Below are 55,316 nucleotides of genomic sequence, written 5' to 3' on the forward strand. Positions count from 1 at the left end.
TCACCGGCCCACTCCGCGATCGTCCAGCAGTTCTTGCGCGGCAGGTCGGCCAGCAAACCACGGACGAACTTGCCGACCCGGCACCGGGGTTCAGAGCGGACGAACCGCCCGGCTATCCGCCCCATCAGCCCCTCGAAGTGCTCGTCCCAACCGGCAGGGCCAACGCTGTGACCTGCGGCCACCGTCTGATCTTCTGTCTTCACACACCGATGATCACCGGTGGCCGCACCCGTCTCCGCACCGCCCAGCCCTCAAGATCCACAACTACGGCTGGAGTATTAACCGCCGATAGCGGATCCGAACTGGTGCGTCACGCGCTCGCGCGAGGGCGCGTCATTCGAGCCCATTGGAAGCCTGCGCTTCTACCAGCCATACCGGCAATTGCGACCGGCCTTGACTGAATTCGTTCTCGCGCCCACCTATCCCTGACACATCGACACCATGCGCTTTCGCAAATCCTGCCAGGACTTCCCAACTTGTTGTCTCGTATACGCCAGGTGAAATATTTTTTACAACCCATCCAGCCGATGAAAGGGTTTCTTGGATGCTTTCTCGACTGATTCGATAGGGCCCCATGGTTCCCTCAGGGGATTCATCTGAATGGCAAGCCAGAAACAATCGTGCGGACGGACCACAAACACGCCGCAAGGAAGTTACGTAAACTCTGCGCTCACCCTCCGTGAGTCCATGGTATAGAGCACTGTCAATTACCGTTGCGTATGGCCCTGCGAGGTCGAGTGATGTGGCATCTGCGATTTGAAAAGAGACAGTGCCGGCAAGGCCGGCAGTGCTTGCTCGGTGTTTGGCTGCTTCAATGGCGGTCGCCGAATAGTCAAAACCAACTACTTCATGGCCTTGCTGCGCGAGATAGACCGCATGGATACCCGATCCACAGCCAGCATCGAGTACCGGCCCAACTATTCGGTCGTTTTCCTGCCACTCGACAACGAACTTTTGCGGACCGCCGATATCCCACGGTGGCAGTGGCGCACCAGCTCCCGCTGGGGTGTTCCCACGGTAGAGAACATCATAGTCCTCGCATGAGAGTTCAATTCGATTTCCGGGGTAAATTATCATCGACTCCTACATTCTCAGGGAAGGCAGGGCAAATAGGGTTTCTCCGGGAATTAAGTTAGTCTATCTGAGGGCCTACGCCCTCTTCACTGCTCCCGCCTGGGTAGAATTGACTGGCCCAGTGTCGAAAACCTCCTATAGGACCGTCTCCTTTAGCGATCCTCGGAGGGGTGGTATAGCGTTTCCCATCCCAGATTACTGCGTCCCGCCGAACGTCCCTCATGACAAAGCGGCGGTGTACCGGAGCGAAACTATGAATGAGGGCCTTGATAACAGGCGCTGGCAGGTGTTTTGCTAGTCCGCGGGATGGAGCTAGCAAGGCGCTTGTGCTAACCGAGAGGTGTACACGCCAAGGTTCCACTGGGCTCGGATAGACCAATGCCGTCAATTTCAGTCCGATACGAGGCTCAGAAATGACCACGTGAAAAACGCCCATTCCGTAAAGCGTAGTCTTAATCTCGAACGTGGCATGCCCAAGTAGCGGAACGAATCGCGCCACCTCCATCGTTATAGAGTATCTATGTTGCTCCATGACGGGAGGACTGATAAACACGGCCTCGGGTAACCTGTGGAGAGCCCGAATGTGACCGATATCGACACTATTCTCACAGATTTCCTGAGGATGGGATCGCACGGCCATTACGGGTGCCCATTTAAGAGGTGTGCTCATCGCGGGCAACAGCGGCGGGATTCTCCACGGTGGCAATTCAGCTCCGCTGCCCACCCAGACGAATATGCCCCCGTTGACTTCATCGCTCTGCAAGGAAGTCAACCTACCTTGCACTATGTCCCCACTATAACCGGGCCCACTGCGTGAAACATCGCCGTCGAGATTGAAAGAGAATTGATGAAAGGGGCAAACGATATTCTCGCCGTCAACCCAACCACCGCACCCTAGATGGGCACCGAGATGCGGGCAATAAGGACGTATAACTTTTGCGATACCGCTATCCGTGCGATAGATGACGAGATCTTCTCGCATTAATTGCCGAGTTGCCACGGCACCGGGCGGAACCGCTGATGACGGAGCAAGCAGATACCACCCATTTGGGTAGGGAAGAGGAGCACGCTTACTGTTTTTTACTGCCTCTACTGCATTCGCGCCGAGAAAACCAGGCTCCTTTGATTCCATGGTCTGTTCCTAATGATTGGATTGTGCAGATTTGAGAATCAACGGCGTGCTGCGCCCATGAAGATAGTTGAAAGCGTTCGGGTAGTGCTCATTCTGAGACTCCCGTCCTTGTTTCTATTTCTCACAGAAATCCCTGCGGGTCTGCCAAGCGGGGTGAATCCTGAGCTGCCTAGATAAGCCAGCATCTCAGCCGGCGTGATGAAGTCGTGCCAGACATGGGCACCTTTAGGGATGACGCCCAGGATGCGCTCAGCCAGCCAGATCATGATCAATTGCGAGCGAAATGTTCGATTTATAGTATCGTACAAGAATATTCCACCCGGCGTGAGTACTCTGTGAATCTCCTGAACGGCTTGGGCGGGGTTCTGCACGTGCTCCAGGACGTCCAGGCATGTGATGACGTCGAATGAAGCATCGGGGTAGGGCAGGGCATCAGAACTACCGGTCGTGTACTCGATCCCTCTCCCGGTCTCCTCGGCATGCTTCCTCGCAGAGGCGATCAGTCTTTCAGACACATCGAGACCGTATACGCGGCAGCCGCGTGAGTGGAGGAACTCGGTCGTATAGCCGCCACCACACCCAACATCCAGTACCCGTTTATCCGCCCAGCCTCGTTCAATAAATCTGTCGAAATACTCAAAACGACACCTATTGAAAGAGCGTAATGGTTTCAGCTCTGACTCATCATCCCACCACGAATCAGCGTAGTCGGCGAAGAAATATTCGCTTTCTGGATTTCTTACCACCATAAGTGAATTCCTAAGCTTCTAGGCGGCGGTACGGCTCGCAGTTCTCGTTCGGTCTAGAGTGTCCTCATGCGCTTAGCTCTCTGATGAGGTCTTGCTTGGCGAGCTGCAGGCACTCTGCTGGGAACATGGCATAGCGCTGCAGGGCAAGTCTGCCGGCCTCTACCAAGGGGACCAAAGTATCGTCCTCGCTTTCCAGTATTTTTTGTAGTTGTCGCTGATTGAAGGCTGTATGCCCCTGATCCAGCTCTACGTGTTCAGCTATAAAGGAGTATCCGCCCTCCTTGAAAGTCTGCTGATAGCGAGCCAATAGACTAGGACCGAGTACCACAGAAATACGTTCGATCTCGTACTCAATTGCGACCTGGCAGTAGGGATGCTTCCCGCCGATCGTCTCTTCATGCAGTTCGACATACTTGCGAGCTGAATAAAGTGGAGAGCTGGCGATGAGTTGCTCTGCATTCAATGGTTCTTTGGCATCCTGGTTCCACAGATTGACCAGAGTACGTGCGTCCGCTGCCAAGAGTTTTTCATGCCCATATTCTGCATGGGAGTGCGCTTGCAGGTTGCGTCCGAGGTCGTGAAGTCCCATGGCCTTCGTTCGCCGCCCGGCCCTTTCAATCCAGCTTGCCACTTGCTCAGTCATCCGTACGCCATGCGCAGCCCATCGGATACTCCACAGGTGGAAGAGGTTTACTGGACAGTCACTATCCACGATGTACTTCATAACGCCATTTGAAGATAAAGATATTCGGGTATCTTCCAGTGCAGCCTCATAGCGCTCCATGGCTTCGTCCATATCCGCACCATTCCAATCTTCCAGGTAGTCTACAAGGGGGGTTACCCGAGAGTATTTTATCTAATTCTGCCAACTACAATGGAAACCTCATCGTCATATCGAGGCAGGGTGAATGTCTTATGTACTCCACGCTCCCAGCCGAAACGAAGTGCTATTTTGTCCTGATTTTCACGAGTCCCCATTACCCCCCACATTAACTGCCTTCCTAATTCGCGGCCAAGTGCTGCCGCTGTACTGCCGAGAAAATACCCAAGTCCGCGATTTTGCCATTCTCGAGCAATCAACATCCGGCCAATCTCGTAGACGTCTCTTTCATCACACGAATACCTCTCGAGGATCAAGGCGGCGGATTCTTGGCTCACAGCTCGGACCTGACTGACGTCAGATATTTCGTCAAGCGGCGCGAAACGAACGCACCCGACGATTTGGTCTGTCTGGTCTCGGAGAATGAGGTGCCAGGACGCAAGGTCAATTGGGTCGAAATCCACGAACCCTTCAGGTTCTCGGAAATCTGGCCTTCTGCCCTCCGCCCACAGAATTCTCCCACGAAAAGATCGCAGATCGGATATCCAAGACGCGGTAGCAGAGATGGACGGAGATCTTACATCCAAGCGAGGAATCAGGAATTCCGTGGGCGTAGCGCTAGAGATCATGCACAGGTCCTTTCTCTGGCGATATAGTCACAGAAAAGCACGGCCTGCCACGTACCGGAAGACCCCGACGGGTGTCTCGGGTGTGCCTCTGTTCTCCCGTGCACTGAAGCTACTCGCCGGATCTACATCGTTTACTAAAGCGTGTTGCACAAGGCCGTGAACTGGGCATTTCCCAGGTATGGCCGGGGTGTTGAGGGCTGAACGGGTGTGGGTGGAGACGTTTACCGGGCTGCGGGTGACACAGTTTGCGCGGCTGCTGAAGGTAGTGCGGGAGCGGGGGCGGCAACGGCACGATGCTGGGCCGCCCGTGGAGCCTGCCGCTGGCCGAGCTGGTGCTGGTGGTGGCGGTCTACTACCGCACGAACTTGACGATGCGGCAGCTGGGACCGCTGTTCGGCGTCTCGTCGTCCACGGTGTGCCGGGTGATCCAAAGGCTGGGGCCGCTGCTCGCGCTTGAGCCCGTCTCCCGCCCGGTGGATGCCCCCGAGCGACTGTGGATCGTGGACGGCACGTTGCTCCCGGTCCCCGACCGGGTCGTCGGGGCGTCGGGGCGTCCAGCCGCAACTACCGGTTCTCGGCGAATGTGCAGGTCATCGTGGATGCGGACACCCGGATGGTGATCGCGGCAGCCCGTCCAGTGCCGGGCACCACCGCGGACGCACACGCCTGGCGCGCATCCGGGCTGAGTCGGCACTGCGCGGATGTGACCGTGCTCGGCGACGGCGCCTACCTCAACTGCGGGATGGTGGTGCCGCACCGCAAACGCCCCGGACGGGCTCTCCTCAAGGGCGAGGAGGACGACAACGCCGAGCATCGCAAGGTCCGCGCCCGGGTGGAACATGTCATCGGCCGGATGAAGAACTACAAGATCCTCCGCGACTGCCGACAGCGCGGCGACGGCCTCCATCACGCGGTCCAGGCCGTCGCCCGCATGCACAACCTCGCCCTCGCCCCATGACCAGACCATGCCCCCAACCGGTCTTGACCTGCCAGTTCAGAGCCTTGTGCAACACGCTTTAGTGGGCTTCACCATGACGGCGTAGAGCGGGGAGTCGTCAGAGGGCTTGGCCTCGTCCTGCTTCTCATAGCCCCACCTCTCGTACAGGGACTGCACCTTGGGGTGCGCGGAGTCGACGAGGAGCGTCACGAAATCGACGTCGACCGACTGGACCAGCGCGTCATGGATCTGCTGTGCCCGCCCCGTGCCTTGCCACTTGGGCACCACCATCAGCTCAGACAGGGCGAAGATCCGCCCGCGCACGCCTCTAGGTCGGTCAGACCCTTTCCACCAGCCGCCCGGTTTAAAAGCCGAGCCGTACCCGTACCCGACCGGGTCGCCGTCCTCCCACCCCGAGACGCACAGCCAGTCCTCACGCCCGGACCACAGGTCGACGAAGTACGAGAACCGTTCGCGCGAGTGGAACGGGTCAGCATCGTTCTCGTACACCTCGTCGTGGATGTCCAGGAGCAGCGAGCAGACGTCGCGTGCGTCGGAGTGGGTATAGTGCTTCAGATACATCGGCGGGACTCCCCGATCCAGCTCACGACCTCGGGTGCTCTGGTGCCCGTGGCCTTGATGACTTGGCGTGTTCTCGCGAGCGTGTTCGTCGTACGCTGTGACCCGGACGACGGCAGAAGCATCCCGTGAGCGCGTGTCCCGGTGGTGCAGGCCAGTTCCAGCTCCCCTTGATTCGCCTGGGACAGCGACAGGTGCGCCGTATAGAGGGCCTTGTTGCGAACCATGCCGTCCGGGATGGCGGCGAGGGTGCGGTGAAGGCAGAACTCGGCCCGCTCGTGCTTCCCAAGTGCCGTCCACACGTACGACCCCAGAGCATCGAATTCGGCCCGGCTGTAGAACGCGATCCACTCCGACGAGTGCTCGCCTCGGACCCTGCTGAATGCCTTCTCCGCGAGATCGAGGGCCCGCAACGACTCCGTGGTCTCATGCAGTCTGGCCAGGGCGTTGGCGTGCCGCATGTGCCCCAGCGACGCGTACAGCGGGTCACGTCGGGAGACCGACGAGCGTTTCATCACCTCAGCGCCGGCCGCTGCTTCGGCGTGGTTCTCCCGCTGGCTGGAGGTGAGCATCAGGTGATCCCACACCCGGTACATGGTCTCGCTGTCGCGGGCGAGACCGGCGAGGGTGAGGGCCTTGTCGAGGTGGGCTCGTGCACGATGTGGGGCGCTCGCGTCGATCGCAGCGAAGGCCGCCAGACACGTGGCATGGGACGCAAGCCGGTACATCTGACGCTGAATGCGGTCGGAGGCACCGCCACCGGCTAGCGAGGACTGAATGCGCGCAGCGAGCTCGCCGGCATTGTTCTCGACTTCCCGCACACCGCCGAGCCGCGCGTCATCGCGCAGCAGATTGGCGTACTGCTGGTGGAACCGGTCGGCATCAGACTGTCCCAACCGTGAACGCCGTCGCGGGGCGGCAGAGACGACGGCGGTGCCGGTTGCTGCAACAAGGAATGTACGACGCTGCACTGGGTCCTCCGCTTGAGCCTGGCGCAGCCTGCGCGCTCGGGGGATGAATCCAAGCTCGGTGGCCGGACGGCCCAATACCCGCTCCAGTCCGATGCGCTGTCTGTGCTGCGGCCACGCGGTCTCGCCACGCAGGTAGCGACGGATGTCCCGATCGGTGAGGCTCCCCTCCTTGCCGGTGAGGTGCTGAGTCTCCACGTTCATACGGCGCGCTAACTCAGCCTGACTGAGGCCGACTTCCGCCATCGCGGCGGCGAGCTCGCGATTCTCACCCACCTCCGCAAGGTATCCGTGAGGCCAGCCGGGGCGACACCTTGCAGGTAAAAATCACCGGGGTCACGCCATGGGTTCCAGCTTCTTTCCCCTGTGTGCTCCCCCGCTGCTCGCAGTGAACTGGCCACATGCCAAAGGCACCGCGCCGAGACGGAGTGCTCCACGGGGCTATCCCGCGTGTACGACACCAGCGGCCCGCGTCGACGACCGTGACGATCTTTGACCACCTTGACCACGTACAGCCCCTTGCCCCCATACCCGTCACGGGTGGCGAGGCGGTTCGCTCTTGTATGCCAGCTACTCGACGAGCGGGAGCACTCCACATGAACTCCTCCCCAGGATGCAACATCACGGGAAATACGGTGCAGAGCCTGCTGACGCCGCCGGGAGGTGGCGTCACGACCGCGGCATTGCCCCAACGAGTCGTCGATGCGACCCGCGAGGTCCCGCCTGCTGGCGAAGCCGCCTTCACTGCGCGCACTGAGAACATCAGCCGCGAGGACGTCGCGTCTGACATGGGCGGCCTCGCCACCCGCGTCCGGAACCTGATGGACCTCCAGGGCAATCGACCGTCGTGCCTCCCGCTGGGCGGGAACCTGTTCGACGTCTTGATCACTGCGAGTGGAGCTGCCGCCCGAGCCGTCGTCGGGCTCATGGATGAGGTGCAGATCGACGGCTGCGGGCCGGTGATCGAGGACCCGGTGCGGTCGTGGCTGTACTGGCTCGTGCCGCCTGGCTCCAGCACGCGGTGGGCACCTCATCGGTACGGCATCTGCCTGGGGCAGCCCCATCGCATCGGCCTGCCATCGCTCGGCCAAGCAGAGCCGCCCGGTGCGTACTGGTTGCGGCCATTCAAGAGCGACCGGCTCGTTCCCCCGGCGCCACTGCGGGACTTGCTCGACTCCTTCGGGCCCTCACCGGTGCCGCACGAGGTACTCCTCGCCGCCGAGCTGAGAGCATCGTGAGGCGAGCGTGTCGTGACCAGATCCCCCAGGACACCGCTCCTGGCCGACCGCGTGAACGTCGCCTCGATCGAGCAGACGATCACCGAGGCGACCCGGCCCGGGGTGGCGATGCCGCCGCGAGCCACCGTCCTCATGCACATCGTCGCGCTCACCGTCGACGTGAAGACGCTGCTGCGTGAGGTCTCGCGAGGACACCCCGCGTATCAGCGTGCCCAAGGACTCGTCCTGCCCCGAGCTCGGCCGGGTGAGCAGACGAATCACTACGAGCTGTGGCAGTACTCCCTCACCCTCGCCCGCGCCGCCCAAGACCTGCTCGATGCGGCCCAGCAGGAAGCAGCCCTCCATGACTCCCAGCATTGAACAGCCCATGTCGGTCCAGGCCGAGGACGCCATCGACCTGGCCACCACCTACGTCGCGGTGGAACTCGCGCTCACCACGCCCGCGCCGCCACGGGACGACATCCTGTTCAGCGGAGGCGACTCCAGGCCCAGCGTGGCGGACCAGACGAAAGCGCTCCTTGCCGGGCTGCCGCCACTGCTGACCGCCTGCCAGGACACCGTCGAGGCGTGGGAGCCCAAGCCGAAGCAGATGGTGCTCCGGATGATCCAGGACAGCCACGCTCTCATCGAGCGACGGCCCTTCGCCCCGAACGCCGAGCAGGCCCACGCCTACCTCCAGCTTCTGGCCCGGGACACGCGGGTTGTCACGGCCCTCGTCTACAGAGGCCGCTGAGCCGACGCAAGCGCAGCCTCGTCGGGGTGGGGCTGCCCGTCGTGACTGGCGCCGCGTTCCTCGCCGCCGCTCTCGGGAGCCTCTTCCACCGGCGCGGTACCACCCGTCCCTGTTTGTCCCCATCGTCGCGGCCACGGTCTTGGTACCGCCGATCGCGATCCACACCGATCCCCGCCAGCGAAGGACATCTCCACGTGACCATCTGCCGTATCCGCCAGGAGACCGACCTGCATCCGGAACTCACCGAGCAGATCGGGCCTATCGCCGAGAAGGTCGCTCCGGCCCTGGAGGAGGTGACCGGGCTTCGACTCGGCCACATCCTGGTCCGCATCGTTGATCACGAAGCGTTCATCGAGAGCGCGATTGAAGAGCGGCGTCGCGTATTCGCCCGCGATGCGCAGGATTTCGACTTGTCCATCGAGGCTACGCGCGCGCTCTACGACCGTCTGGAGACGGAGGAGTCGGAGTTGCGCCTGTCCTGGATGGGAGGCCCCGCCGCCACTGTTACGAACGCTGCCTACGAACCGGAGGTCCTCCTCGTCCCCGAGGCCTTCCACCATGGCGGTCACGGCACCGAGGTGATCACCAAGGCGCTCGCGCACGAGTTCGCGCACGTCGCGCAGCACCGGGCGAGCGAGGGTCAGGTGGTCATCGCCTACAACACGGGCCGCCCCGATCTGCGCGGCTTCAGTGACTTTGCGGTGGGCCACCTGTTGCACGGGCATGCCGAGTGGGCCGACCGGCAGGTCACCCGGATGTTGCTCGGCTGCGAAGTCGAGCTGGGGCAGCCCACCGGCCGGGAGACGCCCCAATACCTGGCCATGGCAAAGGCGTTCGTCGAGCGCACGCAGGACCCTCAGACCGCGCCCGCGCATCCTGCGGCCCCGGCCGAGGCCTACGAGGAGGGCCTGCGCTGGGTCACGGTGATCATCGACAGTCTGGGGCTCGAAAGCTTCAACCGCGTCTGGCGCCATACCCGGCTGGGGCCGACCCGCCGGGAGATCAAGGAGCCCGACGTGTGGGTGCGTCGCCTGGCCCGGGACATCCGGCTCTGAGCCGGCACCAGCACATGCTGTGGCCACACACCTGGGGCCTGCCCTGGCTTGGCCGGGACGCCCACGCTCGCACGCGGGAAGTCCCCCAAGCCGCCCCCGAGGGGAGGCGGCGCCGAGACCCCCGCGCCCCGGCCGCGCTCTGTGGGGGAGCAAGCGGCCGGCCTATCCCACCCCACGCCGCAGGTGACCTACTCACTCTGGAACGAAGGACTCCATGGACGTCAGCACCATCACCGTCGTCGTCTGGAACATCGAGGCAGACGGCGGCCGGAACGGCGAACGTCGCGATGTGGCGTTCGACGTCCTGGCTGAACTCAACCCGGACGTCGTGCTGCAGCAGGAAGCGAAGCACAGCCGGGAACGCGGCGGGCGGCTCCTGCACGCGGCTGAGAAGCGTCTGGGGCTGCGCGGGTTCTTGGCCGCACCCAACCCGGCCGTCGACGCCGACATCTCGACCGCCGTGTACCTGCGGCCCGGCATGTTCCACGTCGCCGAGCAAAAGCCCCGCGCGAAACCCTGGTGGCTGCACCCCTGCCACGTGCGGGCACACCTCGGCGACTGCCCCGTACCGCTCAACCTCGTGTCGTTTCACATGTGCTCCTTCGACGCCGATCAGCGGCTCACGGAAGCCGGGTGGATGACCACACTCGCCGGGCCCGGCATGGTCACCATCGCGGCCGGAGACACCAACAGCTACCCACGGCGCTGCGAGCCGATCGCGCTGCCCACCTGGGATCACGTCACCGACCGAGCGCACATGGTGCAGCGCACGTACGTGGACACCGAGGGCATCCGCCGCACCGACACCCGACCCGACGGCGTCCTCAACGACGCCGGGTACGTGGATCTCGCGCGACACGGCGCCGATCACATCGACGGAGTCGGTGCGGCCGCGCTCGCCGCCACGGCCGGGTTCGACAAGCCCCACCAGGGCGGCCCTCAGCGCATCGACCGCAGGTACGCGGTAGGCGGTGCCGCCGCTGCCCTCGAACACGTCGAGGTCATCGACAACGCGGACGTCCGTGCGGCTTCTGACCACGCGCTGGTGGCCTTCCGCTTTCACCGTACGCGCCTGGAGCGAGTGCTCGCCCAGGCCATGTCCGTGCCGTGTGCGGCCTGAGGAGACGGCCCGCCCGCTGTCGGCGGCGGGCAGGTGCACCACCCAGCGGCCAGGACAACGGCGTTCCCCTTTCATGCCGCACGCCGCTCCACAGCCGCTGTTCCACCGTGGTTCGAGCTGAGCCGCACACCCAATGAGGAGGAGCCAGCACATGGACTTTGACGAGTTCGACCTCGACATCAGCGTCCTGGAGTCCGGCGACGGGGAAGCGACGCTGATCAACCTCACCGACGACGGCTGCGGCAGCACGTGCTCCAGCCCGTGCGCGACCAACGTGGCCTGAGCGTTTTCCCGCACACGACGAGCAGAGAGAGCCGCATGAACGCCTCCACTATCAAGCAGCAGCCACCGCCCTCGATCGCCACGGCGGGTGGCGACGAATTCGACCTCGACATCAGCGTCCTGGAGTCCGGCGACGGGTCCGCCTCGCTGATCAACCTGACGGATGACGGGTGCAAGCCCACCTGCAAGGGGTCCTGCGCCACCAACGTGGCCTGACCACACGCACGGCCGATGTGTCAGCCCGCGCGCTCCAGCTCCGCGCGGGCTGACACCCCGGCACTTCACGGAACAGGGAAGGCGCATGGATTCCAGGAACGACGGACCGTTATACCGGTGCGCAGACACGGCGCTCGTGCGTGCCGCCCGCTACACGAGGTTGCCGCTGCCGGGATGGCCGGACCTCACCGACGATTCCCCGGCCAGGCAGGGGCGGTGGCAGACGTGGCTGCGTGAGGTCTGGTCAGTGGCCGAGGTGGCCGAGGTCGTCGAGCAGGCCAGCCCTTCGCTCGCGCGGCAGGTGGACGCGCTGTGCTCGGCGGCAGCGCCGGATGCTCGTCAGCTGCGCCGTGTGCTGGTGTCCGTCATTCGGTATGTGCTGCGGATGACGGGGCGAGCGACTCCCCACGGCCTGTTCGCCGGAGTCGCACCCGCCTCCTTCGGCACACGGCCAGGCTGGACCTGGGGCGAGTGGCACCGCGCCGTCGTACGCGCCGACGGCGAGTGGGTCGCTGACGTGATCAGCCGCCTGGAAGGCTGCCTCGACCTGCTGCGGCAGCTGCCCGTGATGGCCAACAACACCGCCTACGTACGCGACGATCGGCTGATCGTGCCCTATCCGCCGCGCTCGCACCGCGCCGAGAGCAGCCCTGTGGCGGAAGTGTCCCTCCGCTTCACCGCCGCCGCGCGGATCGCCGTGGAATCCGCCGCCTCCCCCATCCGCTTCGACGCACTCGTGGCAAAGGTGAAGGCCGAGTTCCCCGATGTGCCCTCTGCCCAGGTGGAAGGTCTGGTCACCAGCCTGGTCCAGCGCGGCGTTCTCATCAGCAGCCTGCACGCACCGTCCGCCGCCCTCGACGCCCTCGGCCACCTGGTCCAGCAGGCCGAGACCGCCGACGCGCCGCAGACCAAAGACCTCGTGGCCAACCTGCGAGCGGTCCGAGACGCCATCGCCCAGCACAACCAGGCCCTCGCCCCGGCGGACGGGCGGCGCCTCCGCAGCGCCTTGCGCGAGAAGATGACGACCTTGAGCAGCGTCACGGCCCAGCCCCTCACGGTGGACCTGCGCATGGACTGCTCACTCACCCTGCCCCCACCGATCGCCCGCGAGGCGGAAAGGGCCGCCACCCTGCTGGCCCGGCTCACCGCGTACCCCTTCGGCACGCCCGCGTGGCAGGACTTCCACAATCGGTTCTTCGAGCGGTACGGCATCAATTCCCTCGTCCCTCTTCGGGACGTCGTGGACCCGGATGCCGGGCTCGGGTTCCCGCAGGGATACCGGGACTCAGCACCCGAAAAGCGCGCGGCTCTGACCTCCCGTGAACAGCGCCTCCTCTCCCTCGCGCAAGCGGCCGTGCTCGACGGCCGCGACGAGATCCGGCTGGACGAGGAGCTGATCGGCACCTTGACCGTCGGTGACCAGGACTCGATGCAGGTGCCGGTGCATCTGGAGCTGCGCTTCCAGATCAACGCCACGTCACAGGCTGCCGTCGCCGAGGGTGACTTCACCCTCCACGGCATCGTCCCCTCCCGTGGCATCGGCACGACGAGCGGCAGATTCCTGGGATTGCTGGACCCCGATGCCCAGGCTCGCTCGGCCGCCGTGCTGGAGCACCTGCCGGTCAACGTCCCCGGCTCGCTGCCCACGCAGGTCTCCTTCGCCCCGCTCGACCGTGGCGACGCCAACGTCACCCGCGTGCCCGAACTCCTGCCGACCGTGATCAGCCTGGCCGAGCACCGCCCCGTGGACGAGCGCACCATCACGCTCGATGACCTCGCGGTGGGCTGCGACCGCCGCAGGCTCTACCTCGTCTCCCTCTCCCGCGGGTGTCTGCTGGACCCGATGGCCCTGCACGCTCTGGACCTGCGGGCCCACACCCCGCCGCTCGCACGATTCCTCACCGAGATCAGCCGTTCCCAGTCCGCGATCCTGACCCCGTTCCCGTGGGCGTCCGCCATAGCCCTTCCGTACCTGCCGCGGGTGCGTTATGGCCGCACGATCCTCTCCCCGGCCCGGTGGCGCCTGGACCGATCGGACCTGCCCGACCGCCGGGCCTCCTGGGAGGAATGGCACAAGGCGATCGACGAGTGGCGCACGCGCCGACGGGTTCCGGGCACCGTCGCGCTGGCCGAGGGCGACCAGCTGCTACCGCTGAACCTCTGCGAAACCGCCCACCTCGCGCTCCTGCGCGCGCACCTGGGCACCAGCGAATCGGCGGCCTTGGTCGAAACCGGCTCCGACGACGGCTGGTTCGGGGGGCGGGCCCACGAGGTCGTCGTGCCGATGACAGTTGCTCGCGCGCCCCAGTGGCCGACGGTCCCGCCCGTGACCACGGGGCGTCTCCTCACCCGCGACCACGGACACCTCCCGGGAACGGCCCCGTGGCTACTGATCAAGCTATACGGGCACGTCGAACGGCAACCCGAGATCCTGGCTCACCACCTTCCCTCACTACTCGACCAGTGGGACGAGCCACCAGCCTGGTGGTATACGCGCTACCGCGACCCCCGATCCCACCTGCGCCTGCGTATCGCGGTCCCCTACCCTCAGGACTTCGCGCCCGTTGCGCAGCGCGTGAGTACGTGGGCGGCCCGGTTGCGGCGGGCGGGACTACTGGCCGAGATGCAGTTCGCCACCTCCTACCCGGAGACCGGCCGGTGGGGCACCGGCCCGCTGATGAGCCTGGCCGAGGACGTCTTCGCCGCAGATTCCCGCGCGCTGGCCGTGCAGTTCGCCCAGCGCGCGCGGCCCCACCACCAAGCCCTCGCTGCGGCGAACTTCGCCGCCCTCGCCATCGCCTTCACGGGCGGCACGGCCAACGGCATGGGCTGGCTGATCGCCCACGGCCGCGTCACCGACCCACACCCACTGGACCGCACGGTGCTGGGTGAGGCCGTACGCCTGGCCGATCCGACGCGTGACTGGGCAGGGCTGCGCGCGGCCCCCGGCGGCGGACCCATCGCGACCGCGTGGAGCGAGCGCGACAAGGCCCTGGCCCGCTACCGGGAACGGCTGAACCAAACCGACGGCATGGACCCGAACCTGGTCCTCGACTCCCTCCTGCACTCCCACCACATCCGGGCCGTCGGCATCGACAAGGACGACGAGCACATGTGCGTACGGCTGGCTCGCTCGGCCGCGATGGCCTGGACCCGTCGAGGAGTTGGCCATGGATCTGCGTGAAAGGGCACGGGCCTGCGCCGACGCCATCGCAGAGCGACTTGCCACGCCGGACGGCGCGCGGTCCCTGCGTCACTGTCAGGGCTGGTGGCCGCAGTCCCTCGCGCACGGCGCCGTCGGAGTCGCGTTGCTGCACATCGAACGAGCCCGGACGGACCAGGGGCCGTGGCAGCGCGCCCACGACTGGCTCGCCTGCGCCGCAGCAGAACCCACGGTCGGGGGCATCGACAGCCACCTCTACTACGGGGCGCCTGCCCTCGCCTTCGCCCTCCACGCCGCCGCCGACCGTCCCGGACGCTACGCCCGCGCCCTGAACACTCTCGACCAGCGCGTCACGGCCACGACCCGCGACCGCTTGGTCAGCGCCCACGCGCGCATGGACCGCGGCGAGATGCCCACACTGGCCGAGTTCGACGCGATCCGGGGCCTGAGTGGGATGGGCGCACTCCTGCTGCACCGCGATGCCCACACCGATCTGCTTCGAGAGGTCCTGGCGTACCTGGTCCGGCTGACCGAGCCGGTCAAGCACGACGGTGAGCTTCTGCCCGGCTGGTGGAGCCACCTCGCCCCCTCCGGCCACGCCTCCCCGGACTACCCCCACGGGCACGCCAACAACGGCGTCGCGCACGGCATCGGCGGCCCCCTCGCCCTGCTCTCCCTGGCCACATGCCGCGGCATCACCGTCGAAGGCCACAACGACGCAATCACCCGCATCCTGGCCTGGCTCGACCAGTGGCAGCAGGACGGTCCCGCCGGTCCGTGGTGGCCGTACTGGATCACCCGCGAGCAGCTGCGATCCGGCAGGCCCGGCCCCGGACCCTCCCGGCCGTCCTGGTGCTACGGGACAGCCGGGTTCGCCCGCACTCAACAGCTCGCTGCCCTCGCCACCAACGCCCCCGCACGCCAACGCATGGCCGAAGGCGCGCTCCTGGGCTCCATGACCGACACCGGCCAACTTCAGGCAACCGTCGACCTCTCGCTGTGTCACGGATTCGCGGGCCTGACGCACATCACACAGCTCGTCGCCGCCGAGGCCATCACCCCCGGCCTCACCGAGTGCCTGCCCCGTCTCCTGGCCCCGATTATCGACACCGCCCCTGGCGCACTGGCGGCCTCGCTGCTCGACCCTCCCGGCGGCGGAGACATCGGACTCCTCGAAGGCGCCGCAGGTACCGCCCTCGCCCTCCACTCCTTCCAGACCGGCATGCCGTCCGCGTCCGGCTGGGACACCAGCTTTCTGATCAACTAGCCGTGAAGAGAGGCAACATGGCCGCAGCCGAATGGCCGCAACGCGTCATCCAGTTCACCGACTGGGACCGCTCGGAGATCACAGCCGTGGAGCACCTGCTCCCGCTGCTGGCCACTCACGGGGCGGAGCTGAGCCAGTGGTCGTTCCTGCGTAAGTCCCCCTCGTGGCGAGTGCGTTTCCGCCCTGCGGGCCCAGAGGCGGCGAAGCGGCTGGATATGGCCCTGGACGAGCTCGTCGCCGCCGGTGTCCTCGCTTCCTGGACGCGAGGCATCTACGAGCCGGAAGAAGCCGCATTCGGCGGACCGTCCGCCATGGAGATCGCTCACGTCCTGTTCCATCACGACAGCGGGCACCTGCTTCACCAGCTGGCCCGCGAGCAGGCGCTGGGCAGTCCGGGGCTGGGGCGCCGTGAGCTGGGGATCCTTCTGCTCAGCGTGATGATGCGCGCCGCTGGGCTCGACTGGTACGAGCAGGGCGACGTCTGGGCGAGGATCGCGGCCGAACGCCCCGGTGACGGAGTCCGGCATCCGCAGCAGCACATGGTGGCTGTCCACCGGCTGATGACGGTCGACGTCAGCCTCACCAGCAGCGGCGTCACTCAGAGCCGACTCGCATCCGTAGGCGACTGGATCGCCACGTTCGAGCGGTTCGGTCAACAGCTCGCAGACCTCAGCCGCCAGGGCCTGCTGGACCGGGGAATGCGGGCCGTGATCGCCCACCACGGCATCTTCCACTGGAACCGTCTGGGCCTCCCCGCGGGAGACCAGCACACCTTGTCAACACTCGCGAAAGAGGTAGTCATGGGAACGAGCGACAACGCCGCGTCCACCCCAACCGAGGGACCGCAGAGCACTACGGTCGGCGAGGTGAACAGCGACATCCTCAACGCCAGTTCGGCCGACCGCCTGCGCACCCAGCTGATCGACGATCTGGTCAAGGAGGGATGCGTGCGCACGCCCCGCGTGGAAGCGGCCATGCGGACAGTGCCCCGTCACCTCTTCGTCCCGAACGCTCCGCTGGAGAAGGCGTACGGGAACGCTCCCGTGAACACCAAGCTCGACGAAAGCGGCGCCTCCATCAGCTGCGCATCCCAGCCCGACGTCGTCGCCATGATGCTGGAACAGCTGGAGGTCGAGCCTGACCAGAAGGTCCTGGAGCTGGGGGCCGGCACCGGCTTCAACGCGGGTCTCCTCGGCCACCTCGTCGGAGAGAAGGGGCACGTCACCACGATCGATGTGGACGACGACATCGTGGACGGGGCCCGCGCCGGACTCGCCGCAGCCGACATCCACAACGTGGAAGTGATCCTCGGCGACGGAGCCGTGGGCCACGCCCCCAACGCACCGTATGACCGCATCGTCGCCACGGTCGGCGCCCACGGCGTGCCCCACGCCTGGCTCGACCAGCTCGCCCCCGGCGGACGGCTCCTCACCCCGCTGCGCCTGCGCGGCAGCGTCTCCCGCTCGATCGCCTTCGAGTGCCAGGAGGGCGTCTGGCGCAGCGTCGGCAGCGAGATGAACACGTTCATGCCGTTGCGCAGGGGCATCGCCGACGACCCGCGCCTCCTCGTACCTCTGGCCCCCGGCAACACCGTCACCCTCGTCACCAACGGAGACCAGACGGTGGACGCGGACGCGCTGAGCGACGTCTTGCGCCAGCCTCGCGTCGAGGTGTGGACGGGCGTGAACTTCCGAGGGCCGGAGTCGGCGGAGTATCTGGAGCTGTGGCTGACCTGCACCATGCCCAATGGCCTGAGCCGGATGCCCGCACGGCCCGAGGCCATCGACCGCGGTCTGCTCATCGCGCCTTATCCGTCTTCCACCGCGGCCTTCGAAGGCGCCACGCTCACCTACCTCACCCGGCGCCCGGCCGCCGAGAAGGCCCCCGACGGTGCCACCTTGTACGAGTTCGGCGTCATCGGCCACGGCGTCGACGGTGAGGCACTCGCCGGAAACGTCGCCGATCAGATCCGCACCTGGGACCGTGCCTTCCGGGACCACGACGTCGCATTCGAGATCCACCCGCTCAACGCGGTCTCGCTCACGCCGAAGCCCGGTCGCTTCGCCTTCGACAACGCGCTGAACCGCATCGTCATCGAATGGAAGTGACATGGACATCGGCCGGATAGCACGGCGGTTCCCGCTCATCGCGCGACCCCGCCCCGCCTGTCTCCCGCTGGTCCAGCGCGTTCAGTCCCTAGTCGCCCTCGCGGACACGGCCACGGAGCGGGGTGACCCGAGCATGGCCTCCACCGTCTACAACCAAGCCGCGCTGATCGCATCCGACGTAGGCGTTCCAGACCTCGCCCGCGAAATGTGCCACCAGCACGCGGCCGCCTACCTGCACGCCGCCCCCTTGCCCAGTACGGCAGCGATTCGCGCCCTCGAACCTGTCGTCAACCTGGCGCGCCTCCAGCTCCGCGCCGGGCAGCACGACGAAGCGCGCCAACACCTCCTGTCCCTGTTCGAAGCCGTCACAACCGGGGCCGCAGCCCGGGTCGAGGACATCGCCATACCAGCCCGCCTCACGGTGAGCCCGATGGACCGCCACGAGGTCCGCGCCTGGCTGTGGCGGGTCCTCCTCGCCGACGGAACACGCTCCTTGACCGCTGCCGGCCGCTGGACGGACGCGCTCGCTCATCTCCAGGCACACCGCGGCGTCGGACAGCGCATGTTCGACGGCCGTCAGGTCGCCGTCCTCAACGCCCTCATGACAGGAAACACCCTCGATGCCAGCCGCCTCTTAACCACCACACACCCCGGGGAGCCCTGGGAGAACGCCGTCACAGGCTGCCTGACCGTCCTGTACCGCCAGGCAGCGGGACGGGCATGGCGACGCTCCTTACAAAACCTCGTGACCACTTATCTCGACCGCCCCGACGAGGAGGACCTGACCGTCTTCAACACGCGGCTCGGACTCGCTGTGCTTGACGTGATCCCGTCACCCCAGGACCCGGCCGCCCGACTGGTGGCCGCGGAATTGCACCGCCGGGCGCACACAGCAACCGACGGCTACGCCGCCCGAGACGCCCTGACCCACCCCTCGTTCACCGCCCTCGCCACCGATCGAGAAACACAGGACTGCCGCGATCTCCTGCGTGACTGCGCACTCGACGCCGGGGCTCTCCCCGACGAGCTGCGCGGCCAACTCGCCGAGGCACTGCGCACGTGCGATCGCACTATTCGGAAGAGCGTCTCCCAGCGGGAACGCGCACCTCGAACCGATGGGACGGGAGCCTCATTCGTCACAGGCAGTTCGGGTACCGGTGATTCGGCCAATCGCGACTGACGCCCATTCCCCGTGGCGCAAGGGTCCGTGGGCTACGCACTCGTCACTCCTCGCGCCATCTTGCGGATCACTCCCGCCTCAAAGACATCCGGCCATCACATCAACTTGGGCTGCTGTCAGCCAGGTTGGCAAAATCTCAGCAACAACTTCGACTCGAGATTCTTGCCCCAGCTTGCTCTACCTATCCTGGGGGCGTGTTCGGACTGGATCTGCATCGACTGCCAACCGGTACACCCGTCCCGACCCGCACATGATCTTATGGAGGCGTGGGCCGTATGGTCGCAGGGGCAGGCAAGTTTGCCGAACGTCTATATGAGGCGTGTGACGGTAAGTACGCCAGCTTTACCGAACTCCATGAGCACGGCGGAAGGCTTGCTCGCACCCTTGATGATCCAGAGAAAATTAAGGTGGCAGCATACGCAACCCGGTTTGAGAATAGTCGTTACGGCTGCGGTATCGTAATACAGAAAAAGCGCATCTTACTTCTGCCTGAGCAGCGATACGTCAAAGCAACCCAGGCATTCATGGGCGCACTGCGAGGCAAGGGTGACGTCTTCGCGATTCGATACGATCAAATCAAGCGCGTTCAGACTTACGATAGCGGCGAAAGTGCTAATTTCATTCAGGCCATTTTCCGGGGCCGTTACACGAACGACAACATCCGCATTCTCCTCTGGAGCGGCGAATTTCTATTGCTGGAATCGATAATGGGGAATCGGAGTCCAGCTCTGATGGCCATGTTCAAGAAGCGCCTCTGAGCTCCTCGGCACTCCCGCTGACGATCCGCCCCTGAACGTCACCCGAAGCCGCCTCGGACGCCTCACCCGCCAAAGGCTTCCTCACCCAACCCGGACGAGGCTGCTGCAAGAAACGGACTTAACGCCCTCTTAGAGCTGAGACCGCATGGAAGGTTGCTCCGGCAAGTCGCGCTGTTGAGCATCGGGTTCTGTCCGGCTAGCGTACCGGCGGCCATTGCTGCCCGTGACCGTTCACCAGGTCACGGAAACGATTCGCCATCACCTCGTCGTCGAACATCTCGCCCTGCCACTTACCGTCGCGGGTGCCTCCGGCGCACCAAACGACCCGGTACGAGGTGATGTCAGACTTGCTCGTGTGGATCTTGATGTGGGCCACGGCGGACATCGTAGAGACGCCGCGTGAGGCAACGGTGAGGCAACGCCCCGGGCGAAAGACGCCACGCCGCGACGTTTCTGCAGGTCAGATCGATTCTGCTTGGGTGGGGCGGGTGGGACTCGAAGGAGGGGCCGCGGGCCGGGATCACCGAACTGAAGGCGGTCCTTGAGGCCGTGCGCCTGTGGGCTTCGGCCGACGCACGCCGATGTGACGTGGTGAGCGTGTACGCGGCCAACGCTGTCGCATCACTCGCAGCGGCGGAGCAGGCACTCGGGCACGACGACCTTCATCCGCGCAGGCGGGCCGCCTCTCATCTGGCCGTCGCGCAGCATCACATCGACAACGCGCTCAAGGGGCAGCCGCCGAGTGCTGGTGAGAGCGCCAAGGGCGCGCTAGCGCGATCGCCGTGCCACCCGCCGCCAATGAGGACCCTTGGTCGTCGTTCCGCCAGCGGTCTCCTGAACGCCGAGGTCAGTTGGCGCTGTCGGGATCGGGCAGCGGTGTCTGGCCCGGCTGGGCGCGGAGTCCGTCGAGGATGATCACCAGATAGCGTCGCCACAGCTCGGAGGGGTGCTCGCCGGGCAGGGCCAGCACGGCATCGATCATGGCCGCGATCGGTGCGATGTCGGCCTCGTCAACCCCGTCGCGCAGCGTGCCCTGGCTGCGCGCCCGTGCGACGAGTGCCTCGCAGTGCGAGGTGATCTCCCGCCGGGCCCGGGTGAGGCCGGTGCCCTCGACGGCGCCGTGGCGCATCAACTCGCGCAGCCCGCGATTGTGCGCGGCCCGCCCCAGTGCGCTCTCCAGGAAGGCGGCAAGCGCCGCGAAGCCGTCGTCCTCGGACTGGGCTTCGCGTGCCAGCGCCGCGATCTCGTCGAGTTCTTCGGTGAAGACGGCCTCCGCGAGCGCCTGCTTGTCCGGGAACTTGCGGTAGACGGTGCCGACTCCGAGCCCGGCGTGATGTGCGACGTCGTTGAGCGTGGCTTGCAGGCCACGGGCGGCGAAGACCTCACGCCCGGCGCGGAGGATGCGGTGGCGATTGAGCTCGGCATCGCGCCGGAGCGGACGCACCGCTGCCGCTGCGGGTTCTTCGGCCTGTGTCCGCCTGCCCATGGACCGCCCTTCCGGTGACGTGAACCAGCACAACTGGATACAGCATATCCGCTTCATGCTACGGTCCCCACGGAACCGGATATTGAGTATCCGGATAGCGATTCGGGCGGGGCGCTACGCCGTGCGTCCGCCCCCCGTGCGCGGAGGACAAGGGGAGCCAGCGATGCAGACAGTGGTCATCACCGGAGGGACCGACGGGCTCGGCAGAGGGCTCGCGCTGCACTACCTGCGCCAGGGAGCACGCGTTCTCGCCGTGGGCAGCACACCCGCCAAGGGCGAAGCCCTGCTGGCCCAAGCGGCGACCATCGCGGCCGCTGACCGCGCGGTCTTCCTGAAGGCCGACCTGACGTCGGTCTCGGCGGCCAGAGACCTGGTCGCCCGGATCGAGAGCACCTGTGCCTCAGTGGACAAACTTGTCCTGTGTGCCCAGCGGTACCGCCTTTTCGGCGCCCGCGCTGTGACCCGTGAGGGGTTCGAGCACAGCTTCGCTCTCGCGTACCTGAGTCGGTACGTCCTCAGTCACGGACTGCGCAAGGCCCTGGAGGCCACGCAGCAGCCGGTCATCATGAACGTGGGGACCCCCGGTGTCCCGTTGGGCCGGATCCACTGGGACGATCTCCAACTGACGCGCCGCTACAGCGGCTTCAAGTCGACGCTGCAGTCCTTCCGCGCCAACGACCTGCTCGGTGTGGCCTTCGCCGCGCTGCACGCCGACACCCCCATCCGCTACGTCGGCTACCACCCGGGCGTGGTGTCGACCGGCATGCCCGCACACCTGCCACAACCGCTCCGCGCTTGCACCAAGGCGGCCTTCACCGTGCTCGCCACCTCCGTGCCGAAGGCCGTCACGCCGATGGTCCGCCTCCTGGACGAGCCACCGGCCGAACGCTTCACCGCCCACCGCGCCACCCGCCGACTTCCCTTGAAGGGCCAGGCGTTCGACCAGGACGCCGCCCTGCGCCTGCACGGCCTCACGCACGACCTGATCAACGCGGTGTGACGGTGACGGCGTGCGGAAGCCGGGACGACGCGGGTGCGCAGAGGGTTGGACGATGAGGACTGGACGATGTGGACGCGTAGCAGCTGGAAGAACGCTCAGCCCGCTGCCGGACCGAGCACCGCGTCGACCTCCACCTCGACGAGCCACGCCGGATCGATGAAGCGGGAGACCTCCATGACCGTGCAGGCGGGACGGACAGCGGCGAAGCGCTCGCCGTGCGCCCGAGCGGCCTCCTTCCACTGCGTCACGTCGGTCAGCAGGAGGCGCGTCCGTACGACGTCCTCAAGTGACGCCCCCGCGTCCCGTAGTGCCCGCTCGGCGATGTCCAGGCACCGCACCGTCTGGGCGTAGACGTCGCCAGGTCCGACGGTGGCGCCGTCGTCCCCGAGGGGCGCCGTGCCCGCGACGACGACGTACGGTCCTGACCGCACCGCGCGTGAGAAGCCGATCTGCGGCTCCAGCGGTGATCCCGAGCTGACGTTCTGGCGCCCATGTTCCATGTCGTCATGGTGCCAGACCTGCGTCAACTGACGTCCGGGGGCGGTGCGTCAGGCGGTCACCCGGTGGTCGTGGCGCCGGTCGCTGTCGTAGCGGCAGGGGTTGTGGTGGGCGGGGTCGTGGTGGGCGGGGTCACGCCGCAGAACTCCGCGAGGAGTACGTACGCGGCCGCGTCGGTGTCGCCCGCCCAGTCGGTGTTGAAGTTGACCACCAGGCGGTGTGTTCCGTCGCGGGTGGAGTACGCCATGGACTGCGCACCGGGCAGGAAGCCGGTGTGCCCCCAGACCACCTTGCCGCAGGGCAGCTTGGCACGGAAGATCCCCAGGCCGTCGTCCTGGCCGTCGCCGAAGTCGGGCGAGGGGACCGTGGTCGTCATCTCCTTGAGCTGGGCTTCGGGGAGCAGCTTTCCGCGCATCAGGGCGGTGAGGAACCGGTCGAGGTCGCCGGTACTGGAGATGATCTCCCCGGCGGACCAGCCCCAGGAGGGGTTGAACTCGGTGATGTCGTGGACCGTGTGCTGCGGGTCGTCGGGGAACGTGGTGTACATCCGGCCGCTCGGCGAGGGAATCCTCGGGTGGGTGCCGGGCAGGCTGGTCGCGTGCAGCCCGAGCGGCTTGAGGATCCGGCGCTTGGCCTCGGCGGCGTAGGGGCGGCCCGTCGCCCGCTCGATGACCATCGCGGCGAGCACGTATTCGGTGGTGGTGTAGTTCCAGCTGGTCCCGGGCGCGAAGTTCGGCTTGTGGTTCATGGCGAGCGCCACGAGCTGTTCGGGCTTCCAGGTGTCGTAGCGGTGGGCCAGGTAGACCGTGCCCTGGAGGTGCAGGTCGGGGTCTTCGGTGTAGTCGTAGATGCCGCTGGTGTGGTTGAGGAGCTGGCGGAGGCTGACCTTGCGGCCGTCGTGGCCGTGGCCGCGGACCACGCGCGGCAGCCACTTCTCCACGGTGTCCGACAGGCTCAACTTGCCCTCCGCCTCCAGTTGGAGCAGGACCGTGGCGATGAACACCTTGGAGATGCTGCCCGCCCGGAACCGGTCGACCGGCAGGGGCGGACGCCCCGTGCTGAGGTCGGCGACCCCGGCGGCACCGCTCCAGGTCCCGTGCGCGTCGTGCGCCCGCACCAGGACGCCGGGGACCCCCGCCTTGACCGCGGCGTCCATGGCGGCCCGGGTCGCCTCGTGCCCTCCGGCCGGTGCGGTGGGTGCCTCCGCGGCGGTCGACGGGGACCTCAGCCCGGCGGCGGCGACCAACGCGGCCGCCGCGACCAGGGCGGCCAGTGTGGTCCGTACCGTACGCGTCGTCATGGGAACCTCCCTCTCACCAGGAGGACTCATGCTGCCGGGACGGCGGTTGTCCCCACGGCACGGCGCGAACGACGCAACCCGTCCGTGTCGGGGCCGCCCGGCGTACCGGGGACGGGCGCTCGCGCCCGGCGCGCGGGGCCGGGGGCCGGGAGGCCGGCCGTTCGGTCCCACGCCGGGGATCCGAACGGCCGCCTCTGTCCGGCAGGTCGCGCTTCGACAGGCCCTACGAAATGTCCGACTCCCAGAGCTCCCACTCCCAGAGCTCCGACTCCCAGAGCTCCGACTCCCAGACGTCCTACTTCCAGGGGTCGGTGAACGACCTGCCGGGCACCGGCTTGGCGATGAGTGCCGTGGCGATGAAGAAGTTGACCTGGCCGATCGCGAACATCAGGGTGGCGAGCGCCTTGGGCTCGTACTGCTCGGCGGCCTGGGCGTACAGCTCGTCGGAGACCCGCTCGCCGTCCGTGGCGGGCTGGAGCACGGCCTCCACTAGGGCCAGCGCGGCCCGCTCGGCGCTGGTGAAGTACGGCGAGTCCTGCCAAGAGGCGACCGACGTGATCCGCTCCTCCGACTCCCCGGCCTTGCGCAGGAATCCCGTGTGCAGAACGGTCAGATAGGTGCTGCCGACGATCTGCCCGGCCCGCAGCTGGACCAGGCTGATCGTGGCACGCGGCACCGAACCGTTGCCGACGACCCTGAACAGCGCCGCCGATACGTCCGCCAGCTCCGGGACCAGCTCCGCGGGGTCCTCCGGCATCCGCGGCGCGAGCGGGATCTCAGCCGTGATCGAACGTGTTCCCATCGTCGTCTCCTTCAGTGTGAAGATCAGTCATCCGTGTTGCTTTCACTTCGCTGACGAAGCGCGACGAGGAAATGTGACCGATCACGAGGAAGAGATCCGGCGGGTACGGGAGGCGCCCGGCGTTTCCCGCCCGGCTGCGGGGCCGCGTCTCCGGTGGCGAGGCCGTGTCAGGCGACGGCGGTCCCCTCCAGCTCGACCATCAACGTGGGGATCGCCAGCCGGGTCACCCCGAGCATCGTGGTGGTCGGCGCCACCCCGGCGGCGCCCAACCGAGCCGCCAGCACGCCGTAGTGCTGGAAGAGCAGGTCGACGTCGGTGGTGTAGACGTTGAGCCGGACGAGGTGCGCGAGGGACATGCCGGCCTCGCCGAGCACGGCCTCCAGGTTGTCGAGGCTCAGCGCCAACTGCGCCGCCATGTCGCCGTCGTGCTGGGGCTTGCCGTCGCCGCTCATCGCGGTCTGCCCCGAGAGGTACAGGGTCCGGGTCTGCCCGGAGACGACCTCGCCCTGGTTGTAGCCCAACTCCGCCGACCAGGTCCACGGGTTCACCGTCGTTCGCTGCATGGCCACTTCAGCTCCATTCGATTCATGGGGAGTGCGTGCGTCTCCTGGGGAGTGCGTACGTCCATCGGCTCGGCAGCCGCCCCGCTCTGACGTCGTATGAAGAGCCTCCCAACGAATCACGACATCGCCTGTCACGTATTCGCGTAGGCTTTTCGCATGCGCGCCGACCGGCTGGTCTCCCTGGTGCTGCTGCTGCGGCAGCGCGGTCAGCTGTCCGCGGCCACGCTGGCCCGCGAACTCGAGGTGTCCACCCGTACCGTGCTGCGCGACATCGAGGCGCTGTCCGCGGCCGGTGTCCCGGTCTACGCCGAACGCGGGCGGCACGGCGGTTTCGCGTTGATGCCCGGCTTCCAGACAGAGCTCACCGGGCTGAACCACGACGAGGCGCTCGCCCTCCTCGTCGCCGGATCACGGCGCGGCGCGCAGGCGTTCGGCCTCGGCTCGGCACTCGCCTCCGCCATGCTCAAGGTGGTCGACGCGCTGCCCGAGAGCCAGCGGGACACCGCGGCCGGTGTGGCCGAGCGCATGCTCATCGACCCGGAGACCGACCTCCTCTCGCGCCGCGTGGCCGCCGAGGAGGTGCCTGACGCCGTGGTGGCCGAGGTCCGGCGCGCGGTGTTCGCCGGACACAAGCTGCGCATCCGGTACGCGGCCGCGGGGCAGGCGCCGCAGTGGCGAACGGTGGACCCGATCGGCCTGGTCACCGTCCGCGACCAGGGCTATTTGCTGGCCACGCGGTCCGGCGCGGACCGCACGTACCGGCTCTCCCGGGTCCTCGCCGCCGAGGAACTCCCCGAACCCGCACAGCGAGCAGACCGGGTCGACCTGGACCAGGCCTGGCAGGAGCGCAGCACGCGGTTCCGGACCGGCGGCGACCAAGTCGCGGTACTGGTACGGGTGGACCCGGCGCGACGGGAGGAGCTGATGGGCACCGCCCTCGCCGTCCGCACCGAAGACGTCGACGCCGACGGCTGGCTGCGGCTTGAGGTGGCGTTCCAGGACGCGCGCCACGCCGCATGGGCGCTGTGGCAGCTCGCCGCGGACGCGGAAGCCCTTGCCCCGCAGTGGCTGCGCACGTCGCTGCGCGACCGCGCCGCCGCGCTCGCCACCCGCTACGGGGCGCCCTCCTGAGAGTTGGCGTCTCACCGCCGACCCTCAAGGGCAGCCCGCCGACCCTCAAGGGCAGCACGCCTCCGCGCACCCGAGCTGTCCGCTTCCTGCGGCATCACGATGAACGCGGTGCCCTGGGCCAGATCGACGGTGGAACGAGGCGGCGCACCGTCGCCCTCGTCGTCCCGCAGCAGCAGTTCCACCCGCCGCTGCTCCACCTCCACCGTCTTGTTCCCGTTCACGACCGCCGTGAATTCGTCGAAGGCCGTACTCGACAACGACCGCCCCGTACGCCTGCGCAGCCACGGGATCAAGCCCAGGCCCGTGAACCAGCGCCAGACGCTCTCCACCAGGGCGAACAAGACCAGTTGGCACACGAACGCCGGGAACGACAGGAGCCAGATCGTCGCCGTACTCGACGCGCTGATTGCCATGGGCACCACTGTTCTGGGTCCGCGACGTGCCGGGATCGGGCCTGAGCATGATCCGTCTCCCCCATGCGGCGGAGGCGCCGCCAGGGAGATCCATCGCATCGCGGAGAGCCGCCGTGGCGGTTTCGCGTCCCGACGCGGGACGGGGCACCTCAGGCCGTGGCCGGACGGCGGCCCCAAGCGGAGATCATCGGCGGGAGAGCCAGATCGAGGCCCCCGGCGACGTTCGCCAAGTGCCGGTCGATCTCCTCATCGGTGGCCAGCCCCGCCGCGACCAGCTTGTCGCGGATCTGGCGGACGGTGGCCTCCTCAAGCACGGTGCACACGGGTGAGGTGATCGGGAAGTAGGCGTCGGCCTCCACATCGACCAGCCCGGCCTCGCGCAGCAGCCGCGGCAGCTTCCGCCCGTACTCCAGGTCGGCGCCCCGCTCCCCCAGCAGCTCGCGGAAGCCGCTGCGCAGCCTGTTGGCCAGCGCCTGCTCGGGCCCGTACTCGTCGGGGCAGATCAGCGGCTGCAATGCCGGATCGCCGTCCTCAAGCACCAGCCACCCGCCGGGCCGCAGCGCCTCGACCATCGACCGCAGGGCCTTGTCGCGATCGGCGACGTGGATCAGCACGAGCCGGGCGTGAATCAGGTCGAAGGGCCCACCGGCCGGAGGCTGCCCGGAGGCCACGTCGTGACGCAGCACCTCAAAGCCCACCGCATCCCGCATCCAGGAGGTGTCGATGTCGGTCGCCACCACATGCCCACTCCCCCCGACCCGCTCGGCCAGCCATCCCGGCACACCGGGCCCACCGGCACCGATCTCCCAGCAACGCCACCCCCGGCCGACGCCGACGGTCTCGAAGTGCCGGAAGGTGGACGGGTCGAAGAGCGCGGAGAGCGCGGCGAACCGCTCCCCTGCTTCGGCCTGGCGGTTGTTGAGGAGGTATCCCTTGTCGCGAGCGCCCTGGGTGTCGTGTGCCATGGGCCGATCATGGCAGTCGGCCTCGGCCCTGCTGGGACCGGCTGTCGCAGCCTTGAGAACCCGTCCTTGAACCTCGGTTGATCGCGTTTTCTTCTTCCACGGTCACGGGGCCGTGCTCCGGCCTGACAGGGGGTGGGTGTGGTGCCGGGTTCAGGGACGGTCGGCAACGTCAGCGTCGACCGGTACGAGCAGATCGTGGAGAAGCCGCGCGAGGGCGTCGACCCGATCTGCCGAACCCGTGCGCGCTGCTTGAGGCGTCCCAGGCCTGACGCCGGCCAAGCCTGGTGCCAGCATGTCTGCCTGGGTCATGCCCCCAGGTCCGCCGTCACGGGCAGGCACTCGGCGAGCAGGTCGACGACATCGCGCCAGGCTCGCTGCGCGTGCTGCGGGTGGTAGCCGACGCCGGGGACCGTGGGGTGGTCGACCGGCGGATGGTGGAAGGCGTGCAAGGCGCCGCCGTAGACCGTGAGGCGCCAGTCGACGCCCGCGGCCTGCATCTCGGCGGTGAACGCCTCGCGTTGCGCGGGCGGCATGATCGGGTCTTCCGACCCGACCCCCGCCCACACCGGGCACCGAATGCGCGCTGCCTCGCCCGGTCGGCCCGTGGTAGTTGCGTTGACTGTCCCGATCGCGCGCAGGTTGACGCCGTCGCGCCCGAGTTCCAGCCCGACGGCGCCCCCGGTGCCGTAGCCGACGGCGGCGATCCGGTCGGAATCGGTCCGCGGTTCGGTGCGCAACACGTCGAGCGCCGCGTGGCCGATGTCCCGCATCCGGTCGGGATCAGAGAGCAGTGGCATGCAACGGGCCAGCATCTCCTCGGGGTCGCCCAAATAGCGCCCGCCGTGGAGGTCGAAGGCCAGCGCTATGTATCCCAGCTCGGCGAGAGCATCGGCCCGGCGGCGCTCGACGCCGCTGAGCCCCGTGCCCTCTGGTCCGAGCAGCACCGCCGGCCGGCGGTCGACACCGGCCGGGAGCGCGAGGTGCCCGATCATCGTCAGACCGTCCGCCGGGTACTCGACGGTACGCGTCGTAATCGTCGTCATGAGCCTGGACTGTAGTGATCGTCGAGCCCGGTCCGGCCGCTGTTCTGCCGCTGGCAGAGCAGCGCGGGTATCCCCCTGAAACACGATGAGGGCTCACCACGTCCCGCAGAACAACGCGGGGAGCGTTTCGCCCTGTGAGAAGTACGGGCCGCGGCTGCGGACAGGAGGGGGCCGTTCCCTCGGCTCCCGTTCCCCATCGGTCATTGGCCGATCCGCCAGGGACGGAGCTTCTCGGGGTTTCGTACCGCCCAGATGCGCCTGATCCGGTCGCCGTCGATCTCGAACGCGAACACGGTCGCGATGGTGCCGTCCTGCTGCGCCACCAAACCGGGCAGGCCGTTGACCATGCGCTCCAGGAACGTCGTGCGGTCGCCCGACACGCGCGCGATCTCGGCGTAGCCGCGTGCGATCTGCTCGCCGCCGACCAGCGGGAGCAGGTGGGTCACGGCGAGGCCGCCGCCGTCGGCGGCTGCGGTGGCGTCGGGGTCGAGCAGGCCGACCAGGGCGTCGATGTCCTTGGCCTCCCACGCCGTCTTGAACTGCCTGACGATGTCGGCCTGTCCGGTGCTCCGGGCCGTCGGGGTCCGGGCGGTGCGGACGCGGCGGCGGGCGGACGAGGCGAGTTGGCGGCACGCCGCCGGGGTGCGGCCGACGACCTCGGCGACCTCGCCGAAGGGGTAGCGGAAGACGTCGTGCAGGACGAACGCGACGCGCTCGGCCGGGGTCATCGCGTCGAGGACGACCAGGAAGGCCATCGTCACCGACTCGTCGAGGGTGACCCGGTCGGCCGGGTCGGTCCCGCCGACGGCGGAGCGCCCTGAGATCCACTCCGTGGGCTCGGGCAGCGGTTCCGGGATCCAGTCGCCCACGTACGTCTCGCGCCTGACCCGCGCCGAGCCGAGCAGGTTCAGGCAGATGCGGCCGGTGACCGTCATCAGCCAGGCGCCGGGTGAGTCGATGGCCCGCTGCTCCCGTGCGGACATGGCGTACCAGCGGGCGTAGGCCTCCTGCACGACGTCCTCGGCGTCGGTCAGGGACCCGAGGAGTCGATAGGCGAGGTTGATCAACCGGTGCCGCTCGCCCATGATCGCGCCGAGGCCCGGGGCCCTCCGATCGCAGTGTGCGCTCTGTGCGCCCGGTGCGCTCTGTGCGCTCTGTTCCTCGTCGGGCTCGGCTCTCGTGGTCATGGTCCGGCCGTCTCCCTCGCTCGCTGGCTGCGGTGCCGCTACCCGTTACGACAAGACAGCACGCCGGAATGTGAGGCCGACGCGCCACCTCACATTCCGGAGGGCTGCGTTGTCGTAGCGGTGAGGACGGCAACGAGACGGAGTGGGGACTTTCATGAACGACTTCCAGGCCATCGCGGACCGCGTCGAGATCGAGGCGCTGCGCGGCGAGTTCACCGACGCGGCGATGATGCGCGACCGCCCCCGCCTGGCGTCGCTTTTCACCCCGGACGGTGTCCTGCGCATGCCCAACATCCCCGTCGAACAGGTCGGCCGCGAGGAGATCCGCGCCGGGGGCGAGCGGCTGCAGAGCCAGTGGGACTTCTTCGTACAGAACACGCACCCCGGCGCGATCCTGCTCCACGGCGACACCGCGACCGGCCGCGCCTACATCCAGGAGATCGGGCGCGCCCTCGACGGACGTCAGGGGCTCAACTACGCCGTCTACCACGACCGTTACCAACGCACCGACGAGGGCTGGAAGTTCGCCGAGCGGGTGTACGAGGTCAAGTACCTCGACACTTCCCCGCTGGCGGGCGCGGCGCCCCACGCGGCGCACGGCTCCGGGGCCGAGGCGGCAGCGGGCACCGCAACCCCGGCCACGGCCACGACCACGGCCACGGCCGCCCCGGCCCCGCCCACGTCCTTCACCGACCCCGCGTCGGCCGAACAACTGGAGCGGGTCGCCGCCGCACTGCGCGCAGGCGGCTTCGCCGCCGAGATCCTCGACGACGCCGAGGCCGCGCGCGCCCGCGTCAAGGACCTGGTCCCCGAGGGCGTGAGCGTGCTGACCGGAGCCAGCGAGACCCTCCGGCTGTCCGGCATCGACGAGGACATCAACGACAGCGGCCGGTACGACGCCGTCCGGCCGCGCATCCAGGCCATCGACCGTGCCACCGGCGCCGACGAGATCCGCAGGCTGGTCGCCGTCCCCGATGTCGTCGTGAACAGCGTCGCCGCGGTCACCGAGACCGGCTCGCTCGTCCTCGCCTCGGGCAGCGGCAGCCAACTCCCGGCCAACGCGGGCGGCGCGGCCCACGCGGTCTGGATCGTCGGCGCGCAGAAGGTCGTACCCGACCTGGGCACGGCGCTGCGCCGCGTCGAGGAACACGCCCTGCCGCTGGAGAACGTCCGCGCGCAGGCGGTGTACGGGATGCCCAGCGCCGTCAACCGCCTGCTCATCCTCAATGCGGACCCCCGCCCGGGGCGCGGCACCGTGCTGCTGCTCCGCGAGGCCATCGGGTACTGACCCGGCTGAAGGGGCGTGTGACTCACGGGCTCAACGCCGGCCGAACGCGCCCTCTACGGGCTGGTTGTGCTGATCTCCGCGGCTTCCGGGGCCACGGCGATGAGGTGTTCCAGCCAGCAGTCCGTCTGCTGGCTGGCGACTTCCGCGCCGCAGCCGCCACACAGGAGGTTCGGGCCGTCGAGGCCGTCGGGACCGCAGCAGCCGTTGTTCCGCCCGGGTGCGGTGTGCGGGAGGGTGCCGGGGGCGTCGTCGGGGTGGAGGACGATCGACCGCGTCGCGGGGCTGATCGCGAAGGTGCCCTGGTCCAGCAGGGGCAGGCCCAGGCGGTCACCGGTGAACTTCTCGGGGGTGGGCGGGAAGGGGACGTGACGGAGTTCCCCGGTCAGGGGGTGGCGGCAGCTCACGCAGGTGATGACGGGCATCGGAGGATTCTCTCCCGGGTGAGCCGGGTCGGGCGAGGTTCTGGCGGTTACGACCGCTGCGCCGCCGGAGCGCGCTCGGTCGCGGCAGCGGGTACGACGGCGGCCGGGACCACGACCGGCGCCACGGCGCCGCTCCGTCCCGCCAGGCGGCAGCCGAGGCAGTGGGGGTGGCCTCGGCGCGCAGCCGTGTCGCGGACCCGCCAGGGCTGCTGCGCGACCGGCCGCGGCCCCGTGGGCTTGCCCCACCCGGCGAGGTGGAGGACCCAGGTGGCGAGTGCGGCGAGGACGACGACGGCGCCGCCCGCCACCAGCACCCCAGCCGAGTCCACGGCGAGCCCCACGCCCAGCACCGCGCTCCCGAGGACGGCCGTGCAGGTGCCCGTCCAGCCCGCGACCGTGTGGCCCATGTCGTGGTCTCCGTGCATGCTCATGGCCGTCTCCTCGGGAAATGGGATGCTGTGACGGGTGGCCGGGGCTCACCCGCACGAATATGCCTTATCTCGCGAGATAATTTACTTAGATGCTAAGGGGATCTGTGGTGCAGGGCAAGACGCGTCCGGCGGCGACGGCTGACCAGGCGCTGTACGCGATGGACCGGATGATCGCGACGGCCCAGTTCGGGCAGCAGGACATCGCCCGCCGTCTGGGCCTCAACGTCACGGACCTCACCTGCCTCGGCTTCCTCATCGAGGCCGCCGCCGCCGGCGAGTCCCTGGTGGCGGGCGACCTCGCCGAGCGGGCCCGGCTGACCACCGGAGCGGTGACGGGTGTCCTCAACCGCCTGGAGAAGGCCGGATACGTACGCCGCCAGCCCGACCCGCAGGACCGCCGACGGGTCCACGTGACCATGGAGGAGTCGGCGCAGAGCCGCATCCTTGAGGTGTACGGCCCCGTCTACGAGCGCCTGGGCGCGCTGTTCGCCGACTACGGCCCGGACGAGATCGCGGTACTGGCGGACTGGTTCAGCCGCGCCAAGGGCCTGCTCCAGGAGTCGCTGGACGAGATCCGCCAGGGCGACTCCGAACCGTCCAGGACCGAGGGCTGAAAGCCCTGCCGGGAGCCCGCGGCCCGAAGCCGACCAGGGCGGCGGCGGAGGCCATGGCGCCCGCACATGACGGAGCGCCCGAGCCGGTGACTGCCACCGCCTCGGGCGCTACCGCGGATCGCGTCGACTACCGCTGCGCGTTGAGCCAGTCCTCGTAGCGCGTGGCGGCGACGCGCGCGCCGGAGCGCGGGACCAGCACGTCGCCTTCGACGGCGGCGAACATGCCCGCCTTGTCGTCCGTGACGACGGTGCGCTCGTCCTTGTGGTGCGCCAGCGTGAGGCGCCCGAGGTCGTCCAGGGAGAAGGCGTCGGGGCCCGCGACGTCGAGCGTGCCGTTGAGGGGCGGGGCGGTGGCGACATCGGCGAGGGCGGCGACCACGTCGGCCGTGGCGATGGGCTGGACGGGGGTTGCGGGCAGCCGGACGGTCTCGTCGTCGGACGTCCAGGACATGACCGCGTCCATGAACTCGAAGAACTGGGTGGCGCGCACGATCGAGTAGGGCGTGGGCCCGCCGCGCAGCAGCTCCTCCTGGAGCGTCTTCGCGCGGTAGTAGTCGAGCTGTGGCACCTGGTCGACGCCGACGATGGAGAGGATCACCTGGTGGTTCACGCCCGCGCGCTCCCCCGCGGCCAGCAGGTTCTCCGTGGTGGTGCGGAAGAACGCCGGGGAGGCCTCGTCGAAGGTGGGCGAGTTCGACACGTTCACGACCGTGTCCGCGCCGTCCAGCGCCTCGTCGAGTCCGGCGCCGGTGAGCAGGTCGAGCCCGGTCGACAGGGACGAGGCGACCACCTCGTGCCCGGCCTCGCGGAGCCTGGAGACGAGCTGGGAACCGATGAGGCCGGTGCCACCGATGACCGTGATCTTCATGATCGTGCCCTTTCGTGAACCGAGCGCCACGGCCGCGTCGCACGACGTAGCTAACTCGGATATCCGATGTCCGAGATAATACTCGGATACCCTGTGTCCGAGTCAAACGGGGCGAGCAAGTCGAATGGGGCGCGCACATGAAACTGTCCGGCGGCGTGGAGTGGGCACTGCACTGCTGTGTGGTGCTGACCGCGGCGAGCGAGCCGGTCCCGGCCGCCCGATTGGCGCAGTTGCACGACGTCTCGCCCAGCTATCTGGCCAAGCAGATGCAGGCCCTGTCCCGCGCGGGTCTCGTCAAGTCCATCCAGGGCAAGACCGGCGGATACGTGCTGACCAGGGCCGCCGCCGAGATCACGGTCCTGGACGTGGTGCAGGCGGTCGACGGGGCGAGCCCGGCGTTCGTGTGCACCGAGATCCGGCAGCGCGGCCCGTTCGGCACACCGCCCGAGGACTGCACGAAGGCGTGCCCCGTCGCGCGCACGATGGCCGCCGCCGATGACGCCTGGCGAGCGTCCCTGCGGGGCGTCTCCATCGCCGACCTCGTCGGCTCGGTGGAGCAGGACAGCGGACCCGAGGCCCTGCCCACGATCGGCGCGTGGCTCAACACGGCGAACGCCTCCGACGGCTGAGCGGCGCACCGGAATCCGCACCCCTTACCTTTCGGTGGGTAGCCGACTGTTCAGTGCGTACTTGTCCACCGTTCCGCCGTCAACAAGGGTGGAACGCAGCGCAGTTCAGGGCGACAGGACAGGAGTACGCAGTGAGTGGCAAGGCGCGTGTCAGCGTGATCGGGCTCGGCGACATGGGGCATGCGCTCGCCTCGGCGTTGCTCGACTCCGGGCGCGAGGTCGTCGTCTGGAACCGTACGGCCGCCAAGGGTGACGACCTTGTCGAGCGCGGCGCCGTCCGCGCCGACAGCACCCCGGCCCAGCTCGTCCAGGGCCTCGACGTGCAGGTCGCGGGCGTGGCCAATATGGCCGAGACCTCCCGGGCGGCCGGGGTGGACGCGTCGGCCCTTGAGCACCATCTGGACCAGCTCAAGGAGTTGGTCGCGGAGGGGCACACCATGTAGAACTCGCCGCTGTCGATACGGCAGTTGCGGTCGAAGAAGGGCTAGAGCGGTACGGCACCGGGGTGGGGTGACGCGGCCCGGGAGCACACGGCGGCGGCGTTGCGGAGCAGGTCGAGGTGGTCGCCGTCGGCTGCGTCGGCGCGCATGCGCGCCCCCTCGTGATGCCCCGGCAGATCGGTCGCGGATGGCGGCCCCGCTTGGGCGGGCGATTACCTCTGGCGGTTGAGGTGGTCGGTATGGTCGGGCCGCTTGTTGAAGATCGTCATGTGCCCCCCTGCCGAGTGGGAACGGCAAGCGTGGCGAGAGGGCGACTTGTCGACAAGCGCGCGATCCGGACACGGCTCAGCGTCCGCTTCGTACCCAAGTTCCGCCCGTTCGCAGACCGTGACGCGCCCAGCGAGGAGAGCACGTGGAAGACCAGACCCAGCAGGAGCAGGCGAGCCCCGAGGTGCACAAGCGCATCCAGGAGAGCTTCGGCCGGCAGGGACTGATGAGCCACCTCGGCGCGCGGATCTCCCACATCGCCCCGGGCCGCGTGCATATCGTGCTGCCCGCCCGACCCGAAGTCACCCAGCAGCACGGCTACTTCCACGCCGGAGCGACCAGCGCCATCGCGGACAGCGCGGGCGGCTACGCCGCCTACACGCTGTTCCCCGAGGGTACCGACGTCCTCACGGTCGAGTACAAGATCAACCTGCTGGCACCCGCCGAGGGCGACCACCTGGAGGCGGTCGGAACCGTCCTGAAGTCCGGACGCACCCTGACCGTCTGCCAGCTGGAGGTGTTCGGCGTGCGGGACGGCACGAAGAAGCTCGTGGCCAACGGGCAGCAGACACTGATCCGCATCAACCCGCCCGCCTAGCGAGGACCGGCGCCCGCGAATCGTGCGACTGCCGCGTCCACCGCACAACTGCCGTACTGTCAGGCGCCGTTGACCACCTCCCGTACAACCCTGGTGGGCCGAGCCTTTGTTGGCCGTGGGGCCGCTGTTCGCGCAGAGGTTCAGCGCTGTACCGTCTGGCACGACTGACGGCAGCAAGGAACGGAGCAACACATGTCCAGCCCCCTGGATCGAGTGGACACCTCAACCGCGCACTCCGCTCGGGTGTACGACTACATTCTGGGCGGCAAGGACCACTACCTCGTGGACATCGAGGCGGGCGACGCCATGTGCCAGCACTGGCCGTCGCTGCCCGTGCACATGCTGGAGAACCGGCGGTTCATGCACCGCGCCGGGCACTTCCTGGCGCAGGAGAAGGGCATCCGGCAGTTCCTGGACATCGGGACCGGACTGCCGACCGCCCCCAACCTGCACGAGGTGGTGCAGGGGGTGGCCCCGGAGTCGCACGTCGTCTACGTGGACAACGACCCCATCGTCCTCACCCACGCCCGCGCGCTGCTGCAGAGCTCCCCCGAGGGCGCGACCGCGTACGTGGACGCCGACATGCACGACCCCGACGCCATCCTCGACAGCCCGGAACTGGGCGAACTCCTCGACCTGAACCAGCCGGTGGGCCTGATGATCATCGGCATGCTGCACTTCATCCTGCCGCCGGACGACGGCCAGTTGGTGCGGCGCCTCCTCGACCCGCTCCCCTCGGGCAGCTACCTGGCGATGACCATAGGCACCGCCGACTTCGCGCCCGAGGAGGTCGGGCGGGTGGCCGAGGAGTACGCCCAGCAGAACATGCCCATGGTGCTCCGCGACCTGCCGACCACCACGTCCTTCTTCGACGGGCTCGAACTGGTCGAGCCCGGAGTCACGCAGGTCCACAAGTGGCGGCCGGGCAGCGGGCAGCGGGACGTCCGCGACCGGGACATCGCCATGTACGGGGCGGTGGCGCGCAAGCCCTGAGACCGCGCCGCACCCCTCTCCCCGCACTCTCGGCGCCACACGGAGCCGAGACCCCCCACAAGTGAAGGGACAGCAATGGTGCACTACATACGGCTAGGGATAGCCGGCACCGCCGCAGCGGTCGCCATGACTCTGGCGCCCGCCGCGAACGCCTTGTCCGCGCCGGAACCGGCCGCGGCGAAGAAGGCCTCGGCCGTCGTGACGCTCCGCTACGACGACAGTCGGGCCGGCGGCTGGGAGGCGGCCATCGCGGCCGGAGTCGCCTCGTGGAACTCGAACGTCGACAACGTCAAGCTCGTCGAGGCCGCGCCCGGCACCCGGGCCGAGATCCAGATCGTGGCCACCAGCGGCTGGCCGCAGGCCACCCTCGGCCCGGTCCGCCCCGGCGGCCGGGCCCAGGTCCAACTCGGCCAACAGGCGGTCACGGACGGGCACGACAAGACCCGCATCGCCGCCCACGAGCTCGGCCACAACCTCGGCCTGCCGGACACCAAGCCCGGCCCCTGCTCGCAGCTCATGTCGGGCTCCAGCGCCGGGACCAGCTGCAAGAACGCGGTGCCCGACGCGGCCGAGCAGGCCCGCGTCGAGTCCGCCTACCGCAATGGCGCCGCCGCCCGCATCCCCACCGACGGCCGCATGCTGGTGGACGCACGATAGCCAGCCCTCGGTAGCTCAGTGGCCAGCAGTCAAGTAGCACAGCCATAGCGCCACGGTGCCTGGCCGCGATCACGTGCGGTCAGGCACCTCGCCGTCGGGCCCGCCCGACGGACCGCCACGGCGCCTCTGCGGCGCGGGGCCACGGCGCGGCTACGGCGCCATCTCGTACGCCCCGGCCAGCGCCTCGACCCGCTCCCACACGCGCGCCGAGCGCGCCTCGTCGACGACCGGGCGGCGGACCGCGCCGAGCGCCCAGCTCTGCTGCGCCTCCGTGGCGGAGTCCTTGCCGTGCAGCTCGACGGCGTACGCGGAGAAGTCCCGTACGAGGACGGCGAACAGCTCGTCGAGCACGTCCTGCTCCAGGCCGGTCAGGCGGGCCTGCTCCAGGACGAGCTGGCCGTGCACGACGAGGGCGAAGAGCTGGCCGATGGCGAGCAGCAGGTCGAGGTCGCGGCTCTGCTTCTCGTCGGGGGCCGCGGTGGTGACGAACTCACAGAGGGCGTCGGCCTGTTCGCGCAGCCGGGCGACGTTCGGCACCTCGGCGTACGTGTCGTAGGCGGTGCGCCAGTCGTGGAAGCGGATGGCACCGAGTCCGCGTGCCGGTCCCTGGCGGAAGAGGAAGTCGTCGTCGGTCGCGTCCAGGCGGGTGGGCACGGGCGCGTACTCGGCCGGGTTCAGCAGGTGGTTGCCCATGAACTTCAGGATCAGGGCCAGGTTGACGTGGACCGTGCCCTCCAGCTTCGGCAGGCCGCGGATCTCGGTGGCGGCCTGGGCGAAGTACGTGTCCTTCTCGAAGCCCTTGGCCGCGATGACGTCCCACATCAGGTCGATGACCTTCTCGCCCTCCGTGGTCACCTTCATCTTCGTCATGGGGTTGAAGAGGAGGTAGCGGCGGTCGTCGGGACCGGCGGAGCGGAAGTAGTCCACGGCCCGGTCGCTGAACAGCTTCATGCCGACGAGGCGGACGTACGCGTCGGTCAACTCCCGGCGCACGTGCGGGAAGGCGGTGACGGGACGGCCGTAGAGGATGCGGTTGTGGGCGTGCGTGACGGCCTCGTACATCGCGTGCTCGCAGATGCCGATCGAGGCGGTGCAGAGGTTGAACTTGCCGACGTTCACGGTGTTGAGGGCGGCGTCGAAGGCGGCGCGACCCGTGTGCAGGACGTCGGCGGCGGCGACCGGGTAGTGGTCGAGACGGAACTCGCTGACGTACTTCGAGGAGTCGACGACGTTCTTGACCAGGTGGTACGCGCCGTGGCGGCTGTCGGCGGCGAAGAAGACGTAGCCGTCGGGGCCCTCGACGTCGGTGCGGCGGCCGAAGACGGAGACGAGACCGGCGGCGTTGCCGTTGCCGATGTAGTACTTGGAGCCGCTCGCCCGGAAGCCGCCCTCGCCGTCGGGCTCCAGGAGCATGTCGGTGGAGTAGATGTCGGCACCGTGGGTCTTCTCGGAGAGACCGAAGGCGAACACCTCGCCCTGGCTGAGGAGTTCGGCCGCGCGGGTGCGGGCGGCGGCGTTGTCGCTCTGCCAGACCGGGCCGAGGCCCAGGATGGTGACCTGCCAGGCGTACCAGTAGTCGAGGCCGTAGAAGCCGAAGATCTCGTTGAGGGCGGCGATCCGGGCGGTGTCCCAGCGCTTGTCGCCGTGCCCGTCCCGGGCGTCCGCCGCCGGGGTGAGGAAGGTCGCGAACAGCCCTTCCTTCGCGGAGAACGCGAGGAAGTCCGCGAGCCAGGCGCGGGAGCGGTAGTCCTCGATCAGCTTGCGCTTGCCGCGCTCCTCGAACCAGTCGACGGTCGCGCGCAGCAGCCTGCGCGTCTCGGGGTCGAAGTGGGTCGGGTCATAGGTGCGCGGGTTGAACAGCAGCTGGTCGGCCATGGCAATTCGCCTTTCCGGCTCGGGAGTTGGGGAAGGGAGGAGGGTGCGGGAGGGAGGACTTCGGGCAGGGGTGGGCCGGGGAACGGCGGGCGGGTGGCCCGTCCGGCCCGGTTCAGCGCTCGGGGCCGAGCCGTCGGAGGGTGGCGATCACGTCGTCGAGCCAGGCGAGCGTCATGCGTTCGTACGCGATGCCGCCGCGCAGCACGACGTGCTGGAGCTCCTGGCCGGCGTCGGGCGTCTCGGGGGCCTCGGGTCCGGTGAAGTCGCGCCGCTCCCCCGCGAGGTAGTGCGCGAGCCGGTCGGTGTGCGCCTTGCGGTGTCGCTCGACCTCGTCGATCAGGGCGGCCGGGTCGTCGAAGGCGGCGCCGCGGATCTTCACGGCGAGCTCGTGCCGGACGCTCTCCGGCTCGATCGGCTCGTGCAGCCACCGGGAGAGCGCGCTCCGTCCCGGCGCGGCGACGGAGTACTCCTTCTTGTCCGGCCGGTCCGGCTGCGCCACCTCGCGGGCGTCGATCCAGCCGTCGTGCTCCATGCGCTTGAGGACGCGGTAGATCTGCTGGTGGGTCGCAGCCCAGAAGTAGCCGATGGACCGGTCGAACCGCCGGGCCAACTCATAGCCGGAGCCCGGCTTCTCCAGGAGGGAGACGAGAATCGCGTGCTCGAGCGCCATGCCCGAATCCTTCTATGCAACTCGTTGCATAGACAAGTGGCGCTGCCCAGGTGAGACACGGCTCACCTGGGCAGCGGGGTGTTACCTCTGGTCCGGCCCGTCACCGGGCGGACGGGCCCCTTCCATGGGGCCGGGTCGGCGGTGCCGGGTCAGAGCACGGTCACGTACCCGGGGGCCGGGAGCCGGGTGGCCATGGTGGGCTCGTGGATGTCGGCCAGCGCCACGAAGAGCAGCGCGACAGCGAGGGCGCCGGGGTCCGGTACGCCGAGCGCGTGATCGCCGACGTAGCTCGCGCGGCCGCGCCGGGGGCGCAGGGACGCGGTCGACAGGGCACCGCGGATCGCGGCCTGCGCGGCGGTGGTGAGCGGGGCCTGCGCGCTCTCGGAGTCGTCCTCGGCACCGGCGGCGGGCTTCCCCTCGGCCGCGGCGGCCAGCGACTCGGCGGCGGGCGCCAGCGCGTCGACGATCGTGCAGTCGCCCACCTGCGCCCCGCCCACCCGGTGGATCGCGGCGTGCGCGCCCGCCGTGGCCTGCGCGAGGGCCGCGATGGACGGCGCCTGCCCGGCGGCGGGTTCGGCGGCGGCCAGGTGCTGGAAGAGCAGGCCGAAGAGCGGGCCGCTGGTGCCGCCGACGTCGTTGAGGAACGCCTCGGCGAGCGCGGCCACGCCGTCGGCGCCCGACTCGTCGGCGAGCTTCACCGCGCGCCGGACGCCGCCGGAGAGGTTGTCACCGAAGTCGCCGTCGCCGACGAGCTGGTCGAGCTTGGTGAGGTTGTCGCGGACCTGGGCCACGATGTCCGCGTAGCGGTCGAGCACGACGCGGCTGCCGGTCGCGAGGGCAGGCGCGGACGTGGTGGCCGGGGCGTCCGACACGGGGCGCTCGGGGGCACGGTCTCCCGTCGTGGCGGCGGCCTCGGCGCTCATCGGCCGGGGCAGGACGAGCGGGGTCTCGGCCGGTGCCGTCCACAGCTCCGCCCAGCCCTCGTCGAGGCGGGTGAGGGTGAGCGAGAAGCCGGACATGTCCAGGGCGGAGGTGTAGGTCCCCGCGACGGTCAGCACGGGGCGCAGGCCGCGCTCGGCGAGCTGCTCGTTCAGCAGGACGCTCACGGCGTGCAGTTCGAGGTCGGTGGTGGCGCCGAGGCCGTTGACGAGGACGAGGACCTCGTCGGGGCCCGGCGGCAGCGCGTCGAGCAGGTCGTCGGTCATGCGCCGGACGAGGTCGTCGACGGCGGGCCGGGCGATGGTGCGGGTGCCGCGCTCGCCGTGGATGCCGACGCCGTAGTCGAGGACACCGGCGTCGAGGGTGAAGGCGGGGGCCGACGTCGTGGGCGAGGTCTGGGCGCGGGCGGCGACGGCGATGCTGCGGGACTGGGCCACGACTCGGGTGCCGAGCGCCTGCAGCTCCGCCAGGGTGGCGCCCCGGTCGGCGGCGGCACCGAGCAGCTTCTCCACGACCACCGTCGCGGCCGTGCCCCGGCGGCCGGTGGCGCTGTCGGCGGCGTCGGTGGCCAGGTCGTCGTCGACCAGGACGGTCGCGACCGGGATGCCGTCGTGCCGCAGGCGCTCGGCCGCGATCTGGAAGTTGATCACGTCGCCGGTGTAGTTCTTGACGACCAGGAGCACGCCCTCGCTCTTGGCGGCGGCGACGCTGGCCTCGTAGATCTGCCGGTTGTGCGGGGAGGCGAACACCTCGCCGGGACACACCGCGTCCAGGCCGCCGCGCCCGAGCAGGCCGGTGTGCAGCGGCTCGTGCCCCGAGCCGCCGCCGGACACCAGGCCGACCCGCCGGTCGGGGTGCGGGGCGCGCGCCCGCAGGAACAGCGGGGCGGCGTTGACCTCGACCTTGTCGGGGTGGACGAGGGCGAGGCCGCGCGCGGCGGTCAGTACGGGGTCGGTTTCCGGCAGGAAGTAGGTCATCGCTCGTCTCTCCGTAGGTCAGGGCGCGGGGTCGGGGGCGGAGGGTCGGGGGCACCGCCGACCGTGCCGACCGGGCCCACCCTGGACGTCGTACCGCGCCCAAGATCGGAACTCAGGCGTTCCGGAACCCACAGGTTCCGGTACGAGGGTCCGGCATGCGATCCTGCCACCTGCGCCGAAGGGTCGCGAATCCGCCCTTCGCACCGGAAAACCCCTGATCAGCCCAGCCATCTTTGCGAGGTCTTTACCCGTGACGAACGCGCGACGCGAGGACCTCGGCCGCATGCTCCGTACCTGGCGCATGGCCCGCGACCCGGCCCTCGTGCCCGGCATCGTCCCCACGCGCGGCCATCGCACCTACCTCACGCAGCTCGACATCGCCCTGCTGCTCGGCGTCTCCGAGCGCTGGTACCGGGCGCTGGAGAAGGGCGAGGACCGACGGTACGGCCGCGAGATGATCGGCGGGATCGCGCGGATCCTGGACCTGTCGCCGCGCCAGTCGGCCGCGCTGCACCGGGGCACCGGTCACGAGCCCCCGGCGCGGCGCCCCGACGCGGGGGCGGCAACGGGGACGGGGCCGGACGCGGGGGCGGCAACGGGGACGAGGCCGGACGCCGCTTCGGGCGGCACCCTCGACCCGGCCCTCGTCCAGCTCATGCGCGAACAGCGCTACATCAGCTTCCTCTGCGACCAGGCCTGGGACGTGGTGGCCGCCAACACCGTCGCCGCCCGCCACTGCCCCTGGCTCGTCCGCCCCGACGCCAACGTCATGACCTGGGCGTTCTCGCACGAGGCCCGCTATCAGCTGCGCGACTGGGAGAGCCGCTGGGCCGTGCCCCTGCTCACCCGCCTCCGCCTGGCCTGGCAGCGCTGGCCGGACAACGCCCGCCTCGACGAGGTCGTCGCGGAGGTACGCGCCGAGGCGGGCGTCGCGGCGTTCTGGGACGCGCCCGCGCCCGCCCCGCCCGAGCCGTCGGCGGACGTCCGTCCGATGTACTTCCCGCTGCTCGCCCCGGACCCCGTCGACGTCCGGGTGCTGGCCTGCGGCCCCTTCGACGACACGTCGCTGCGCTGGTACCTGGTGATCCCGGTGGACGCGACCCTCACGTTTCCCTGAGTCACCGCGCCGCAGGGCCGCACAGGGCGTGGTCGACCAGCTCGCGCAGGACGTCCTCCTGGCGGGCCGCGGCCTTCGGGTCCGCCGAGCGGCTGTGCGCGGAAACGGTGACGGTGCGCCTGCCGTCCGTGCGGGTGGCGGTCCGGACGACGTAGCCGAAGCCGCTGCCGCCGTGGCTGAGGTAGTCACCGCCGCAGGACAGCGGGGTGGAGAACAGCCCGAGGCCGTCCCCGGTCCCCGCCGGGTGACCGCTCCCCCGCGGTACAGGGACGGTGGTCCGCATGGCGGCCAGCTCGGCGGGCTTCAGCAGCCGTCCGCCGGCGAGGGCGGCGAAGAAGCGGTTGGCCTCGTGTGCCGTGCCGGTCATCGAGCCGTCGGCGCCGCTGTCGAAGGGGCGGTAGGGGATGGTGGTGTCGATCCTCGGACCGCCCTCGGCGAACTGCTGATAGTTGACCGCGTGCGGGACCGCGAGGTAAGGCGACGTGCCGGGAGTCTCCGTCCGCCGCAGCCCGAGGGGGCGCAGGACGCGGTCGTGGACTTCCTTGTCCCAGGTCCTGCCGGTGAGCTTCTCGATGATCATTCCGGCGAGTACGTAGTTGGTGTTGGAGTACGCCCAGCCCTTGCCCGCCGCGAAGTCCGGCTGGTGGCGCATGGCCAGGGCCACCAGCGCCTCGGGCCGGTAGGTCTGCCAGCGCTTGGCGAAGTACGTCCGGGCGCCGGGGTCGGGGAAGACGTCGCGCGTGTAGTCGTACAGGCCGCTGGTGTGCCGCAGCAGATCGCGGACGGTGATGGTCCGCCCGTCGTTCCCGGACCCGGAGACGACCCCGGGCAGCACGTCCTCCACCGGCTGGGCGAGGGACAGCCGCCCCTCGCCCACGAGTTGCATCACGACGGTGGCGACGTACGTCTTGGTGATGCTGCCGAGCCGCAGATGGCCGTCCTGCGGAACCGGGCGCCCACTGGTCAGATCGCCCACCCCGGAACGGGCCTTGACGCTCCCCCGCGGCGTCTCCAGCCGGGCGGCCACGCCCGTGACCCCGGCGTCGCGCAGGGCGTCGGCGTCACGTTGGAGGGACGCGCGCGGCGAGGCGTCGCTCTGCGCGGACCGGCCCTCGGCGGCCGGCCGGGGCAGCGCCGAGGCCGCGGCGGACGGCAGTGCGGACGCGGCGAGCGCCAGCACACCGGCTGACAGCCACAAACGACGAATGATCATGCCCCGAGGCTAGGAACAGCACCGGCCGCGGCCCATCCGGCCCGCCCCCAGCCGGAACAGGGGGCCAGCCGGATGGACACCGCGGCACGAGGATCACGCAGGGGCTCCTGCGGATCCCCGCGCGTGCCTACACCTGCGCTTCTGCCCCCGTGAGTTGGTACAGCTCGGGCACCGACACCTTGATCGGCTCCTGTGTGGTCCGTGCGATCACGACGACCACGGGCTCGTCCGGATCGGGGTTCTCCTCGCGGTGCGGGACGAACGGCGGCACCAGCAGGAAGTCGCCGGGGCCCGCGGTGATCCGCACCTCCTGCGTACCGTCGTGGAAGACGAACACGGGGTGGCCGCTGACCACGTAGATCCCCGCCTCCGAATCCCCGTGGTGATGGTTGTCCGTGGCGCTCAGCGGCGCGTTCTCCACCCGCCCCATCCAGAGCTTCTTGGAGCCGACCGTGCCGCCGCTGATGGCGGCGTAGCCGTCCAGCTCGCCGGAACGGACATGGTGGACACGGTTGTTGAGCGGTGCGGCGCCGTCGGCGCCCCGTGCGGACCCGGCGTCCTGTCGAGTGGTCATCGTCCGTCCTCCTGATGGTGTTCGAGGGCCCGTTGGCCGGACACCAGGTTGCGACGACCACGGCCAGTACGACAACTAATGTTGCTGCAATGGCAAGTTGCGCTGGGCGCAGAGCGCGCGGGTGACCAGGCGGATCGTGGCCCGGTGCTGGGGCAGGGTGTCCGCGGCGGACGTGCTCCACTCCGTGGGCACCGAGGCGGTGACGGCGATCCGCCCGTCCTCGGTGACGGCGTTGCGGCTCATGTAGCCGATCTCGTCCCCGCCGTGGGTCCAGTACCAGCCGCCGCACGGCAGCTTGCTCCGCATCAGCCCGAGGCCGTAGCGCGCCCCGGGGTAGGGCACTTGGAACTCCTTGTTCAGCGGGACGGTGCGTTTCATCTCCTTGAGCTGGGCGGGCTTCAGCGCCTTGCCGCCGAGCAGGGCGCGGAAGAAGCGGTTGAGGTCGGCGGTGGTGCCGATCAGGCCGCCGGCGGCGTTGGCGTCGTTCAACAGGGTGACGTCGGCCAGCTTGGGCGCGGTGGCGAAGTGCTGGTACCCGCGCGCGTGCGGCTTCCTTACGGCGGGCGAGTCGTACGGGTAGTAGGTGTGCCGCAGCCCGAGCGGCTTCAGCAGCCGGTCGCGCACCTCGTCGTGCCAGGCGTTGCCGGTCGCCTTCTCGATCACCATGCCGAGCAGCATGTAGCCGACGTTGGAGTACGCCCAGCCCTTGCCCGGCCGGAAGTCGGGGCGGTGCCGCATGGCCCGCTCGACGAGCTGCTCCGGGGTGTACGGGTCGAAGCGTCGCCGGTGGTACTCCGCCGCGCTGTCGAAGCCGGGGTAGTCGTCGTGGATGCCGCTGGTGTGCTGGAGGAGTTGGCGCAGGGAGATCCGGCGGCCGTCGTTGCCGTTGCCGCGGACCAGACCGGGCAGCCAGCGCTCGACGGTGTCGTCCAGGGACAGCTCGCGCTCGGCGGACAGTTGCAGGACGACGGTGGCCACGAAGGTCTTGGTGTTGCTGGCGAGGCGGAAATAGCCGTCGGCGGGGACCGGGCGGCCGGTGCGGAGGTCGGCGGTGCCGCTGGTGACGGTGCGCGGGCCGGTTCCGGGGGTGGTGCGTCCGCCGGTGATCCGGGCCTGGACGCCGACCGCGCCGGTGGCGCGGACGGCGTCGGCGTCGCGCTGGAAGTCCCGGTCGGCGCCGCGCGTGGGGCCCTGCGGGCTGGAGCGCTCGGGCTCCTCCGGGCGGTCCGAGGCGAGGGCGGGCGGGAGGGCGACGGTGGCTGCGGCGAGGGTGGCCGTGACGGCGAGGGCGACTCGGTGTCGGGTGGCGGTTCGGCTTCGGGGCGGGTGTGCGGGCATGCGGTCCTCCGGAAGGGTTCGTCGCGGTGCCGGTGCGGGCCGACACCGGTGGTCTCATCGGCTGTTGCTGACGCTAGGGAGCGGGGTCGCGGCCGGGCGTCGTGCGTGGGGAGGGGACGGGCGGGCAACTTTGGTTGGCCGTACGTGCCTGGTGGGGGCGCCGGTCGTACGCTGACGCGAGGTTCTGGACGCAGTGGTCCGGCCGCGCGACGGCGGCGGGCGGGCGGCCCGGGCACAGCGTGGTGGCTGGTGGCGGACGGGGGCGGCACGGTGGTGGAGACAGGGATGGCGGCGGTACGGGAGGGGGCTGCTCCTCCGTACCGCGCGACCTCGTGGAAAGCGGCGTGGACCCGCTGCGGCCCGCTGCGGCAACGGCTCTCCGGGCGCCCCGCCGACGTCCTGGTCGCCGCCGGGCTCACCGTCCTGGCGGTGCTGCTGCGCCTTGAGCACCCGCTGCCGCACGGCGTCCCGGCGTCGATGCTCGTCGTGGGGCTGCTGGCCGGTGCGTCCGTGCCGTTGGCGTGGCGGCGTACCCGGCCGGGCCCGGTCCTCGCCCTCAGCGTGAGCTGCTATCTGCTCGGCGAACTGCTCGACCCCGCCGGCGACAACGCGCAGTCCGCGCTCCTCGCCTGCTACGCGATGGCACGCCGCGCCCCCGTACCGCGGAGCCTCCTCGCCCCCGTCGCCATGACCGTGGCCTTCCTCGCCCCCGAACAGGTCGGCGGCCGCCTTCACCTGCTGCCGTCACCGCCACCCGAAGCACCGCTGGCCGTCGCCGACATGCTGGTGGCCGCCGGGATCTCGGCGACCGTCTGGCTCCTCGGCGCGTCCCGGCAGCGGCTGTACGCGGACGCGGCGCGGCTGCGCGACCTGGCGGCCCGGCTCCGCGCCGAGCAACAGCTCAACGCCCGCCGGGCGGTGACGGCCGAGCGGACCCGCATCGCCCGCGAACTGCACGACCTGGTGGCCCACCACATCAGCGCGATCGCCCTCCAGGCCCGCGCGGCGGGCGTCGTCCTGCCCGACGACCCGCACGCCGCCGGTCAGGGGGTGGCGGCGATCGGCAGGGCGGCGGACACCGCGCTGGACGAGATGCGCGGGCTGGTGTGTCTGCTCGCCGACCCGCCGCCGCCCGGCGAGGGGGAGGCGGCGTTCGCCGGGGAGGCGGCCCTCGGCGGAGGGGCTGCCCTGGGCGGACGAGCTGACCTCGGCGGAGCGGCTGGCCCGGGCGGACGAGCTGACCTCGGCGGAGGAGCCGCCGTGGGCGGGGAGGCTGACCTGAACGGAGAGGTGTCACCGGAACACCACACCGGCGGCCCGCTCCCGGAACCCTCCCTCCGCCACCTCGACCGGCTCGCGGCCGAATCCACCACAGCGGGCTGCCCCGCCACCCTCACCGTGACCGGCCCGGTCGCCGGCCTCGCGCCCGCCGTGCAGGTCTCCGCGTACCGAGTCGTGCAAGAGGCGCTGTCCAACGTCCGCAAGCACGCCGGTGCGGTGCGCGTCCGCGTCGAACTGCACTGGAACGATGGCCTGTTGACGGTGACCGTGGCCAACGCGGCGCCGCCGGTGGCGGCGGAGCGGCCGCGCCCGATGCCCGGCTCCGGGCTCGGCCTGATCGGGATGCGGGAGCGCACCGCGCTGTTCAAGGGCACGCTGCGGGCGGGGCCGGACGAGGGCGGCGGCTGGTGCGTCGTGGCGACGTTCCGCGCGGCGGCGCCGGATGCGGCGCGGGAACGTACGGGAACGGGGTCGAGGTGACGGCGGCAGCGGTACGCGTACTGACGGTGGACGATCAGGAGCTGGTCAGTACCGCGCTGCGGGCGATGCTCCGGCGCACCGACGTCGACGTGGTGGGCGAGGCGGCGGACGGCGTGCAGGCCGTCGCGGCGGCGTTCGCGCTGCGTCCGGACGTGGTCCTGATGGATGTGCGGATGCCGGGCATGACCGGGGTGGAGGCGACGCGCCGGATCCTCGACGGCTGGCCGCATCCGGGACCGCGGCCGCGCGTCCTGATGCTGACCACGTTCGACCTGGACGAGTACGTGCACGCCGCGCTGCGCGCCGGGGCGAGCGGGTTCCTGCTGAAGAACACGACACCCCAGGCGCTGGTCGAGGCGATCGGCGTGGTGGCGGCCGGGGAGGCGATGCTCGCACCGACGGTGACCCGCCGCCTCATCCGCGCCTTCTCCGACCTGCCGCCCCCGCTGCTGCCCGGCGCCCCCTCCCCCGTCTCGGGCCCGCAGCCGAACGACCCCCTGAGCCCGCTCACCACCCGGGAGCGCGAGGTCGCCCGACTCGTCGCCCAAGGCCTGTCCAACGCACGCATCGCCACCGCCCTCGGCCTGACACAGCCAGGCGTCAAGAGCACCATCAACCGCATCCTGACCCGCCTCCGTCTGGAGAACCGCGTACAGATCGCCGTCCTCGTCCTCACCGCCGAACCGGAGCACGGCACAGAACCACAGCACGGCGCCGAACCGGAGCACACCGGCGAACGGGAAGGCACCGGCGAACCGGAGGGCATCGCCAGGAAGCCCGACGTCCCGTCGTAGGGTGAAACCCGCACGACACGGACAGGAGGCTGACGTGGCCCCGACGACGCCGACCGATCCGACGATCGCCGAGGTGATGGCCGAGCTGGCCTCTCTTGAGGACCCCAAGGCACGCGCGGTCAACGAGAAGCACGGCGACGACCACGGCGTGAACCTCGGCGAGCTGCGCGCGGTCGCGAAGCGGCTGAAGACGCGCCAGGACCTCGCGCGCGAGCTCTGGGAGACGGACGACACCGCGGCGCGGCTCCTCGCTCTCCTCGTCTGCCGCCCGAAGGCGTTCGAGCGCGACGAGCTGGACGGCATGCTGCGCGAGGCGCGGGCACCCAAGGTGCACGACTGGCTCGTGAACTACGTGGTGAAGAAGAGCCCGCACGCCGAGGAGCTGCGCCTTGCCTGGTTCGCCGATCCCGATCCCGTGGTCGCGAGCGCAGGCTGGGCGCTGACCACCGCACGCGTGACGAAGAAACCCGAAGGCCTCGACCTCGCGGGACTCCTCGACGTCGTCGAGGCGGAGATGAAGGACGCCCCGGACCGCCTGCAGTGGGCGATGAATCACTGCCTGGCGCAGATCGGCATCGACCACGCCGCGTACCGCGCCCGCGCGATCGGCATCGGCGAGCGCCTTGAGGTGCTCAAGGACTACCCGACGCCCCGGGGCTGCACGTCGCCGTACGCGCCCGTCTGGATCACGGAGCTGGTGCGCCGACAGCAGGACAAGCCGGGGGCTTGAGGACCGACAAGCGGGGGCTTGAGGAGCGGGGCCGCCTTCGACAGCGCGTCCGGGCTCCTTTCGGCCCTGTCCTCGGGGCGGCGCGCTTGACCTTGACACAGTGACAAGGTCTTCACTGCAGCCAAGGAGGTGGTCCCGATGACCATGTCGACACAGGACACGGACACGGACGCGGACGCAGATGTGGATGCGGTGGTGGCGGCGGAGGCGGATGTGCTGCGGGCCCTCCAGGGGCTGGAGGACAGCAGTTCGTCCGTGCGGCTGCGGGCAGCCCTTGCGGTCGGCACCGCCCCTGACCCACGGTTCATCGACAAGCTCATCGAACGCTGCGCCAGCGAATCCGAGTTCTACGTACGCGAAATGCTGACGTGGGCACTCACCCGCCACTCGGCGTCGATGACGGTCCCGGAGCTTCTCAAGGAAGTCCGCTCGGAGCGTGCGCAGGCGCGAAGTCAGGCGTTGCACACGCTGTCCAAGATCGGGGATCGGCAGGCGTGGCCGGCGATGACACGGGAGCTGCTCTCCGACGCCGACGACGAAGTGGCGCGGAGCGCTTGGCGAGCGGCGGTCGTGCTCGTACCCGAAGGGCAGGAACACGGGCTGGCCGCAGTGCTGTCGACACAGCTCGGGCGTGGCGAACGGGAGACACAGCTGAGTCTCAGCCGGGCGCTCATCGCGCTGGGCGAGATGATTGTGCCGACTCTGCGCGCTGCGATGACGGATCCCGACCCGCGTGTGCGCGAGCATGCGATCGCCACGGAACGGCTGTTGCGCGACCCGGATGCGGGATTCGAGTTCGCGATCGAGGAGGCTAAGCGCGTCGTGGCACTCGGCACGACCGGCCAGGACGGGTGACGGGCAGTTGTTGATCGGTGAGGTGGCGCGGCGGTCCGGAGTCAGCGCCCGCATGCTCAGGCATTACGAGTCGCTCGGCCTGGTGCGGCCGACGGGTCGTACCCACGGTGGCTATCGCGCGTACGCAAGCGACGACATCCGGCGGATCTTCCACATCGAGAGCCTGCGGGCCCTGGGCCTGTCCCTCCGCGAAGTCGGGTACGCGCTCGACGATTCCGGCTTCGCGCCCGCGGCGCTCATCGACGACCTCATCCAGCAGACCCGAGCACGCATCGCACAGGAGACGGCCCTGCTCACCCGGCTCCGCCGCATCGATGCCGCGGCGCCCGCGGGCTGGGAGGACGTGCTCCAGGTCGTCGCGCTCCTCCAGGCGTTGGGGTCGGAGAGCCCCGGGAAACGCCAGCGCGCGGCCCTGTCCGCGGTCGAAGACGTGCCCGTGCCCGTGGAGGCGCTGGTCGAAGCAGTGCTCGGCGAGACCGACCCGAACGTCGCCGGAGCCCTTCGGTGGGCGCTGGCGCAATCGGGCGACGGCGGACTGCCGCTGCTGGCCGACGGCCTCGGCTCACCGGTCGCCGCCGTACGGAGGCGTGCCGTCGAGTCCATCGCCGAGATCCCGAACGATGAGGCGAACGCCGTGCTGCGGGATGCCCTCGCGAACGCGGACATCGTGGTCCGCCGGTATGCGGCTCTGGTGCTCGGGGCCCGTGGCGTTGCCGACGCGGTCCCGACGCTCATCGAGATGATCGTCGCGGAGGCGAACGACGTCGAGGCGGCCGATGCGCTGAGCACGCTGGCGAGCGGTCCCGCCTCGGCGGAACAGATCGCCACCGGGCTCGTCGACTGCCTCGCCGACGACACCCTTGATTCGTCCGCACGTCGACGGCTGACGCAGGCACTCGCGGACATCCCGGGCGCCACGGCGTCAGCTGCTCTCGCGGAGCTGTCCCACGACGAGGACCGGCCCGTCGCGCTCACCGCCACGTACATCCTCCAGCTACGCGACGAGCGCTGAACCCGGTCGCGGGTCTCGCCGCGGACAGGCCGACTACAGCGGGGTGGTGTCGTCCGGGGTGAAGGGGGCGCCGTGGCCGGGGACTATCAGGTCCGCGGTGTGGTGTACGCGGGTGCGTGAGGCGCGCAGGATGTCGCGGTCGGGGGCTACCGGGTCGTCCGCGGGGCCTGCGGAGTGCCACCACAGGTCGCCTGCGAAGGCGATGACGCCGGTGTCGGTGCCCGCGAGGAGGGTGATGTCCTCGGGGCTGTGGCCGGGGGTGCGGATCAGGCGGAGGGACGGGGTGAGTTCGTGGCCTTCGGCGTCGCGGTTCGTCCAGGAGTTGCCCTGGTATTCGACCTTGTGGTCGTGGATGCGGGCCTGGGGGAAGAGGCCGACGTTGAGGGTGTTGTCGGGGTGGTGGTGGCTGAGGATGACGTCGGTGATGTCGTCGGGGGCCAAGCCGAGTTCGGCGAGGGGGCCGAGGATGTCGTCGCGGCTCGCGACCATGCCGGGGTCGAAGATGATGTGGCGGTCCGCGTCGGTGATGTAGGAGACGGTGGCGGCGACGCCGGGGCCGGTGGAACCGACGTAGCCGGTGGTCAGGACCTTGTAGGTGGCCGTGGTGTTGAGCTGTGTGTTCGTCATGGCTGCAATTCTTCCGAGCCCCGCCGTGCCCGACGAGTGGCACATCTGCCTGCTATCGCAGGATTCATGCCAGCCTGTGTCACACTGCTCCCGTGCCGCCCTTCAAGACCATCGCCGCGTACGCCCCGCCCGGAGTCGGCATGCTCGCCGTCGGCGTCGTCTGCGAGGTCTTCGCTCCTCGCGGGGCGGGCTTCCCCGGCTTCGAGTTCGCCCTGTGCGCCGACCAGCCGGGCCCCCTGGCCACGGACTCCAACGTGCCGCTGTCCATCGAGCACGGCCTGGACCCGTTCGCCTCCGCCGACCTGCTCATCGCCTTGCCGGGCGCCGATTTCCGTACGCCGCCCCCACCCGCCGTGGTCGACGCGCTGACGGCCGCACACGAACGCGGCGCCCTGGTCGCCGCCCACTGCGTCGGCGCGTTCGCGCTGGCGGCGGCGGGGCTGCTGGACGGCCGCCGGGCGACGACGCACTGGCGGTTCGCCGAGCTGCTTGCCGGTCGCCACCCGGACGTCACCGTCGAACCCGACGCCCTCTACATCGACGAAGGGCTCATCGTCACCGGCGCGGGCGCGGCCGCGGGCTTCGACATGTGCCTTCACCTGCTGCGGCGGGAGTACGGCGCGGCGACGGCCAACGCCATCGCCCGCGACATGGTGCTGCCGTCCCACCGCGACGGCGGCCAGGCCCAGTACCTGTCCGCGCCCGTCCCCGAGGACTGCCAGGACGAACGCCTCGCCGACGTCCTGGCCTGGGCCCGCGCACACCTCCACGAGCCGCTGCCCGTCGCGGAGTTGGCCCGCCGCGCCATGATGAGCAAACGGTCCTTCGCCCGCCGCTTCACCGCCGCGACCGGCACCACCCCGCACGCCTGGCTGCGCAACCTCCGCCTGAGCAGCGCCGAGGAACTCCTGGAAACCACCGACCTCCCGGTCGAGGAGATCGCCCACCGGGTGGGGTACGGCAGCGCGGCGGTACTGCGCGAACAGTTCGTACGCCGCCGGGGCGTCCCGCCGCGCTCCTACCGCCGATCGTTCACCAACGCGCTGTAGCTCTTCAAAACCTGTTGGTCGGCGTCTGCCCCATGGTGGATGCTGCGCGCGTGATCGAGCGAGAGACCGCAGTGCGCATCGTCGAGGAAGAACTGGCCCGCGCGTACCAGGGTTGGGTGACTCTGGGCCTGGACTCGACGCGCCCGACGGTGGTGCTGGTCGAAGAGCACGAGCTGGTGTGGAAGGTCTACTGGCAGTCCGAGGAATACGCGCGGACTCGGGATCCCGCTGCCATGTTCGTCGGTCACGGCCCGTACCTGGTCGACCGCGTCGACGGAGGCCTCCACGAAATCGGGGCCGCCGCCGAAACAGGTGATGACTGGGAGGCTGACTACCGTGTTCGCATCCGCGGGCAAGTCATCCGCACGCCGGTGGACGACCTGCACGACGAGATCCGCGAAATCGCCACCGCGCGTGGGCGCATACCCGCGGTGCGTACGCTGCGGCAGCGGCTGCCCGCGCTGTCCCCGTCTCAGGCTCTTGAGTACGTGCAGGCGCTGCTGCACGGCGAAGCACCGGGTCCCCTCGTGTCCGTCGCCGCGGCGCAACTCACCGCACCCATAGACCCGGTGCTCGCCGTGCGCACGATCAGGCAGGGACGAGCCGTCTGACGAGCGCGCGGACCGCGGCTCAGCCGAACCTCAGGACGCGCGGTGCGAACGTGCCCTCCGGGCCGTCGGCGCGGCCGACCGACCACACCGTCGACGTGCCCGGCACCGGCGCCAACCGCAGCGTCCAGGAGTCGCCCTCGCCCGCCACCGCCGGTTCGCTGTGCTCGGTGAACGACTGGCCGTTCCAGGCGAGGAAGTCCGGGCCGGGGACGAACGGCGGGTTGCTGCCCGGTGGGGCCCACTTCAGCGAGCGGGCCACCGAGACCCAGGCCAGCCCGCCGGATGCGGTGGGCGCCAGGGAGTCGATCGAGCCGAAGTCGGCGGGCACCTTCACCCGGTCCCACTTCTGCCCGTCCCAGCGGACCAGCAGGGGCGGAATCGGCCGGCCCGGCGGGCCGCCGACGAACCCGGCCGTGCCGCCCGCCCACACCTCCGTCGGCGAGACCGCGAGGGCGCTGCCCACGGCCGACCGGGGGAACCCGTCCACGATCGTCTGCTCCCACGCCTGACCGTTCCAATGCGACACCGCCGCACCCGAGTTGGTGGCGCCCGCGGCCCAGACGTCGTCGGCCGCCCGGATGTGCAGGCCGTACACGGACCCCGGCGGCACCGGCACGTCCCGCCACGCGCGCCCGTCCCGGCGCAGCAACACCTGCGCGCCGTCCCGCGAACCGATCAGCCAGGTCTCACCGCCCCCGGCCACGACCTTGGTCAGTACGACGCCGCTCGGCGGCCGACTCTCGGACCAGGTCTTGCCGTTGAAGCGCAGCAGGCGGGCGCCGCCCGCCGAGTCGCGGCCGACCGACCAGGCCGCAGTGGGTGAGGTCGCGGCGATGGACAGCAGATTTCCCTGCCACCGGACCCCGGGCAGACTCCGGCGCTGCCACGCGGTGCCGTTCCAGCGCAGCATCAGCGGAAAGCCCGGCGCCTCGCGGCCGACGGCGTCGGCGCCCACCGCCCAGGCCCGGTCAGGGCCGAACGCCACGGCCTCGTTCAGCGCCGCCTGCGGCCGTACCTGTGCCGGGACCGGCACGTGCTCCCAGGAAAGGGTTTCCGCTACGGCCGAGGTCATGGCGGTCACGAAGGCCATGGCTACGGCGAGGGCCGCGATGAGAAGTCGGCGGGCCAGGGCGGCGGACCTGCGGGCCGGGGACGGTCTGGAGGTCCGGGCCGACCTGCGGAGCAGGGACGGTCTGTGGGCCTGGGACGATCTGCGGGCCTGGGACGACCTGCGGATCTGGGGCGATCTTCGCGCCACGGTCCGTATGCGTGCCATGTCAGCCTCCCAGCCGCTCGCTCATCAGGTTGGGTTTCGAGCCGTAGATCTCGACGGTTCCGAAGGAGAGCAGCGCGGAGCCGGTGGCTGTCAGCGCACGCGGCTTGACGTCGATCGCGTTCGTACGTTCCGGGCCGTACGAGAAGGTGGTGCGGGAGCCGCCCACCCGTGCGTACTTCGACTGGAACGCGCGGTCGCTGCGCACCGGCAGCCACAGCGCGCCGTCCGGGCCGCGCACCATGGCCTCGGTGTAGGTGTCGCCCAGGGGCGGGTGAGTGGTGCGCCAGGTGTGCCC

58 protein-coding genes and 2 pseudogenes (1 of these 60 running past the window's edge) are annotated in these 55,316 nt (G+C 69.4%); 30 read left to right on the forward strand and 30 right to left on the reverse strand.

Annotated features, from left to right (window positions below; all coding sequences use genetic code 11):
* From IE274_RS27940 to IE274_RS40435, 6 genes and pseudogenes are all read right to left on the reverse strand, one after another.
* A pseudogene (locus IE274_RS27940) lies at nt 1–182 on the reverse strand (IS701 family transposase); the annotation flags it as partial.
* Between the two features lie 151 nt (nt 183–333).
* Nucleotides 334–1,077 (reverse strand): class I SAM-dependent methyltransferase, encoded by a 744-nt coding sequence (locus IE274_RS27945; RefSeq protein WP_190118679.1) that lies wholly within the window; start codon nt 1,075–1,077, stop codon nt 334–336.
* Between the two features lie 55 nt (nt 1,078–1,132).
* Nucleotides 1,133–2,206 (reverse strand): Rieske 2Fe-2S domain-containing protein, encoded by a 1,074-nt coding sequence (locus IE274_RS40430; RefSeq protein WP_190118680.1) that lies wholly within the window; start codon nt 2,204–2,206, stop codon nt 1,133–1,135.
* A 38-nt stretch (nt 2,207–2,244) separates the two neighbouring features.
* Nucleotides 2,245–2,955 (reverse strand): bifunctional 2-polyprenyl-6-hydroxyphenol methylase/3-demethylubiquinol 3-O-methyltransferase UbiG, encoded by a 711-nt coding sequence (gene ubiG / locus IE274_RS27955; protein WP_190118681.1) that lies wholly within the window; start codon nt 2,953–2,955, stop codon nt 2,245–2,247.
* A gap of 64 nt (nt 2,956–3,019) precedes the next feature.
* On the reverse strand, nt 3,020–3,751 hold the full coding sequence (locus IE274_RS27960; protein ID WP_190118682.1) for a hypothetical protein: 732 nt from the start codon (nt 3,749–3,751) through the stop codon (nt 3,020–3,022).
* A gap of 56 nt (nt 3,752–3,807) precedes the next feature.
* Nucleotides 3,808–4,404: a GNAT family N-acetyltransferase gene (locus IE274_RS40435; RefSeq protein WP_372447118.1), complete on the reverse strand. Its 597-nt coding sequence runs from the start codon at nt 4,402–4,404 to the stop codon at nt 3,808–3,810.
* Between the two features lie 178 nt (nt 4,405–4,582).
* Between IE274_RS40435 and IE274_RS27970 the strand changes: the two are divergent.
* Nucleotides 4,583–5,362: pseudogene (locus IE274_RS27970) on the forward strand (transposase family protein).
* Nucleotides 5,363–5,398: 36 nt separating this feature from the next.
* Here IE274_RS27970 and IE274_RS27975 read toward each other — a convergent pair.
* Complete coding sequence (locus IE274_RS27975; RefSeq protein ID WP_190118684.1) at nt 5,399–5,923, reverse strand: GNAT family N-acetyltransferase; 525 nt, start codon at nt 5,921–5,923, stop codon at nt 5,399–5,401.
* Nucleotides 5,914–7,164, reverse strand: a complete 1,251-nt coding sequence (locus tag IE274_RS27980) for an NsdA family TPR-like regulatory protein (protein ID WP_229909853.1) — start codon at nt 7,162–7,164, stop codon at nt 5,914–5,916. Before IE274_RS27980 ends, IE274_RS27975 begins: the two co-directional genes overlap by 10 nt.
* Nucleotides 7,165–7,484: 320 nt before the next feature.
* On the opposite strand from IE274_RS27980, the gene IE274_RS27985 reads away from it, so the two are divergent.
* The 12 genes from IE274_RS27985 to IE274_RS28040 all read left to right on the forward strand — a co-directional run bounded on the left by IE274_RS27985 (nt 7,485) and on the right by IE274_RS28040 (nt 20,008).
* On the forward strand, nt 7,485–8,126 hold the full coding sequence (locus IE274_RS27985) for a hypothetical protein (protein ID WP_190118685.1): 642 nt from the start codon (nt 7,485–7,487) through the stop codon (nt 8,124–8,126).
* Between the two features lie 12 nt (nt 8,127–8,138).
* On the forward strand, nt 8,139–8,486 hold the full coding sequence (locus IE274_RS27990; RefSeq protein WP_190118686.1) for a hypothetical protein: 348 nt from the start codon (nt 8,139–8,141) through the stop codon (nt 8,484–8,486).
* Nucleotides 8,470–8,859 carry a hypothetical protein gene (locus IE274_RS27995; protein WP_190118687.1) on the forward strand — a complete coding sequence of 130 codons (390 nt, stop codon included), beginning with the start codon at nt 8,470–8,472 and terminating at the stop codon, nt 8,857–8,859. Before IE274_RS27990 ends, IE274_RS27995 begins: the two co-directional genes overlap by 17 nt.
* 194 nt (nt 8,860–9,053) lie before the next feature.
* Nucleotides 9,054–9,914: a zinc-dependent metalloprotease gene (locus IE274_RS28000; RefSeq protein ID WP_190118688.1), complete on the forward strand. Its 861-nt coding sequence runs from the start codon at nt 9,054–9,056 to the stop codon at nt 9,912–9,914.
* Nucleotides 9,915–10,128: 214 nt separating this feature from the next.
* Nucleotides 10,129–11,034 (forward strand): endonuclease/exonuclease/phosphatase family protein, encoded by a 906-nt coding sequence (locus tag IE274_RS28005; RefSeq protein ID WP_190118689.1) that lies wholly within the window; start codon nt 10,129–10,131, stop codon nt 11,032–11,034.
* 151 nt (nt 11,035–11,185) lie between these two features.
* Nucleotides 11,186–11,317, forward strand: a complete 132-nt coding sequence (locus IE274_RS28010) for an FxLD family lanthipeptide (RefSeq protein WP_190118690.1) — start codon at nt 11,186–11,188, stop codon at nt 11,315–11,317.
* A 35-nt stretch (nt 11,318–11,352) separates the two neighbouring features.
* Entirely contained in the window at nt 11,353–11,532 is a 180-nt protein-coding gene (locus tag IE274_RS28015; RefSeq protein WP_190118691.1) for an FxLD family lanthipeptide, read from the forward strand.
* A 136-nt stretch (nt 11,533–11,668) separates the two neighbouring features.
* The gene (locus tag IE274_RS28020; RefSeq protein ID WP_229909854.1) at nt 11,669–14,716 is read left to right on the forward strand and encodes a lantibiotic dehydratase; all 3,048 of its coding nucleotides are present in this window, start codon (nt 11,669–11,671) and stop codon (nt 14,714–14,716) included.
* Nucleotides 14,703–15,962 (forward strand): lanthionine synthetase C family protein, encoded by a 1,260-nt coding sequence (locus IE274_RS28025; protein WP_190118693.1) that lies wholly within the window; start codon nt 14,703–14,705, stop codon nt 15,960–15,962. Before IE274_RS28020 ends, IE274_RS28025 begins: the two co-directional genes overlap by 14 nt.
* A 17-nt stretch (nt 15,963–15,979) precedes the next feature.
* On the forward strand, nt 15,980–18,070 hold the full coding sequence (gene fxlM, locus IE274_RS28030) for a methyltransferase, FxLD system (protein WP_190118694.1): 2,091 nt from the start codon (nt 15,980–15,982) through the stop codon (nt 18,068–18,070).
* Nucleotide 18,071: 1 nt separating this feature from the next.
* Nucleotides 18,072–19,250: a hypothetical protein gene (locus IE274_RS28035; protein ID WP_229909855.1), complete on the forward strand. Its 1,179-nt coding sequence runs from the start codon at nt 18,072–18,074 to the stop codon at nt 19,248–19,250.
* Between the two features lie 275 nt (nt 19,251–19,525).
* Nucleotides 19,526–20,008 (forward strand): hypothetical protein, encoded by a 483-nt coding sequence (locus IE274_RS28040; RefSeq protein ID WP_190118695.1) that lies wholly within the window; start codon nt 19,526–19,528, stop codon nt 20,006–20,008.
* A 196-nt stretch (nt 20,009–20,204) separates the two neighbouring features.
* Here IE274_RS28040 and IE274_RS28045 read toward each other — a convergent pair whose 3' ends face one another.
* Entirely contained in the window at nt 20,205–20,384 is a 180-nt protein-coding gene (locus tag IE274_RS28045) for a hypothetical protein (protein WP_190118696.1), read from the reverse strand.
* Nucleotides 20,385–20,855: 471 nt separating this feature from the next.
* On the reverse strand, nt 20,856–21,494 hold the full coding sequence (locus IE274_RS28050; protein ID WP_190118697.1) for a TetR/AcrR family transcriptional regulator: 639 nt from the start codon (nt 21,492–21,494) through the stop codon (nt 20,856–20,858).
* A gap of 163 nt (nt 21,495–21,657) precedes the next feature.
* Between IE274_RS28050 and IE274_RS28055 the strand changes: the two genes are divergently transcribed.
* The gene (locus IE274_RS28055) at nt 21,658–22,494 is read left to right on the forward strand and encodes an SDR family NAD(P)-dependent oxidoreductase (RefSeq protein ID WP_190118698.1); all 837 of its coding nucleotides are present in this window, start codon (nt 21,658–21,660) and stop codon (nt 22,492–22,494) included.
* Between the two features lie 95 nt (nt 22,495–22,589).
* On the opposite strand, the gene IE274_RS28060 is transcribed toward IE274_RS28055, so the two are convergent.
* The 4 genes from IE274_RS28060 to IE274_RS28075 form a co-directional block, all read right to left on the reverse strand.
* Nucleotides 22,590–22,994: a RidA family protein gene (locus tag IE274_RS28060; protein WP_190118699.1), complete on the reverse strand. Its 405-nt coding sequence runs from the start codon at nt 22,992–22,994 to the stop codon at nt 22,590–22,592.
* A gap of 56 nt (nt 22,995–23,050) precedes the next feature.
* A complete protein-coding gene (locus tag IE274_RS28065; RefSeq protein ID WP_190118700.1) occupies nt 23,051–24,292 on the reverse strand; it encodes a serine hydrolase domain-containing protein in 1,242 nt (413 codons plus the stop codon).
* Between the two features lie 295 nt (nt 24,293–24,587).
* Nucleotides 24,588–25,094, reverse strand: coding sequence for a carboxymuconolactone decarboxylase family protein (locus IE274_RS28070; protein ID WP_190118701.1), 507 nt, complete (start codon nt 25,092–25,094; stop codon nt 24,588–24,590).
* A gap of 167 nt (nt 25,095–25,261) precedes the next feature.
* A complete protein-coding gene (locus tag IE274_RS28075) occupies nt 25,262–25,657 on the reverse strand; it encodes a RidA family protein (RefSeq protein WP_190118702.1) in 396 nt (131 codons plus the stop codon).
* Nucleotides 25,658–25,813: 156 nt separating this feature from the next.
* Here IE274_RS28075 and IE274_RS28080 point away from each other — a divergent pair, with 156 nt between their 5' ends.
* On the forward strand, nt 25,814–26,788 hold the full coding sequence (locus IE274_RS28080) for a helix-turn-helix transcriptional regulator (RefSeq protein ID WP_190118703.1): 975 nt from the start codon (nt 25,814–25,816) through the stop codon (nt 26,786–26,788).
* 11 nt (nt 26,789–26,799) lie between these two features.
* Here the strand turns inward: IE274_RS28080 and IE274_RS28085 are convergent, their stop codons facing one another.
* From IE274_RS28085 to sigJ, 4 genes are all read right to left on the reverse strand, one after another.
* Entirely contained in the window at nt 26,800–27,201 is a 402-nt protein-coding gene (locus IE274_RS28085; RefSeq protein ID WP_190118704.1) for a DUF6191 domain-containing protein, read from the reverse strand.
* A gap of 149 nt (nt 27,202–27,350) precedes the next feature.
* The gene (locus IE274_RS28090; protein ID WP_190118705.1) at nt 27,351–28,166 is read right to left on the reverse strand and encodes a methyltransferase domain-containing protein; all 816 of its coding nucleotides are present in this window, start codon (nt 28,164–28,166) and stop codon (nt 27,351–27,353) included.
* Between the two features lie 305 nt (nt 28,167–28,471).
* On the reverse strand, nt 28,472–29,209 hold the full coding sequence (locus IE274_RS28095; protein ID WP_190118706.1) for a dienelactone hydrolase family protein: 738 nt from the start codon (nt 29,207–29,209) through the stop codon (nt 28,472–28,474).
* Nucleotides 29,210–29,409: 200 nt separating this feature from the next.
* Nucleotides 29,410–30,396, reverse strand: coding sequence for an RNA polymerase sigma factor SigJ (gene sigJ, locus IE274_RS28100; protein ID WP_190118707.1), 987 nt, complete (start codon nt 30,394–30,396; stop codon nt 29,410–29,412).
* A gap of 154 nt (nt 30,397–30,550) precedes the next feature.
* Between sigJ and IE274_RS28105 the strand changes: the two genes are divergently transcribed.
* Nucleotides 30,551–31,684, forward strand: coding sequence for an LUD domain-containing protein (locus IE274_RS28105; RefSeq protein ID WP_190118708.1), 1,134 nt, complete (start codon nt 30,551–30,553; stop codon nt 31,682–31,684).
* A gap of 53 nt (nt 31,685–31,737) precedes the next feature.
* On the opposite strand, the gene IE274_RS28110 is transcribed toward IE274_RS28105, so the two are convergent.
* Nucleotides 31,738–32,106 (reverse strand): hypothetical protein, encoded by a 369-nt coding sequence (locus IE274_RS28110; RefSeq protein ID WP_190118709.1) that lies wholly within the window; start codon nt 32,104–32,106, stop codon nt 31,738–31,740.
* A 47-nt stretch (nt 32,107–32,153) separates the two neighbouring features.
* The gene (locus IE274_RS28115; protein ID WP_190118710.1) at nt 32,154–32,537 is read right to left on the reverse strand and encodes an HGxxPAAW family protein; all 384 of its coding nucleotides are present in this window, start codon (nt 32,535–32,537) and stop codon (nt 32,154–32,156) included.
* 107 nt (nt 32,538–32,644) lie between these two features.
* Between IE274_RS28115 and IE274_RS28120 the strand changes: the two genes are divergently transcribed.
* Nucleotides 32,645–33,151: a MarR family transcriptional regulator gene (locus tag IE274_RS28120; RefSeq protein ID WP_190118899.1), complete on the forward strand. Its 507-nt coding sequence runs from the start codon at nt 32,645–32,647 to the stop codon at nt 33,149–33,151.
* Nucleotides 33,152–33,278: 127 nt separating this feature from the next.
* On the opposite strand, the gene IE274_RS28125 is transcribed toward IE274_RS28120, so the two are convergent.
* The gene (locus IE274_RS28125; protein ID WP_190118711.1) at nt 33,279–34,019 is read right to left on the reverse strand and encodes an SDR family oxidoreductase; all 741 of its coding nucleotides are present in this window, start codon (nt 34,017–34,019) and stop codon (nt 33,279–33,281) included.
* A 137-nt stretch (nt 34,020–34,156) separates the two neighbouring features.
* Here IE274_RS28125 and IE274_RS28130 point away from each other — a divergent pair, with 137 nt between their 5' ends.
* From IE274_RS28130 to IE274_RS28150, 5 genes are all read left to right on the forward strand, one after another.
* Entirely contained in the window at nt 34,157–34,648 is a 492-nt protein-coding gene (locus IE274_RS28130; RefSeq protein WP_190118712.1) for an RrF2 family transcriptional regulator, read from the forward strand.
* 131 nt (nt 34,649–34,779) lie between these two features.
* Nucleotides 34,780–35,091: an NAD(P)-binding domain-containing protein gene (locus tag IE274_RS40120; RefSeq protein ID WP_268255592.1), complete on the forward strand. Its 312-nt coding sequence runs from the start codon at nt 34,780–34,782 to the stop codon at nt 35,089–35,091.
* Nucleotides 35,092–35,500: 409 nt separating this feature from the next.
* Complete coding sequence (locus IE274_RS28140; RefSeq protein WP_190118713.1) at nt 35,501–35,953, forward strand: PaaI family thioesterase; 453 nt, start codon at nt 35,501–35,503, stop codon at nt 35,951–35,953.
* A 192-nt stretch (nt 35,954–36,145) separates the two neighbouring features.
* A complete protein-coding gene (locus tag IE274_RS28145; protein WP_190118714.1) occupies nt 36,146–36,946 on the forward strand; it encodes an SAM-dependent methyltransferase in 801 nt (266 codons plus the stop codon).
* Between the two features lie 75 nt (nt 36,947–37,021).
* Nucleotides 37,022–37,603: a snapalysin family zinc-dependent metalloprotease gene (locus IE274_RS28150; RefSeq protein WP_190118715.1), complete on the forward strand. Its 582-nt coding sequence runs from the start codon at nt 37,022–37,024 to the stop codon at nt 37,601–37,603.
* A gap of 150 nt (nt 37,604–37,753) precedes the next feature.
* Here IE274_RS28150 and IE274_RS28155 read toward each other — a convergent pair whose 3' ends face one another.
* From IE274_RS28155 to IE274_RS28165, 3 genes are all read right to left on the reverse strand, one after another.
* Nucleotides 37,754–39,478, reverse strand: a complete 1,725-nt coding sequence (locus tag IE274_RS28155; protein ID WP_190118716.1) for an acyl-CoA dehydrogenase family protein — start codon at nt 39,476–39,478, stop codon at nt 37,754–37,756.
* 112 nt (nt 39,479–39,590) lie between these two features.
* The gene (locus tag IE274_RS28160) at nt 39,591–40,148 is read right to left on the reverse strand and encodes a PadR family transcriptional regulator (protein WP_190118717.1); all 558 of its coding nucleotides are present in this window, start codon (nt 40,146–40,148) and stop codon (nt 39,591–39,593) included.
* 149 nt (nt 40,149–40,297) lie between these two features.
* On the reverse strand, nt 40,298–42,064 hold the full coding sequence (locus IE274_RS28165; protein WP_190118718.1) for a dihydroxyacetone kinase family protein: 1,767 nt from the start codon (nt 42,062–42,064) through the stop codon (nt 40,298–40,300).
* 250 nt (nt 42,065–42,314) lie between these two features.
* Here IE274_RS28165 and IE274_RS28170 point away from each other — a divergent pair, with 250 nt between their 5' ends.
* On the forward strand, nt 42,315–43,181 hold the full coding sequence (locus tag IE274_RS28170) for a helix-turn-helix domain-containing protein (RefSeq protein WP_190118719.1): 867 nt from the start codon (nt 42,315–42,317) through the stop codon (nt 43,179–43,181).
* Between the two features lies 1 nt (nt 43,182).
* Here IE274_RS28170 and IE274_RS28175 read toward each other — a convergent pair whose 3' ends face one another.
* The 3 genes from IE274_RS28175 to IE274_RS28185 form a co-directional block, all read right to left on the reverse strand.
* Nucleotides 43,183–44,394, reverse strand: a complete 1,212-nt coding sequence (locus IE274_RS28175; protein WP_190118720.1) for a serine hydrolase domain-containing protein — start codon at nt 44,392–44,394, stop codon at nt 43,183–43,185.
* 127 nt (nt 44,395–44,521) lie between these two features.
* Nucleotides 44,522–44,968: a cupin domain-containing protein gene (locus IE274_RS28180; RefSeq protein ID WP_190118721.1), complete on the reverse strand. Its 447-nt coding sequence runs from the start codon at nt 44,966–44,968 to the stop codon at nt 44,522–44,524.
* Between the two features lie 75 nt (nt 44,969–45,043).
* Nucleotides 45,044–46,306 (reverse strand): serine hydrolase domain-containing protein, encoded by a 1,263-nt coding sequence (locus tag IE274_RS28185; protein ID WP_190118722.1) that lies wholly within the window; start codon nt 46,304–46,306, stop codon nt 45,044–45,046.
* A 249-nt stretch (nt 46,307–46,555) separates the two neighbouring features.
* Between IE274_RS28185 and IE274_RS28190 the strand changes: the two genes are divergently transcribed.
* The 5 genes from IE274_RS28190 (at nt 46,556) to IE274_RS28210 (ending at nt 51,458) form a co-directional block, all read left to right on the forward strand.
* On the forward strand, nt 46,556–48,067 hold the full coding sequence (locus IE274_RS28190) for a sensor histidine kinase (protein WP_198897847.1): 1,512 nt from the start codon (nt 46,556–46,558) through the stop codon (nt 48,065–48,067).
* Entirely contained in the window at nt 48,064–48,861 is a 798-nt protein-coding gene (locus tag IE274_RS28195; protein WP_190118724.1) for a response regulator transcription factor, read from the forward strand. The genes IE274_RS28190 and IE274_RS28195 overlap by 4 nt, the downstream gene beginning before the upstream one ends.
* 76 nt (nt 48,862–48,937) lie before the next feature.
* Entirely contained in the window at nt 48,938–49,591 is a 654-nt protein-coding gene (locus IE274_RS28200) for a DNA alkylation repair protein (RefSeq protein WP_233103276.1), read from the forward strand.
* Nucleotides 49,592–49,729: 138 nt separating this feature from the next.
* Nucleotides 49,730–50,446, forward strand: coding sequence for a HEAT repeat domain-containing protein (locus IE274_RS28205; RefSeq protein WP_229909856.1), 717 nt, complete (start codon nt 49,730–49,732; stop codon nt 50,444–50,446).
* 7 nt (nt 50,447–50,453) lie between these two features.
* Nucleotides 50,454–51,458: a HEAT repeat domain-containing protein gene (locus IE274_RS28210; protein WP_190118726.1), complete on the forward strand. Its 1,005-nt coding sequence runs from the start codon at nt 50,454–50,456 to the stop codon at nt 51,456–51,458.
* A gap of 33 nt (nt 51,459–51,491) precedes the next feature.
* On the opposite strand, the gene IE274_RS28215 is transcribed toward IE274_RS28210, so the two are convergent.
* Entirely contained in the window at nt 51,492–52,085 is a 594-nt protein-coding gene (locus IE274_RS28215; RefSeq protein WP_190118727.1) for an MBL fold metallo-hydrolase, read from the reverse strand.
* A gap of 140 nt (nt 52,086–52,225) precedes the next feature.
* On the opposite strand from IE274_RS28215, the gene IE274_RS28220 reads away from it, so the two are divergent.
* Together IE274_RS28220 and IE274_RS28225 are read left to right on the forward strand one after the other, a co-directional pair.
* The gene (locus IE274_RS28220) at nt 52,226–53,134 is read left to right on the forward strand and encodes a GlxA family transcriptional regulator (protein WP_190118902.1); all 909 of its coding nucleotides are present in this window, start codon (nt 52,226–52,228) and stop codon (nt 53,132–53,134) included.
* Nucleotides 53,135–53,184: 50 nt separating this feature from the next.
* Nucleotides 53,185–53,745, forward strand: a complete 561-nt coding sequence (locus tag IE274_RS28225) for a YrhB domain-containing protein (protein WP_190118728.1) — start codon at nt 53,185–53,187, stop codon at nt 53,743–53,745.
* A 19-nt stretch (nt 53,746–53,764) separates the two neighbouring features.
* On the opposite strand, the gene IE274_RS28230 is transcribed toward IE274_RS28225, so the two are convergent.
* Both IE274_RS28230 and IE274_RS28235 read right to left on the reverse strand, forming a co-directional pair.
* Nucleotides 53,765–54,874, reverse strand: coding sequence for a beta propeller repeat protein (locus IE274_RS28230; RefSeq protein WP_190118903.1), 1,110 nt, complete (start codon nt 54,872–54,874; stop codon nt 53,765–53,767).
* A 148-nt stretch (nt 54,875–55,022) separates the two neighbouring features.
* A protein-coding gene (locus IE274_RS28235) for a hypothetical protein (RefSeq protein ID WP_190118729.1) crosses the window boundary here: on the reverse strand, nt 55,023–55,316 show its 3' portion. Its footprint extends 777 nt past the window's final position; 294 of the gene's 1,071 nt are visible here — the last part of the coding sequence; its start codon lies beyond the right edge, outside the window — the gene reads right to left on this strand; its stop codon occupies nt 55,023–55,025.

The sequence above is a fragment of the Streptomyces flavofungini genome, from assembly GCF_014650815.1.
Taxonomy (GTDB): domain Bacteria; phylum Actinomycetota; class Actinomycetes; order Streptomycetales; family Streptomycetaceae; genus Streptomyces; species Streptomyces flavofungini.

Excerpts from the sequence above, each read along its gene's own strand:
- IE274_RS28085 (WP_190118704.1), bottom strand. The coding sequence starts at position 27,201 with ATGGCAATCAGCGCGTCGAGTACGGCGACGATCTGGCTCCTGTCGTTC.
- IE274_RS28065 (WP_190118700.1), bottom strand. The coding sequence starts at position 24,292 with ATGACGACGCGTACGGTACGGACCACACTGGCCGCCCTGGTCGCGGCG.
- IE274_RS28200 (WP_233103276.1), top strand. The coding sequence starts at position 48,938 with ATGGCCGAGCTGGCCTCTCTTGAGGACCCCAAGGCACGCGCGGTCAAC.
- IE274_RS28185 (WP_190118722.1), bottom strand. The coding sequence starts at position 46,306 with ATGCCCGCACACCCGCCCCGAAGCCGAACCGCCACCCGACACCGAGTC.
- IE274_RS28220 (WP_190118902.1), top strand. The coding sequence starts at position 52,226 with ATGCTCGCCGTCGGCGTCGTCTGCGAGGTCTTCGCTCCTCGCGGGGCG.
- IE274_RS28050 (WP_190118697.1), bottom strand. The coding sequence starts at position 21,494 with ATGGGCAGGCGGACACAGGCCGAAGAACCCGCAGCGGCAGCGGTGCGT.
- IE274_RS28160 (WP_190118717.1), bottom strand. The coding sequence starts at position 40,148 with ATGGCGCTCGAGCACGCGATTCTCGTCTCCCTCCTGGAGAAGCCGGGC.
- IE274_RS28035 (WP_229909855.1), top strand. The coding sequence starts at position 18,072 with ATGGACATCGGCCGGATAGCACGGCGGTTCCCGCTCATCGCGCGACCC.
- IE274_RS28165 (WP_190118718.1), bottom strand. The coding sequence starts at position 42,064 with ATGACCTACTTCCTGCCGGAAACCGACCCCGTACTGACCGCCGCGCGC.
- IE274_RS28205 (WP_229909856.1), top strand. The coding sequence starts at position 49,730 with ATGACCATGTCGACACAGGACACGGACACGGACGCGGACGCAGATGTG.
- IE274_RS28150 (WP_190118715.1), top strand. The coding sequence starts at position 37,022 with ATGGTGCACTACATACGGCTAGGGATAGCCGGCACCGCCGCAGCGGTC.
- IE274_RS28010 (WP_190118690.1), top strand. The coding sequence starts at position 11,186 with ATGGACTTTGACGAGTTCGACCTCGACATCAGCGTCCTGGAGTCCGGC.
- IE274_RS28005 (WP_190118689.1), top strand. The coding sequence starts at position 10,129 with ATGGACGTCAGCACCATCACCGTCGTCGTCTGGAACATCGAGGCAGAC.
- IE274_RS28215 (WP_190118727.1), bottom strand. The coding sequence starts at position 52,085 with ATGACGAACACACAGCTCAACACCACGGCCACCTACAAGGTCCTGACC.
- IE274_RS40430 (WP_190118680.1), bottom strand. The coding sequence starts at position 2,206 with ATGGAATCAAAGGAGCCTGGTTTTCTCGGCGCGAATGCAGTAGAGGCA.
- IE274_RS28015 (WP_190118691.1), top strand. The coding sequence starts at position 11,353 with ATGAACGCCTCCACTATCAAGCAGCAGCCACCGCCCTCGATCGCCACG.
- sigJ (WP_190118707.1), bottom strand. The coding sequence starts at position 30,396 with ATGACCACGAGAGCCGAGCCCGACGAGGAACAGAGCGCACAGAGCGCA.
- IE274_RS28155 (WP_190118716.1), bottom strand. The coding sequence starts at position 39,478 with ATGGCCGACCAGCTGCTGTTCAACCCGCGCACCTATGACCCGACCCAC.
- IE274_RS28060 (WP_190118699.1), bottom strand. The coding sequence starts at position 22,994 with ATGGAACATGGGCGCCAGAACGTCAGCTCGGGATCACCGCTGGAGCCG.
- IE274_RS28075 (WP_190118702.1), bottom strand. The coding sequence starts at position 25,657 with ATGCAGCGAACGACGGTGAACCCGTGGACCTGGTCGGCGGAGTTGGGC.
- fxlM (WP_190118694.1), top strand. The coding sequence starts at position 15,980 with ATGGCCGCAGCCGAATGGCCGCAACGCGTCATCCAGTTCACCGACTGG.
- IE274_RS27975 (WP_190118684.1), bottom strand. The coding sequence starts at position 5,923 with ATGTATCTGAAGCACTATACCCACTCCGACGCACGCGACGTCTGCTCG.
- IE274_RS28055 (WP_190118698.1), top strand. The coding sequence starts at position 21,658 with ATGCAGACAGTGGTCATCACCGGAGGGACCGACGGGCTCGGCAGAGGG.
- IE274_RS28095 (WP_190118706.1), bottom strand. The coding sequence starts at position 29,209 with ATGACGACGATTACGACGCGTACCGTCGAGTACCCGGCGGACGGTCTG.
- IE274_RS28070 (WP_190118701.1), bottom strand. The coding sequence starts at position 25,094 with ATGGGAACACGTTCGATCACGGCTGAGATCCCGCTCGCGCCGCGGATG.
- IE274_RS27960 (WP_190118682.1), bottom strand. The coding sequence starts at position 3,751 with ATGGACGAAGCCATGGAGCGCTATGAGGCTGCACTGGAAGATACCCGA.
- IE274_RS28125 (WP_190118711.1), bottom strand. The coding sequence starts at position 34,019 with ATGAAGATCACGGTCATCGGTGGCACCGGCCTCATCGGTTCCCAGCTC.
- IE274_RS28175 (WP_190118720.1), bottom strand. The coding sequence starts at position 44,394 with ATGATCATTCGTCGTTTGTGGCTGTCAGCCGGTGTGCTGGCGCTCGCC.
- IE274_RS27985 (WP_190118685.1), top strand. The coding sequence starts at position 7,485 with ATGAACTCCTCCCCAGGATGCAACATCACGGGAAATACGGTGCAGAGC.
- IE274_RS28090 (WP_190118705.1), bottom strand. The coding sequence starts at position 28,166 with ATGGCACACGACACCCAGGGCGCTCGCGACAAGGGATACCTCCTCAAC.
- IE274_RS28105 (WP_190118708.1), top strand. The coding sequence starts at position 30,551 with ATGAACGACTTCCAGGCCATCGCGGACCGCGTCGAGATCGAGGCGCTG.
- IE274_RS28115 (WP_190118710.1), bottom strand. The coding sequence starts at position 32,537 with ATGAGCATGCACGGAGACCACGACATGGGCCACACGGTCGCGGGCTGG.
- IE274_RS28145 (WP_190118714.1), top strand. The coding sequence starts at position 36,146 with ATGTCCAGCCCCCTGGATCGAGTGGACACCTCAACCGCGCACTCCGCT.
- IE274_RS28080 (WP_190118703.1), top strand. The coding sequence starts at position 25,814 with ATGCGCGCCGACCGGCTGGTCTCCCTGGTGCTGCTGCTGCGGCAGCGC.
- IE274_RS40435 (WP_372447118.1), bottom strand. The coding sequence starts at position 4,404 with ATGATCTCTAGCGCTACGCCCACGGAATTCCTGATTCCTCGCTTGGAT.
- IE274_RS27995 (WP_190118687.1), top strand. The coding sequence starts at position 8,470 with ATGACTCCCAGCATTGAACAGCCCATGTCGGTCCAGGCCGAGGACGCC.
- IE274_RS28130 (WP_190118712.1), top strand. The coding sequence starts at position 34,157 with ATGAAACTGTCCGGCGGCGTGGAGTGGGCACTGCACTGCTGTGTGGTG.
- IE274_RS28110 (WP_190118709.1), bottom strand. The coding sequence starts at position 32,106 with ATGCCCGTCATCACCTGCGTGAGCTGCCGCCACCCCCTGACCGGGGAA.
- IE274_RS27945 (WP_190118679.1), bottom strand. The coding sequence starts at position 1,077 with ATGATAATTTACCCCGGAAATCGAATTGAACTCTCATGCGAGGACTAT.
- IE274_RS28180 (WP_190118721.1), bottom strand. The coding sequence starts at position 44,968 with ATGACCACTCGACAGGACGCCGGGTCCGCACGGGGCGCCGACGGCGCC.
- ubiG (WP_190118681.1), bottom strand. The coding sequence starts at position 2,955 with ATGGTGGTAAGAAATCCAGAAAGCGAATATTTCTTCGCCGACTACGCT.
- IE274_RS28040 (WP_190118695.1), top strand. The coding sequence starts at position 19,526 with ATGGTCGCAGGGGCAGGCAAGTTTGCCGAACGTCTATATGAGGCGTGT.
- IE274_RS28025 (WP_190118693.1), top strand. The coding sequence starts at position 14,703 with ATGGATCTGCGTGAAAGGGCACGGGCCTGCGCCGACGCCATCGCAGAG.